Consider the following 57671-nt stretch of genomic DNA (forward strand, 5'->3'; position numbering starts at 1 on the left):
TTAAAATGGAGGCGTTCATTTTCCAGTGTTTTGGATTTTTCCAACATTTCAGGGGAAGAATCAATACCAGTAAACTCTGCGTGAGGGAATTTCTCTGTAAGGATAGCGGTTTGTTCTCCTGTTCCGCAACCTAAATCAACTGCTTTCATAGGAGTTTCCTCTTTGATCAGATCAGCAAGATCATAAAACGGTTTAAAACGGATATCTTTAAATTGATTGTAAACATCAGGATTCCAAGGCATAATATTCTGTTTTAATTGATGATATGAATGTAAGAATTCTACATTGAAAATAAAGAATAAATAAGATTAAAAGTTTCTTAAAATGTTGATTATTAATGTTTAAGTTTTTTAGTTATTAGCTATTGTAAGGAAATTTTATGGATGGATGAGATTTCTTCGCTATCAATACCAGATGGACTCTGCGTGATCTGTGAAATGCGTGGGAACTTTTATAGTCTTGCAGATTTTTTAAAGTTTTGTGGTTATGCTAAGTTTAGATTCTTCACTCCGCTTTCGCTCCGTTTCTGAATGACAAATATTGTGCTTTAGCTTTGTCGTTTCGAACACATTGAGAAATCTCTGAATGATCTTAATAACTATGTGAAGATCCTTCACTCCGCTGTTCCAGCTACGTTCAGAAATCGAAGATTAGACGTAGTCAATGACAAGTGCCATCATTATCTTTGCTGAGTGAAACGCCTTTGCGTCTTAAAAACGTTTTATTTTTAAAATTCTTTGCGTCTTTGCGATTAACCATACTCAAGGCGTTTAAACCTTATATAATCTGAGAACTTTCCTTAATACTGTTCATCACAAAAATACTTTTCGTTTGTCCGATTCCTTCAATTTCGGAGAGCTTGTTCACGAAGAATTCATGAAATTCATCCATATTGGGAGCAAGAATTTTAAGCATAAAATCAAAATCACCACTGATGTTGTAGAATTCTACTACTTCTTTCAGTTTGCTTACCTGTTCAATAAATTTTGCTGCCGTTTTTTTATTGTGAGCATTCAGGGCGATCATGCAGACCACCATCATCCCTTTGTTGACTTTCTTCCGATCGAGAACAGCTGTGTATTCTTTAATAATTCCTGATTTCTCCATACGCTTGATGCGCTCATGGGTTGGAGTAGGGCTTAAATTGATCCGGGTAGAAATATCACGGACACTCAGTTTGGCATCCTTTTGTAATAAACGCAGAATAGAAAGGTCTTTTTCGTCCAGGTTGTAATTTTCCGGTTGCATTTGTTCTGTTTTTTTATTTTAAAATTCAGTTAAAAGCACATTCGTTCTTTAATTTGATTTAAAATACAATTTATGTTCCAAATTTAATGGATAATTTTTACATATGTTCTAATAATTTTAATTTTGCAGGAAATTTGAATAGTATGGGAACAAGGAGAAACTTAATATTAATATTGGCATCTATCGGAACTTTCGTTGAAGCTCTGGATATTGCGATTATCAATCTGACCATTCCATCTATTCAGGAACAGTTTAATATCGGGGCTGAAACGGTACAGTGGCTACAAACCTTGTATGTATTATTTTTTGGAGGGTTTCTGATTATTGGAGGAAAACTTTCTGATCGGATCGGACGTAAGAAAATGTTTCTTCTGGGTGGGCTGATCTTTATGCTGACTTCTTTAGGAGCCGGTCTTTCGACCAATTTTGAAGTATTGGCTATATTCCGTGCATTGCAGGGATTAGGAGCAGCATTTATTATGCCTTCAGCATTATCTATTGTAACCAACACATTTACTGAAAATCAGGAAAGAAACCGCGCATTAGGAGTGTTCAGCTCTTTTGCAGCTATCGGATCGGGAAGTGGATTATCGATAGGAGGGATCATTAGTACCTATTTAAGCTGGCATTGGGTTTTCCTGATCAATGTTCCGGTTCTGTTGATTACGCTTATTCTTGCATATCAATATCTGCCTGCGGATGAAAAGAATGAAAGTACTCAGAAAACGGATACGGTTTCAGGAATTCTATTGGTTTTAGGATTATTAAGTTTAACCTATGGTGCCCATGAACTGATCCAGATTAAAGAACATCCTTTTTTGATTATAGGTTCTCTTGTTTTGTCAGTGATGCTTTTAGGTGCTGTACTGTATCGTTTGAAAACAGTAGCAGAGCCCTTGATAGATCTGAAACTTTTCAAACACAGATCATTAATGATTTCCAACATGACGTTCTTTACTTTGGGAGCATTTTTTATAGGGTTTTTATTTCTGATCTCATTAATGCTTCAAAAAGATATGGGACACAGTGCTGCTTCGGCAGGTTTAATGCTGGTACCATTCAGTATCCTGTCTGCTCTGGTTGCAAAATTTGTGTTGCCTCATATTTCCAAAAAGCTGAATCCTTCACAAATGGGGATTTTCGGATGGTCTTTTATGTTGGCAGGGGCTTTATCTTTATTAATTGCCATTTATTTTGGACATCCTTTAACAATTGTTTTATTGGGAGCAGCCTGTATTTCGGGAGTGGGAATGACGTTCTGCTTTACGAGTTTATCCATTCTGGGCATTCGAGACGTGGAAGCTTCACATTATGGGGTAGCATCGAGTTTAACGAGTACTAACTACTTTTTGGGTGCAGGAATCGGGTTATCATTCATGACCTTAATGAGCCAACTTTTTCCTTCTGAGTGGGAAGTGGGAAGCCTGAGTATTATTATTTTGGCTGCCTATGCTGTGTGTGCAATCGGAATGTTAGTATATTTGATTTTTAAAGAACTAAAAGTGAAAAGAAAAGAGGTTGTTGTTTTATAAGGAATAGCTATCTAACTTTTCATAGAATTATAAACTATTTAGAGCCTGTTTAAAAAAGTAATAATAAAAAATAGTAAGGGTTAAAAGTTGCATAAAAATTGTCATTTTAGAGTTGCAAAAGAAAAAAACATCAATGTATCCAACGGACTTAACCCAAACTCAGTGGCAATTTATAAAAAAAGCATTAGATTTTGATGACAGAAAACGAAAATATGATTTGGTTGTCATTTGGAATGCTATCAGTTATTTAGTAAAAACAGGCTGTCAATGGAGACTTTTACCTCATGATTTTCCCAAATGGCAATTGGTTTATTACTATTATTCAAAATGGTCAAATCTGGAGATTTTCGATTTATTATTATCAAAATTGAGAGAGGAAGTACGACGAAACAGGGGTCAGAAAGCGCAGGCAAGTTTAGGAATTATTGACAGTCAAAGTGTTCGTTGGGGAAATAACCGTTCACTCAATGGCTTTGACGGAGGTAAAAAAATAAAAGGAATCAAGAGACACGTTGTGGTAGACAAAAATGGTTTTTTGTTAGCCGTAATGGTAAGTGTAGCCAATGTTCATGACAGTAAGGCTGCATTGTTACTGATCAAAACACTGCGATATTTACTAATTCCGCTTCAGGTAATCCTGGCGGACGGAGGTTATAGAGGAGAGATTATTGAGGAAATAAGAATTAAGTTTAATTATATCATTCAGATCGTAATGCGGAGTGACAAAAAAGTAAAAGGGTTTGAGCCAATTCATAAACGATGGATTATAGAGCGTACATTTGCTTGGTTTGATAACGATAGAAGATTATGCAGAAATTATGAACTCTTAATGGAATCCTCTGAAAACATGGTCAAATTATCCGCCATAAAATTATTACTGAATAAAATTTAAACAGACTCTTAAAAAAATATAAAGATGATAAAAAGACTGACCGTATTTTGTGGATCAAGCTTTGGAACTGAACCTATTTATAAAGATCAGGCTTATGAGCTGGGGAAAAAGCTGGCTGAAGAGCAAATAGGTTTGGTATATGGAGGTGCTAATAGTGGCTTGATGGGAACCGTAGCAAATGGAGTAATTGAACATAATGGTGAGGCAATAGGTGTACTTCCTCATTTTCTGAAGGGAAGAGAAATTGCTCATGATAAGCTGAGTGATTTGATTCTGGTAGATACGATGCATGAACGTAAGACTAAAATGAACGATTTATCCGATGGGGTTATTACAATACCTGGAGGATACGGAACATTGGAAGAGCTTTTCGAAATGATGACGTGGGCACAATTGGGATTGCATCAAAAACCGATAGCTGTGCTTAATACGAACGGGTTTTATGATGATTTGTTGCAAATGATACAAACTATGGTAGATAAAGGGTTTGTCAAAGAAGTCAATCAAAAAATGCTGATCGTGGATGATCAGATCGATTCTCTTTTAAATAAAATTAAAAATTATCAGGCTCCTCAGATTGATCAATGGATTTCCAAAGACGAAGTCTGATCAGAGTGACTTGGCAAAATCACTGGGCCTGTACTGCATAACCGATTGAAAGCTATTGGTATAGGCTTGCAGGCTTTTATAGCCCACCTGATAAGCAATTTCGGAGATGGTCCATTCATTGGCACTCAACAGTTCCAGGCTCTTGATAATGCGAAGGATCTGTTGGTACTTCATTAAGGTGAGGCCTGTTTCCTTTTTAAAAATCCTTTCCAGAGATCGCAGTGATAATGAAGCTATATCACTTAATTCTTCCATTTTAAGGTCCTGGGTATAATGGGTATTCAGGTAATTGATGGCCTGGGTTAGACGTTTGTCTTTGGGAAGACTGATATGCAGCTGAATGGAATCTGCAACGAAATTAGGCAGCTCATTATATAAAGCTTTCAGAAAGATATTTTCATTCGTATTTTCTTCTGTATTCATAGACCATTTTTCAGCATATTTTATCATTTCCTTAAGCACGGGAGGAACAGAGAATATGTTGACCTGGTGATAAAATGAATTTTCTTTAGCCTCTTGATGGACATCAAAAAATAGGATCATCAGTCTGATTCTTTCAGAATGGGAATTCGTTTTATGCAAAGCATTGGATGGAATCCAGGCGGCATGGTTTTGTGGTAAAAGATACATCTTTCCCTCAACGGTCAAATACTGGAATCCACTTTCCACATAAACCAATTGCCCTTTCTGCTGATGAAGATGAAGCACATCATCATGCCTCCAGTTGTCTTCAAACCAGACAAAATAAGGCTTCGCAATGTCGTCAACATTTAATACTTTAGGAGAATTCATGTCGTTTTAGATTAATATTATGGCAAATGTATATAAAATAACCTAAGTAATTTTGTAATATCAATTTTATACATGATTATGAAAAACGAAACAAGAAAAGAAGTTTCCTACATCCTATTGTTTATCAATGTTTTGGTAGTTATTCTGGTATCGAGTAATCTTCGGTCTCCCATTACTTCGGTTGGGCCGGTACTCGGCCAGATCAGCCAATCTTTACACCTGGATAATTTTCAAAGCAGTATGCTGACTTCTATTCCGCTTTTGATGTTTGCGAGCTGTTCCGTATTGGTCAGCCGGTTTTCACACCGTTTGAGCATCAACCGTTTTTTATTGTATGCTTTGATTATCTTAAGTTTCGGTCTGTTTTTAAGGGTATTCGGATCAGTTTGGACGCTGTTTACCGGATCTATATTTATAGGGTTGGGAATTTGTGTGGGAAATGTGGTTACACCAGGCTACATCAAAAATAATTTTCCAAAACAAATAGGATTAATGACTGGTATTTTTGCCGTTTCCATGAATCTTACCGCTGCTTTAGCATCCGGATACAGTGTAAGTCTGGGAGAGTGGACCGGCTACGGCTGGCGCGGTTCTTTAGGGATATGGTTGGTCATTGCTCTTTTAGCATTATTGGTAGTCGTCCTGGAGCTTTTATTGAATAAAAAAACTTCCAAACAGAGTAATCAGGCCATGATGAAATCCGATTTTAATATGTTTAAATCGGGGCAAGCCTGGAATATCAGTATTTTTATGGGCCTACAGTCTTTAGTATATTATTCCCTGATCTCATGGCTGCCGGCGGTACTTGGAGATTATGGAATGAATGGAAACGCTCCTGGCTGGGTACTGTTTGTGATTCAGATTTCGATGATTCCCATCACTTTTGTAGGACCGATTATCGCCAATAAAATGAAAGACCAAAGAATAATGATTGTATTCCTATGTGTCCTGATGTTCGCCAGTATCGTAATGTTTGCCTTACTAAAATCACAATGGATTTATGCTACCGCAATTCTACTGGGGCTATCCAATGGACTGTCGTTTAGTTTATCAATCTTATTTTTCTCGTTGCGAACAAAGTCAAGTGCCAATGCCATTAAGATTTCCGGTATGGCACAATCGATAGGGTACCTGATTGCAGCTTTCGGACCGGCTGTTTTTGGTAAGCTGCATGATTGGGACGCTTCCTGGAGGTACTCCTTTACTTTTCTGGGAATTTCAGTAATTCTGATGTTTTTCTTTGGTATGAAGGCAGCGAGGAGAAAGTTTGTTGAAGATCAGGCTTAGGTGAGAGTTAAGAGTTAAGAGTTAAGAGTTAAGAGTTAAGAGTTAAGAGTTGAGAGTTGGTGAGAGCATTTGTAGAATTAAAATTATTTTTGTGATCCTAGATAATACTTTTAGTTTGTTATAATTTGAAAGGACTAAAAAAACAAAACCTCCCTTTCGGGAGGTCAAAAAACACAAATGATGAAAAAAAAAATATTTATTTTAAAGTGAATTTCACTTTCGTTTTAATGGCGTCGGAAGAGTTTCCGATTAATGCTTCAAAATCACCAGGCTCAGCAACCCAATCGTGTTTACCTGCATCAAAATAACTTAATGCTGTTTTATCGATACTAAACGTCACTTCTTTCTGTTCTCCGGGATTTAAAAATACTTTTTCAAAACCTTTCAATTCTTTGGCAGGGCGTGGAACAGATGATTTAAGATCACTGATGTATAATTGAGCAACCTCAGCTCCAGCTTTTTTTCCTGTATTTTTTACGGTTACGGTAAAGGTGATTTTATCATTCTGGGACATCGTTGTTTTATCCGCTTTGGCTTTTCCAAATTCAAAAGTAGTATAACTCAATCCATGTCCGAAGCTGAATAGCGGTTTAATATTTTTTGTATCATGCCAACGGTATCCTACAAAGATTCCTTCATTGTATGTAATATTAATAGGGTTCTTCTGATCTTTTCCTTTTCCTGCAGCAAACTCATCTTTTTGTCCCGGATATTCTCCTAACTGGTGTGCTGAATTATCTTCTAATTTTACAGGAAATGTAAAAGGAAGCTTTCCGGAAGGGTTGGCATCTCCTGCTAAGATTGAAGCGATCGAGTTTCCTGCTTCAGAGCCTAAATACCATGATTGAACAATAGATGGAACTTCTTTGATCCAGGGCATTGCCACTGCATTTCCTGAAATCAAGACAACAGCAAGATTTTTATTTGCTTTTGCCAAGGCAGAAATCACAAGATCCTGATTGTAAGGAAGTCCATAGCTTTTACGATCATTTCCTTCACTATCCTGAAAGTCGCTTTTATTTAAACCTCCTACAAAGATGACAACATCGGACTTTTTAGCCAGTTCTACCGCTTCATTGATTAACTCGGCTTCTGAACGAGTGTCTTTCAGATCCTGTCCTGATTTTACACCGTTGTACTCACCGCCGATGTCTCCTACATAGCCTCTTGCGTATTGTACATCAGCCTGTTTTCCGAATCTTTTCTTAATTCCGTCTAAAGGTAAGGTCTCGTATTTCACTTTTAATGAAGAAGATCCTCCTCCTACAGTCATTATTTTAATGGCATTTTCTCCAATTACAGCAATCTTTTTAGTTGTATTGATGTCGATCGGTAAAACATTGCCTTGGTTTTTCAATAAAACAATTCCTTCCTCACCGATTTCTTTGGCCACAGCCTGGTGTTCGGCAGAAGCAATATTTCCGAAAGGTTTGTTTCGGTTCATCGTTGTTTTATAGGCCAGGTTCAATAGTCTGCTTACTTTATCATCAAGCTCTTTGGTTCCTACTTTCCCGGATTTAATTAAATCCAGATAAGGCTTTGCTAAATAATAGTTGTAGTAGGCATTTTTTGTTCCTGCTGACAGACCATTGGTCCAGCTTCCGAACTCAAGATCCAGCCCGTTATGGATAGCCTGTTCCGTATTGTTTACTGCGCCCCAGTCGGAAACAACAACTCCTTTATATTTCCATTCTCCCTTTAAAATATCATTTAAAAGGTATTGGTTCTGGCTGGCATATTGATTTTTGTACATATCATAGGCTCCCATGATCGTCCATGAATCACCTTCAGTTACTGCAGCTTTAAAAGGAGGTAAATAAATCTCATAAAGGGTTCTGTCATCTACATTAACATTGCTCGTGTGTCGGAACATCTCCTGATTATTTAAGGCAAAGTGCTTGACACTAGTAGCCACTCCGTTAGATTGTACCCCTTTGATGTAAGGAACAACCATTTTTGAAGTCAGATAGGGATCTTCCCCCATATACTCAAAATTTCTTCCGTTCAGTGGCGTTCTGTAAATATTAACCCCGGGTCCCAGAAGGATATCTTTTTTTCTGTATCGTGCTTCTTCTCCTAAAGCCTTACCATAGTTCCATGACATCTTTTTGTTCCATGTCGCTGATAAAGCAGTTAATGCGGGATAAGCTATAATTGAATCATTTGTCCATCCAGCCTGGTTCCATTCATCCCACATAACTTCTGGGCGTACCCCATGAGGTCCGTCTGTAGTCCAGAACTCAGGAATTCCTAATCTTGGAACACCGGGAGAGCTGAATTTGGATTGAGCGTGAAGCATCGCTATTTTTTCTTCCAGAGTCATTCTGGAAAGCGCATCCTGTACACGCTGTTCAACAGGTTTTGTTTCGTCTAAATAGACAGGAAGGGTATTAGTTTGAGCCATTGAAGAAATTGAAATAAGAGTGAATAGACTTACTATGGCAGTTTTTTTTAACATAAAACCTTTTTTTGATTCGTAACAAAAATAGGAAATTTATTTATTATCTCAAATTGAGATAATGATTTTTTTAATAAATGGTTAATTATAACCAGTTCTTATTGAAGCGAACAAATGGGAAGGTCCCATTTTAAAAGGTTTTTATGTGATATGAAATTTTAAATAGATTTTTTACGCGATATCGATAAAAAAAGTGTAACACAATCAATTGGTATTAAACATTTGATTATTGTTACACTTATATATGATAACATGGTCAGCTTACCAAGGTTTCTCAATACAAAATCATTTTCTATCTTGTTTTAAAAGGTTTTGCTTAAAAACATACCTTCCTAATGATAACCTGAATTGCAGCGTAGAACATATTGTTACATTGCTGCATTTTTTCATTGTTACATTGTATTTATTACCATCCTTTCACTGCTCCGCCTTTGAATATTTCTTCCGCTTTCTTTACGACTTCGTCAGATTCATAAGACTTCACAAAGTTTTTCACTTTTTCAGCATCTTTATTGTCTTGTCTGGAAACAATTACATTCACATAAGGGGAATCTTTGCCTTCCTTAAGAATTCCGAATTGATTCTCATCCAGCCCTGCCTGTGCTGCAAAATTATTGTTAATGATGGCAATAACGACTTCTTTGTCATCTAGGACTCTTGGCAATTGTGGCGCTTCTATTTCCAGGATTTTCAGTTGTTTTGGGTTTCCTACAATATCAGTGACTTTAGGAAGCAATCCAATCCCGTCTCTTAATTGTAGCAGTCCGTTTTTCTGTAACAAAAGCAAAGAACGTCCGCCATTGGTAGGATCATTCGGAATAACAATGGTACTACCATTTTGTAGTTGACTGATACTTTTAATCTTCTTTGAATAGGCAACAATAGGATAAAGAAAAGTATTTCCTACAACTGCCAGTTTATAACCTCTCTGCTTGGATTGTTCATTCAGATAGGGAACGTGCTGAAAAGCATTGGCATCAATATCTCCATTGTTCAGTGCTTCATTGGGAACGACATAGTCATTGAAAGCGACCAATTCAACATCAAGGTTGTATTTTTCTTTGGCTACTTTTTTGGCTGTTTCAGCAATTTCCTGCTCTGGGCCTGAAGCAATCCCTACTTTAATATAATTGGGATCTTCTTTTTTTGATGAATTACATGCGTTGAATACCAGCAAACCTGCAGCAAGTATTCCTAAAATCTTTACTTTTTTCATTATATATATTATTTTTTTTAAAGCAAAATCGCTTATCGCGAAAATGCAGAATCGTAAAACTGTAAAATCGTTTCTCTTTTATTGTTTATTTACACTCCAACCTCCTAACTGTCACACGCTCCAACCCTCCAACTCTCATACTCTAAAACCCTCATACTTTCAAACTCCTTCATCGATGGTCAAATCTTTTAGCAAGTCGGTCTCCGGAGAATTGAATGATGAAAACCAAAGCGACCAATAGTCCTAAAACCAGGTTCATAATCACAGCATCATAGCCAATGTATCCATACTGATATCCGATTTGTCCTAATCCACCAGCACCTACAGCTCCTCCCATTGCGGAATAACCGACAAGGGTGATCAAAGTAATAGTTGCATTGTTGATTAGTGAAGGCAGCGCTTCGGGAAGCAAAACTTTTTTAATGATCTGAAATGGAGTAGCACCTAAAGCTCTTGCTGTTTCAATAAGTCCGTAAGGGATTTCCAATAAGCTGTTTTCCACCAGTCTGGCAATAAACGGAGCTGCACCGATACTCAGCGGAACCAAAGCAGCATTAACCCCAATAGAGGTTCCTACCAAAGCCCTTGTAAAAGGAATCATCCATACAATTAAGATAATAAAAGGAATAGAACGGAAGATGTTCACCACAATAGATAAGACTCTGTTATAGAGCATATTTTCCAGAAGCTGTCCTTTTCTTGTCAGAAACAACAGAATTCCTACAGGAAGACCCAAAACAAAACCAAAGAATCCTGACACAAAAGTCATATAAACGGTTTCCCAAATCCCTTTTGATAATAGAGAAATTACTGTATCACTAAGCATAACCTTTTACTGTATTTTGAATTTTGTTTTGATTGAAATAATAGATGGCCTTTTGATTTTCTTCATCTTCACCTTGTAAATGCAGAAGCAGTTTTCCAAAATTAGAGTTTCCTAAATATTCTACATCTGCCTTTAAAAGCTTGTAAGGAATTTTATATTCATCATATATTTTAGAAAGTAGTTTTTCAACGGTAATATGTTCATTAAGTTCTATTTCCACAAGCGGGAACAGACCTTCTTTCGGCTCTTTTTGCAGCTTTTTATTAAGCTCCTGAGGTATAGTCATGATGCCTGGGTTTATAAATTGTTTGATAACCGGATGTTCTTTATCCGAAATGATTTCCTGTAAGGTTCCTTTCGTAAGGAGTTTACCTTTATCGATAACAGCCACGTGGTTACAAATTGCTTTGATTACATCCATTTCATGCGTAATTAATAAAATGGTAATTCCCAAACGCTGATTGATGTCTCGTAATAATTGTAAAATCGATTGCGTGGTAGCGGGATCCAGAGCACTGGTAGCTTCATCACAAAGCAGCAGATACGGATCATTGGCTAAAGCCCTGGCAATGGCAACCCTTTGTTTTTGTCCTCCTGAAAGGCTTTTTGGGTAGTCGTTGGCCTTATCTTCCAAACCAACAATTTTCAATAATTCATTGACCTTTCTTTGGATTTCCGAAGTACTGATTCCATCAAGTTCCAGTGGCAATGCTACATTATCAAAGACCGTTCTTGAAGAAAGAAGATTAAAATGCTGGAAGATCATCCCTATTTTTTTTCGTTCGTGTGCCAACTGTTTAGGCTTTAGCTGAGTGAAGTCTTTTCCGTTGATGATAATCTGCCCTTTGTCAGGTCGTTCCAATAAGTTTACTGTTCGTATTAAAGTACTTTTTCCAGCCCCGGAAAAACCAATAATCCCAACAATATCACCCTGGTCAATACTCAGACTGACATCATCCAGTGCTTGAAAAGACTGTTTCTTTTGATGAAAGGTTTTTGAAATGTTTTTGATCTCTATCATTATAGCTTAATTACGTTAAATTTTATACGGGTTGGTAAGGTCTGTTATTTCTCTTCACATACCGCATTACTTTTCTGATCTTTACTTTTGATCGTTTTGAAAGTTTGAAGTATTTGGTAATATTGGTAAGGAGAACTCCCGTTAATATAATAGACAAACCGAACAGCTGATTTCCGTTGATGGTTTGATTAGCAATAATCCAGCCAGCAAATACAGTTACAATAGGATTGATATAGGTATGGGTACTTACTAATGCTGCCGGTTTTACGGATAGCAGCCATATATAAGAGAGGTAGGCGATAATAGAACCGAAGAAAATCAGGAATAATACACCCAACCATGCTGACAATGGAATCCCTGTAATAGAGAAATTATTCCATTCTTTTCTAAAGTAGGCAATCACAAAAGAAGCAATTCCTGCAATAATCAATTGTTGTGCAATATTCATGAAGGTGGAATGGCTGGATGGATTCTTCTTTGAATATAAAGACCCTAAAACCCATGCTACCGAACTTATGGCCAACACAATAAATGCGGTAATACGAAGTGAGCTTCCTGTTGCAGTATGATGAACGTTAGCATTAACACTTCCTTTCAGGAATAGTATCAGCCCGATAAAACCTATGATGAGCCCTATAGGGATAAACTTATCTGAAAAATAGTATTTCCAGTTCTTTTTATCAATAGCAATAAACCAAAAGGGTCCTGTTGCTATGGTTATCGCCGCTTCTGAAGCAGTTATATATTGCTCTCCCCAGGCAACAAGTCCTGTTCCTCCGGTTAGGATAAGAATTCCTGTAATCCCGTTTTTCCGCCAGTTAATGACGGAATTTGCTTTTTCTCCTTTGGCTAAAAGATACGCCAGCATCAATATTCCGGCTACTAAAAACCTGAAACCTGATAATATAAAAGGAGGAAATCCTTTTAATCCAAAGGAAATCGCTAAAAAGGTGATTCCCCATATGACATAAATATTGGTGAAAGCTACAGGAATCAACCAATTGTTTTTAGAGTAAGTCATCGTATGTTTTTTTAATGTTGTTCATTTAAATAAAAAAGGCTCTACCACGTGGTAAAGCTTTTAGAATATATCATATAAAAGTAAGGTCAACCACAGTAATATCGAAACATAGGCATACAGCATTGCATCATCATTGTTTTGATAGCACGTTTCTTCATTGAATTGGTATGTTTAAATTCCGGTTTCATTTCTTATTTCCTGAATACGGTTGCAAATATAAAACATATATTTTTATTAGTCCACTAGAAAAGTAGACTTTTTGAAAATTAATTTTGAGTTAATATTTATATCATTGATTATTAGTGTTTTAATTTATATGATAGATTTGTTTTTCTTTGAAAAAAATAGAAATTACCTAATAATTTTATGTAAACTCAGAAAATAACCGGATAAAATTTTTAATACGTCAGGTTTTGTTGCTTTGTCGGGATAGTTTTGCTTTAGAATTAAAGGCAAGCAATGATTGAGAAATTACCATAGATCATGAATCACTTCGTTAAAAGATCCTACCTTTATGATATTAAAATAGTAATTAAAAAAGAACTAAAATGGAAAGAACAGAAGTAATTGTCAGTGCCCGTAACAGAGGAGAGGTTCAGTTGTTTTCTAATGATCAGAAAGTTGGCAAAATGGATATTTCAGTGATTGGACAAAAACTAACCGTTTATCATACGGAAGTAGATCCTGAGCACGAAGGAAAAGGCTTTGCTAAAATTTTACTGGAAAGACTTGTTTCCTATGCGAGAGAAAATGATCTGAAGATTGTGCCTTTATGTCCTTATGTTTTTGCACAATTCAAACGACATCCGGAAGAATATAATGATGTTTGGTTGAAAGATCAGGACAAAGCCTAAGTTATATAGGTTGATCCAATTGTTATGATATTTTTAGCTCCTTAAAAAAGGAGCTAATCTTTTTAAAGGATGAAATTCACAGCTCCTATGGTCGTTTTTTCTATCATTTTTTGTGAGCAATAAACAGTACTTAGCATAGATCTCTCATAACTTTTTCCATAAAAGTCAAAAAAAATCCCGAATTTTGCAGCCCTTTCAATAATCCCGAACATTCATGAAGCTTTGTATTGCCGAGAAACCCAGTGTTGCCAGAGATATCGCCAAAGTATTAGGAGCTACCACGCCTAAACAAGGCTATATGGAAGGAAACGGCTATTGTGTAACATGGACTTTCGGACATCTTTGTACACTTAAGGAGCCTCACGACTATGGCCCACAGTTCAAATCCTGGAATCTATTTTTATTACCTATTATTCCTAATAATTTTGGGATAAAATTAATTCCGAATAAAGGAGTTGAAAATCAATTCAAGGTAATAGAAAAATTAGTGGAAGAATGTGACGAGGTGATTAATTGCGGGGATGCCGGGCAAGAAGGAGAATTGATCCAGCGTTGGGTATTGCAGAAAGCAAAATGTAGCAAGCCTGTTCAGCGTTTATGGATTTCATCACTTACTGAAGAAGCGATTAAAGAAGGTTTTGAAAAACTAAAACCTGCAGATGATTATAAAAATCTGTATTTAGCCGGAAATGCAAGAGCGATAGGAGATTGGTTATTGGGAATCAATGCAACGCGGCTTTTCACCAAGAAGTTTGGGAACAATAAATTTGTTCTTTCCATTGGAAGAGTGCAGACACCGACATTAGCTATGTTGGTTCAGCGTCAGAAGGAAATCGACAGTTTTACTACCGAAGAATATTGGGAACTGAAAACGAAATATCGTGATGTTATTTTCAATGCTGCAATTGATCGATTAAAGACTTTAGACCGTGCAGAAAAAGGATTGGAATATCTTAAAATAAATCCTTTTGAAATCGTATCCTTTGAAATTAAAGAAGGAAAAGAAAAAAATCCAAGACTTTTCGATTTGACCGGACTTCAGGTAGAGGCGAATAAAAAATATGGATACTCTGCGGACAGTACCTTAAAGTATATTCAAAGTCTTTATGAGAAAAAGCATGTGACTTATCCACGTGTAGATACGACCTATTTATCAGAAAGCCTTTATCCGAAAATAGAAGTAATTCTTCGGAAAATGTATTTTTATCAGGAGCTGATTTCTCCATTATTAGGGCAGCCTATTCCCAAATCAAAAGCTGTTTTTGATGATGCAAAAGTTACGGATCACCATGCGATCATTCCAACTGAAGTTCCACCTTCACAGAATCTGAGCAGGGAGGAAAAATTGATTTATGACCTCGTTGCCAAACGTTTTATAGCTGTTTTTTATCCTGAATGTAAAATTTCAAATACATTGGTAGAAGGAAAAGTAGGAACCATTCCTTTTAAAACCAGTGGAAAACAGATCTTGGAACCGGGATGGAGAGCTGTGTATGCAAAAGATGCAAAGGAAGAACCCTCAGAAAAAGATAAGGACAAGGAAGAAGAACAAACGATTCCTGAATTTACCGCAGGAGAAACGGGACCTCATGATCCCATGATCCATCAAGGGAAAACATCACCACCGAAACCTTATACGGAAGCAACATTGCTAAGAGCGATGGAAACTGCCGGAAAGCAGGTAGACGATGAAGAATTGAGGGAAATGTTGAAAAACAATGGAATCGGAAGACCATCTACCCGAGCCAATATCATAGAAACACTTTTCAAACGGAAGTACATTGAAAAGAAAAGAAAGAATCTGTATGCTACACAGACCGGAATTCAACTGATTGACACAATTGAAGACGAACTTCTTAAAAGCCCGGAGTTAACCGGAGAATGGGAATTGAAGCTTCGTAAAATTGAAAGCGGCGAATATGAAGCCAATCAGTTTAAAGAAGAGCTGATACAGATGGTTACCGAATTAACCAAAAAAGTGGTTGACGGAAAAGGAAAGGTGATTACATTACAGGAAGAAGAAAAAGTGGTCGAAAAGAAGAAAAAAGAACCTGCTCCTAAAAAAGAACTTCAATCCTGGGAAGAAACCAAATGCCCAAAATGTAAAGGACATCATTTGGTTAAAGGAAAGACAGCGGTGGGTTGTTCCGATTTCAAAATCTGTGGATTTAAAATACCATTCGAAATTTTTGGGAAAAAGCTCTCGGAAAAGCAGCTTATGGATCTTATTCTGAAAGGAAAAACTTCAAAATTAAAAGGCTTTAACACTCACCCGGATGCTCTGACAGAAGGAGTTCTTTCATTATCTGATGATTTTACAGTACAGCTAGGGTAGCTTATTAATAATAGTATTGTCTTATCATTGCGAACCGAAGGTAAAGCAATCTAAAAAATAATCTATAAATCTTTTTTAGTCCACAGATTATGCAGACTTCTACTTTTCTGCTAAGTTGAGATTCCTTCACTTCGCTTTCACTTTGTTTCTGAATGACAAATATTGTGCTTTAGCTTTGTCATTTCGAACACAGTGAGAAATCTCTTAATGATCTTAATAACTTATTATTCCTTAATGTTTAGATTCTTCACTCCGTTGTTCCAGCTATGTTGATTAGATCTAGTCAATGACAACCTATGGATAATACAACTCTTTTTTTCTTTGTTGAGTGAAACGCCCTTGCGCCTTAAAAAATACATTACTTCTAAAGTACTTTGCGCCTTTGCGATTAACCAAATTCTAGTTGTTTTTTTAAATCTCGCAGATTGAGCTGATTTCGCAGGTCTTATAAAAATATTCGATTTTAAAAATCTTATGTGTACTCTTTCTACAGCATAAATTGACTTTAATATCTTAAGTGTTCCTTGTTATTCAGTAGCGAAACGGAAGAATCCAGTCATTGTTTTTTGACTCTAGAAATGCTAATTTTCTGATTAAGTTTCTCGATACTTTTATGATTAAAACTACAAGTAAAAGTTCACTACATTTGTAAGAATCATATTTCAATCCATGACACCAGAAAAAAAGAAACTTATTACCGATAGCTTTGACAGATCAGAAACCCTGAAATTTTACAAAGCAGAACTCCTTCAGGTGGAAACTGATTTTATTTCCATTAAAATTCCGAAAATGGAACTGATGACCCGAAAAGCAGGAATGTTTAATGGAGCTATGATTGCTTCTTTAGTCGATGTTTCTTCAGGCTACGCTGCGGTTAGTCACTATGAAGAGGATTGTTATGTAGTAACTGTTGAGCTAAAGGTTAATTACTTAAGACCTGCAATGGGAGATGCTTTGGTTTCAAAATCGTATGTGATCAAAGGAGGTGGAAAAATCAGTGTAGTCAGAACAGAAATTTATACAGTTGACGAAAATGGAGATTCCGAAAGCCATGTAGCAACTTCTCTGGTCACCATGATGAAAATCAAATAAAGCAAAATCTAAAATGAATAAGCCTGGACAGAAAACTGTAGGTAAGCATTATTTCCGACAGGATTAAACATTCCCCAAATCCCTACCGGAAGCTGATACCCTGCAATTGTGAAGGTTTTTGTTATAATGAGACTTATTTCGTTAAAGCCGGCTTCCTTAGCAAAGAAATTGCCTTTTTCTCCACGGGTGTTATTAAGGGCGAATGCATATCCGACTCTTCCCCTTACTTCCAGATTTTCTTTTTTGTAAACCGGATATTCCGTGGAAACAAATGAAGAATATTTATTTTCTGTGTTGTCTTTATTTCGGTCTCTCCCGAAGACTACGGTATTCCAGCTTAGAATCAACGGAAACTTTTCGCTGATCGTATAATTGGATCTAAAATCCCAGAAACGACCGGTTTCACTTGCATTATAATTAAAATATTCTTTGTTATTATAGCTAGCTCTCGGTGAGAAATTGTAGATATCCCAAAGCTCTAGAGTGAGATGCTTGTTTTTATATCCGATATAATGGTCGAATTCTTTATAAGATCCATTCGCATTGCCTCCAGCCCAAAATCCTCCATAAAATTTTTTACCATCTAAATGCACGTCACCGGTATAGATCAGTCCTGAAGATACTTCGAGGCCTCTCCATAAATGGCTGTTCCTTAATTGTAATGCTGAATGTATTTGTTGACTATAAACCCATGGGGTTCCAAAGATGATTAGAGCAACCATCAATAATTTTTTCTTGATCATGACAGTGTTTTTTGGCTTATAGCATCCCCCTATCCGGTAAATGAATACCGGATTATAGGAATGCATGAAAGAAATGAATGGTTAATTAATAATAAGGTCTTTCTCTCTTATTCTGGACCCGAAGAGCGCATAGGAAAGCATAAGCAATTCACAGATGACAGTCAGCATCCAGGTCCATCTCCATGAACCTAATAAATCTGCCAGTCCTCCCTGAAGAAGGGTGAATACGGCTCCACCAAATACGGCAGAGATAAATACTCCTGACGCTTTTGAGGTATATTTGTTTAATCCTTTTATGGACAAAGTATAAATACAGCTCCACATTGAAGAATGTAATAATCCAATGGCTACCAGGTACCAGAGATTTTGGGTGATCATTGAGATAATGGCTAATATAGTGGCCAGAATGGTTGTCGTTGCCAATTGAGTTCTCGCAGAAATTTTACTGAAAAAACTGGAAATAGATCTTCCCACAAGGAACCCGCCCCAATATAAGGTAGATAATAATGCGTGTATTCCTAAATCCATCCCGCCGATGATAATGTCTGTTTTCCCGAAAAATGTAATAGGATGACCGGATTCCATAAGTTCGAAAGCATTCAGATTGATGTTGGCACCAATGGCTACTTCTGTTCCTACATAAAAGAAAATGGCCATTACGCCTAAAGCAAAGTGTCTGAATGACCAGATGCTTCTTTCCAGTTTTTCTCCTGCCGCTGCACGGGTATTTTCAATATCCGGAAGATGAAGTCTTTTCGTAATGATCATAACCGTTATAATACAAATGATTAATACAAAAAGAGGCAGAAGTAATTGTTTGATTTCAATGTTCTCAATAGAAATCCCGCTGAACATCACAATAGTAACAAAAAATGGCGCTGAGGTTGTACCGATTGAATTAATTGCTGTTAAAATATTCAGACGCTGTACCGGTTGAGTTCCTTTCAGAGGATAAGACGCTGCATATGGATTCACCACTACCTGAATAATTGCTGCTGAAGTTCCCATTAAATAGGAGCCGGCAACAAAAATAACGAAGCCAAAAGGGATGATGGCATCGCTTATTTTAAAATCCATGGTTGGGAATTGGTACCCAACCCATGAAGAAAGCAGATACATCAATAACCCGGAGATCATGAAAAACAGGCCTCTCAGAATGGTATTCTTATATCCGAATGCATTCACCCATTTGCTTCCCAAAGTTCCGTTTAGTAAATAGCCTAAAAAGAAAAAGAAAGAAATTAATGTAGTAAATGTATTTTTTAACCCTCCTGCATGAGCAAGAAAGGTGAATTTTAAAGGAGCTTGTAATTGTTCATTAACAGTGGTTAAAAAACCAACGATGAAGTAAATGAAAGTGATGATGGCAAAAGGAAGTATACTGCTGTTGCCAGACTTCATGTTCATAGGTTTTATATCGGAATTTGTTTGCATAATAATACTTTAGTTTAAAATGGATTCCAACACAGGTGTAACACCATTCTCTTTCAACTCTTCTACAAATTTTGTATACCACTTAACGAATACTTCAGCCTTCTTTAAATCAATACTTTTAAAAGGAGATAAACCTAAAAAGTCAATAGACTCATCACTTTGAATTAAAACCTGATCATCAGCTGTAAGCCATGGTTCTCCGATTTCAAAAGATGCTCCATGATCATCGGTCTTATATTTTAAATAATGTCTGTATGAGGCGATCAGAAAGGCCATCCGGATAAGACTCTGTTGATCATTGATCATTTTAGCCAGATTAGGCATGATATAAACCGGGAATTTTGAAACCCCATCAAAGCATAGCCTGCTGACCTGATCACTGACACTGGGGTTAGCGAAACGTTGTATTAATGTTTGTTTATAAAAGTCCAGATCTATGTTTTTAGGAGCTGGTACATACGGCGTAATATCCATATCCATAAAATCCTGAATAAGATGTACAATGTCCGGATCATTCATAGCATCATCTACTTTACGGTATCCTTTAAGAAAAGAGGGATAAGACAGTAGGGTATGAGAAGCATTCAGAAGACTGAGCTTCATATTCTCAAATGCAGTAACATCATCTGTGAATTCTACACCGGTTTCTTCCCATGCAGGCCTTCCTGCGATAAACTGATCTTCGATGACCCATTGTATAAAATCTTCACAATACACAGGTGCTTTATCATCCCAGCCACTATTTTTGTTAAGCTTTTCAATATCTTCAGCAGTAGTTGCCGGAGTAATACGGTCTACCATGCTGTTAGGGAAAGTAACGTTCGTTTTGACCCATGCTGCGAGATCTTGATCCTGAGCTTCTATAAAAGCAGTAAATGCTTTTTTGGCTGTATCACCATTATGCTGCAGATTATCACACGATAGGATGGTAAGACCTCCGACTCCTTTATTTTTACGCTGTCTGAGTCCTTCCGCAATAAAGCCGAAAACGGTTTTAGGAGCAGACGGATTTTTTAAATCATGCTGAATTTCCTCATCATTCAAATTGAACTCGTTCGTTTCCTTGTCTAAATTGTATCCACCTTCAGTGATGGTCAGACTGATGATTTTTACTGAATCTTCAGCAATCTTATCTATAACAGCTTTGGGATCTTCTATTCCCCAGATGAGTTCATTGAGAGATCCAATTATATGTACTTCATCCTGACCATGCCTGCCACAAACGGTAAGCGTATAATCCAGATTTTGAGATCTTAGATTTTGAACTATTTTTTCATCGGAGGGAAGTAAAGCGATTCCACAAATTCCCCATTGCTGTTGGTCCTTATTTTCCAGTAATAAATTGGTATAGTACTGCTGATGGGCTCTGTGGAAATTTCCAACACCGATATGCACGATGCCGGTTGTGATATTTTCCCGTTGATACTGGTACGCGATAGGAGTCATATTACTGTAGTGTTTAATTAAATATTAACGATTTGCTAAACTTATATTAATAAACCTATTACGTGACTATTTTTGTCATGAAATTAACAATGGGAACGTTCCCAAATTTTGGGAACGTTCCCATTTGACTATTTTTTTGCTATTTTTGACAAAAAACACCCCTTGATGAAACGTGTAACAATTAAAGATCTCTCGAAATTTTTGTCATTATCTACCTCTACCATCTCCAGAGCACTGCTTAATGATAAAAATATACATCCTGAAACCCAAAAAAGAGTTCTTCAGGCAGCGGAAAGATTGGGGTATAAACCCAACTCAACGGCCTTAAATCTGAAATATGGAAAATCTAAGAATATAGGGCTCGTCGTTCCGGAAATGATCACTCCCTTTTCTTCAAAGGTACTGAGAGGAATCCAAAACATTTTAGATCCATTAGGCTATAGAGTTATTATTACACAATCCGATGAAAACCCATTAATTGAAAGGAAAAACCTAAAACTTTTAGAAGAATTTAATGTTGATGGTATTATTATTAATCTTTGCCATGAAAGCTTCAATGAAGAAGTATACAGAGAGCTGATCAATCATGAATTACCTATGGTTTTCTTTGACAGAATCCCAGGAAAGTCATTAAACGTTTCAAAAGTGATTGTAGATGACCAGATCAAGGCTTCATTGGTCGTAGAGCACCTGATCAATACCGGAAGGAAAAGAATAGCTCACATTATGGGTCCCCTTACCATAAGAAATGTCACTGAGAGAGCCAACGGATACAAACGGATTCTTGAAAAATACGACATCTCTGATCCTGATTTGATCATACAGACTGACGGGATGACTTTTGAACATGGAAGAAGAGCTGTGCAGGAACTACTGAATAAAAAGATCCCATTTGATAGTATTTTTGCTTTTTCGGATACATTAGCGATAGGCGCAATGAATTATCTTCATGAGCAACATATAAAAATACCACAAGAAGTAGCGATAGCAAGCTTTTCAGGAACTGAGTTGGCTACTATTGTACATCCTCAGCTGACAACTGTGCAGCAGCCTCTGGAAAAAATGGGTGAAACCGCAGCTCAGTTAGTGGTGGAGAAAATAAATAATAAATTGTCTCCCGAGCAAACGATTGTTATGGATACTGAATTGATTTACAGGGCTTCAACACTTTCTGAATAAGAAAGATACGGAGAACCTGAAAATACTCGGTGACAGGAAAAATGCCTCTGGAAAATTAATATAGTATTAATCCAGGATGAATTTATTATAGATACTTTTGTGAAGCTGTTTTACCCGATGCACAATGGCGCAATTCAAAAAGATATATTCTGAATATAAACATAGAGTTTATTTCTTTGTCAGAAAATACATTCAGAGAGATGAGGATGTAGAAGACGTTGTACAGGATATTTTTGTACATGTCTGGAAGCATATGGATAAAGCGAATGATTCTACAGCAATAGAGGCTATCATCTTTAAAACCAGTAAACAGGAAGTCGCTAATTTTTATCGTAAGCATAAACTGGTGCTGGTTTCCTCAGATCAGAATACAATTCCGGAAACAGAGGATGAAACTCCGGATGAGGTGTACACAGAAGAGCAGCTCTCTAAAATAGAACCATTACTGGATGAGCTTCCCCAAAAAACCAAAGAATTATTCATTCGGCATACGGTCGACAATTTAAGTTATTCCCAGCTGGCCAAAGAAAATAATATCTCTAAAGTGGCCATCGGCAAACACATCAACAAGGCGATCAGCTTTTTGAAAATCAATCTCCATTAATTTTTTTTACCTCCGAATATGAACTATTTGTTAAATCTCAAAAGATGAGGTTTACGATTTTGTGTTTCTGCGTATTTACTAATAAATAACCTTTGTAAACTTAATCGAGAATAGATGCCTATGAGTTTAGAAGAAGAATTTGAGAAAAATTGGAAGTCTGTTTCTGAAGAACAGAATCGGATGGATGATATCACAGACCGAAAGACCTGGGCTGGAATTGAGAAAAAGATCCAAAAGAAAAAGTCTGTAAAAAAATTATATTGGGCAGCAGCAGTATTGATTCCTCTTTTTATGCTACTTGCAGTTTTTAGAATGGCAGACTCTGAAGAAGGAGCTAAGACTGTAGATCAATATGTCTATGAAACTTTAGAAAGAGGAAAATCATTCAGGCTTCCGGATGGAAGTATTGTTGAATTGAACCCTTATAGTAAACTTACTTTAGATAAAGGCTTTGGAGATAAAGATCGAAAAATGGTCTTTATGGGACAAGGAAAATTTAATGTTGCTAAGGATAAGGAGAAGCCTTTTAGAATCAATGCAGGAGCATTTAATGTTCAGGTCCTGGGGACCCAGTTTTTTTTAGATCAGAAATCGATTACAAAAAAAGTGGAGCTATTTGAAGGAAAGGTAAAAATAGAGCATGGCAAAATTGTAACCTATCTATTGCCCAAAGAAATCTGGATGAATGATCCCCAACGTCTGGATTATCACTATTATCATCCTGAAAAACAAAGGAGTTTTACTTTTGACCGTTCAGATTATTCCGAAGCAATAAAACAGCTGGAAAATACCTATAATATCAGTATTACCTATCCGGCTCAATTTAAACATAAAAAAGTAAGCGGAGCATTTACCGGAAACCTGAAAGAAGTCCTTTCGGTGATAAGCTTTCCGTTTAACCTTAAACCAGAGAACATCAATGAAAAAGAAATTATATTAAAATAGAAAAGCACCGATATTGGCGTATCGATGCTGATTATTCAATTTAAAAACCGGTAAAAGTTTAAAAATTAACATTTGCGAATTTATGAAAAAAACAGCAATTAGTATTGCTATGCTTGGGATTTTGTGCTCGGCCCAATTATCTTATGCATCAGGAATACGCTCTTCCTTACCCTCTTTGTATGCTGCAACGGAATTGCCCATGACAAAAGTTCTGGAGAAACTCAGCAAAACTACAAAGACTCAGGTATTTTATTCCGTATCCGACCTCGAAGATATTTTGGTGGAAGATCGGAAGATTGATTACAATTCCTTACAAAAGACCCTTAATTATTTGCAGAAAAACTATCCTGTAGAATTTAGTGTTCAGAACAATGTTGTTACGGTCAGGAGAACACCAGGCAGGACAATGGTTAGAAACAATGTCAGTACAGTCGATATTTTAAAAAATGATACCATTCCTGAAAAAGAAAAGAAAATTGATGAAGTGGTATTGATAGGATATGGAAAGCAAAATAAAAAAGATATTTCAGGATCTATTGCCTCTATTGGCCAAAAAGATCTGCAGGGGATAGCTTCAGGAAATTTTGGAGATATGATTGCAGGTAAGGCTACGGGAATTCAGATTACACAGGCAAACGCAAATCCGGGAGCTTCTCCTAATATTCGTATCCGCGGTATTGGAACTTTAACCGCCGGAGCTAATCCTTTGATTGTGGTAGATGGCTTTCCTTTGACAGAAGGCACCAATCTTAATTCTATTGACCCTAATTCCATTGCGACGATTGACATCCTTAAAGATGCTGCTTCTACAGCGATCTATGGATCACGGGGTGCTAATGGCGTTATTTTAATCCAGACAAAAGAAGGGAAAAAAGGTAAGTTGGAATACACACTCGATTCTTATTACGGAATTCAGACAAGAAGTGATAACGAAAAATTTGTGAATGCTTACGATATGGCCACTTTTATGAAGGAAGCAAGGGATAACAACTACCTTTCTAAAGGAGCTAACAGAAGTGCCTCTGATGATAATGCAACAAGAATTTCTAAAGGAGCTACATTAAGAGAGTTGATTCCTGCGTATCTGGCTCCTTATTTAAATAAAGAGAAAGGATTGGTGGATACCGATTGGTATTCGACAGTTCTAAGACCGGCACCTATGAGTAATACCTCACTGAATGTTTTGGGTGGAGATGATAAAACAAAATATTCTTTTACGGGAAGTTATCTGAATCAGCAGGGAATTTTGATTGGAACGGATTATGAGAAATACGCTGGGAATATCAATTTGGTGACCAATATGACGGATAAACTGAAATTCGGAATTTCCATGACGCCTTCTTTTGCACAGGGAAGTCTCTTTGATATGGTGAATGGCGGACGGACCTATAACCTTCTACAAATGGCAACAACCATGTATCCTTTTTTTGCACCTAGAGATAATAACGGTAACCTTTTTATTTCCCAGCAAATAAAAGCCAATACACCTACTGATGGTGCTTTGGTTGAAAACCCTGTTGCTATAGCTGAAATGACCAGGAGAAAATATACTTTGTTTAAAACCTTCGGGAATATATTCGGAGAATGGAATTTTCTGAAAAACTTTAAATATAAAATCTCTGCTGGTGGTGATTATACAAGTTATGAATACAACTTTTTTGATCCCTCAACAGTCGGAAGTTATAGAACGGCAGCACCTGATGTAACTACAGCAAGCAGAACAGAATATATCACAAAGAATTATCTGGTCGAAAACTTACTTACCTATGATAAAAAGATCAACGACCATTCGTTCAACGCTATTGCAGGACAGTCGTATCAACAGGAAGAGTCGAATAAGGTGACGACGCTGGCTGCCGGATTTCCTGATAACAGCATTACCAATATCGGTGGTGGTACCTCTTTTAAAGTAGATGTAGATCAATACAAATGGACGCTTATTTCTTATTTTACCAGATTCAACTATTCTTATCAGGGAAAATACAGCCTGATGGCTTCCTATAGAAAAGACGGATCCTCTCGTTTTGGAGTCAATACGAAATGGGGCGATTTTTACGCGTTGTCTTTAGCATGGACTTTAAGCAATGAAAGTTTCTTTCCTAAGAATACATTTTTAGATCCTCTTAAATTTAGGTTCAGTCTGGGAAGCAACGGAAATAATCAGATTCCTAACTTTGGAGCACTTTCTTTAATGGCGCAGGAAAATTATGTATTTGGAGGAATATTGGCTCCGGGTTACCGTTCTGCTACAGCTCCAAATCCTAATATTTCCTGGGAGAAATCGGAGTCTAAAAACTTCGGAATCGACTTCTCCCTTTTTAACAAATATTTAAATGTCTCTGCAGATTATTATATTTTAAACAGAAACGGATTGCTCTTAGATGTTCCTGTCCCGCAACAATCAGGATACAGTACCTCACTTCAAAACATCGGAAAGCTCAGAAATAATGGACTGGAGATACAATTGTCTTTAAAGCCGTTACATATCGGAGAAAGCTTTGAATATTCCAATAACTTCAATTTTTCGATGAATAGAAATAAAGTGTTGGCTTTAGCGAGCGGACAAACTCAGATCGTTGCCGGAGCCAATAATTTTGCCATCACAAAAGTAGGACAATCTATTGCAGAAATGTATGGATATAACATCATTGGAGTATATAAAACCCAAGCGGAAATTGACAATTCGCCTCATATTACAGGTACCATGGTGGGAGATTATATTATGGAAGATCTGAATAAAGATGGAAAGATCGATGCCAACGATAAGAAGAGCTTTGGCTCGGGAATCCCCAAATACGTTTTGGGTTTTACCAACTCATTCAGGTATAAAAATTTTGAGCTGAACTTTAGCCTGTACAGTGAATTAGGAAGAAAAATATACAATGGGGATATGGTGAGTATTACAGAATCCGGAGAAGGATTTGGCGTTCCGTCACAATATTATTTTGATAACAGATACAATCCGGTAACCAATCCTAATGGAATCTATGCTATGCCCAATATGAACTTTTCGAACAACAGAAAAGAAGCAAGAACGTCAAATATTTTCTTTAAAAACGGAGATTACGTTCGCTTAAGATCTTTAAAACTGGCGTACAATCTTCCGGAGGAATTGGTGTCAGCTTTAAAGGTCAAGTCTATACAACTGTATTTTGTTGGAAATAACCTGTTAACATTTACCTCGTACAGAGGACAAAATCTGGATGCCAATTCGGATAGTATACTCACCCAAGGTTACGATAGCGGATATTATCCGATTGCCAAAGTCTATTCTTTCGGAATGAATATGAAATTTTAATCACTACAGTAATGCATAAATCAAGAAAAATGAAACATATATATATTCCTTTATTCGGTTTACTTTTCCTTCAGTCGTGCTCCTCGGACCTGTTGAATACCTCACCCGAAAGTACCAAAGTGACCGCTAATTTTTATCAGGATGAAGCCCAGCTTGAGCAAGGCGTAAATGCAGTATATGCATCTTTGCAATATAACGGACAATACCAGCTGGCTATGCCTGCTATTGGAGAAATTCCATCCGATAATACTTTTGATGAGGTTCCAGCAAATGATAGCTTTACCTATGGGGAATTTGATTTTTTCACCATTCAGCCTAATAACTCTTTACTGGGAAGTGCATGGAAAGACCATTATGTAGGAATACAGCAGGCTAATATTGTTTTAAACAGAATTGGCGGAATATCTATGGATCAGTCCCTTAAAAATGCCAGAACAGGTGAAATGAAATTTTTACGGGCGCTGATGTATTTTAACCTGGTAAGGACTTTTGGAGATGTTCCGTTAGTAACAAAGGAAACAACAGATGTTAATGAATATTTTGGACAGGGAAGAACCGCTACGGAAAGGGTCTATACTTTTATCGAGACTGAGCTTAAAGCAGCTATTGACCTTCTTCCGGCTACTGCCTCTCAGAAGGGAAGGGTTACAAAAGGTGCTGCTCTGGGGATATTGGCAAAAATTTTAATCACAAGAAATAAATATGCCGAGGCACTTCCTTATTTGCAGCAGATAGAGCCATTAGGATATAGCTTACTTTCTGATGTGACGAAAATTTTTGATCCTGCCAATAAAAATAATGCGGAAATTATTTTTGATGTACAATTTACTTCAGGTTTAAACGGAAATACCGAAGGGAGCCAGACATACCAGATGTTCAGTCCTTCTGGTTTTGTATCAGGAGCAAAAGGGCATAATCTCCCGACTAGAGAGATATACAATATTTTTACTTCAGGAGACTCCAGGAAAAATGCTTTTGTAGGATTGACTCCTAATGGGGTACCTTACAGTAAAAAACTGGTGAAGACTTCCGATGCAATTGTAGATGGAGGAAGTAACATAGTGGTACTACGGCTGGCGGATGTTTACCTTTTGATGGCAGAATGTTATGCAAAAGTGAATGATTTTACCAATTCCAATCTTTATTTAAATAAGATCAAATCCAGAGCAGGAGTAAATTCTGTAAACTTGATCAGTCAACAACAATTGCTTGGCGAGATTGCATTGGAGAGAAGAAAAGAGTTCGTAGGAGAGGGACACCGGTGGTTTGATCTGGTGCGGACAGGACAGGCAGTGTCTGTGATGACTTCCTATTTTCAGAACACTCCCGGCTACAGTACGGCAGTTATCAAAGATTATAATCTGTTGATGCCGGTACCACAGGGACAGATCAATACAGATCCAGCGATCAAACAAAACCCAGGATATTAATTAAAACACTATTAAAATGGATCATAAAATCTTACAATATATACAGAAAGTAAGTTGCTTTTTAGGAATTTTAATTGCTCAGTTAGGATTTTCACAGACGAATTATTTCAAGCAGGGAATACCGGAAGATAAAATTTTAGTTGTTGCTCATAGAGGAGATTGGAGGAACTATCTTGAAAATTCAATCAAAGCAATAGAAGGAGCTATCAGGATGGGAGTTGATATCGTAGAAATCGATTTACAGAAAACCAAGGAGGGACAATTGATTGTGATGCACGATAAACAATTAGACCGTACCACTACTGGTAAAGGAGAAATTTCTGAAACATCACTTGCTGAAATACGACCACTATTTCTTAAAAATGGAGCAGGGATGCCTACCAGAGAAAAAGTACCGACCCTTGAAGAGGTATTGAATTTCATCAAAGGGAAAAGGATTATGCTAAACCTGGATAAAGGCTGGGATTTCATTGAAGAAGTGAGAAGGCTAACCGAAAAAACGGGAACAACAGAGCAGATCATTCTGAAAGGAAACAAAAGAGCTTCAGAATTGAAAAAAGAAGTTGGAAAAAAGCTGGATCATATAATCTACATGCCGATGGTTTGGCCGGAGGATTATAGTATTTATAAAAGAGAAGAAGTGATCAATCCAACTGAATATATTAGAGAGTTTTCTAAAATATTCAATCCTGTTGCCTATGAAGTGATTATTAAAGATGATACCCCAAAAGCAGATGCCTTACTGAAAATGATCCGTGAAGCTCATGCTATGATCTGGATCAATGCCCTGTGGCCGGAGTTATGTGCAGGACACGATGATGATAAGGCTATAGATAATCCCGAAGAAAATTGGGGCTGGATGATTAAAAAGGGCGCTAATATCATTCAAACCGATAGACCTTTAGAACTAATACAATACTTAAAATCAAAAAACTTAAAATATGAAAATTAACAGGTTGATTTATGTATTGATTTTTATTTCAGGCTGGGCTTTAGGACAGAAAAGCATTTCCCTTTCCGGATTTCCCCAGGATAAAATAATGGTTGTCGCCCATCGTGCAGATTGGCGGGAAGCCCCTGAAAATTCTGTTATGGCCGTTAAAAAAGCTATTGAGAAAGGAGTGAATATGGTAGAAATAGATTTGGCGCTGACTAAAGATAATGTGCTCATTTTAATGCATGATACTACCATCGATAGAACGACTACAGGAAAAGGAAAGCCTTCTGATTATACTTTAGAAGAAATAAAAAAATTATATCTGAAGGACGGATTAGGAGTACCTACTCAAATGCAGGTTCCTACCCTTGAAGAAATACTGGATGTGACACAAGGAAAAGTCTTTATCAACTTAGATAAGGCATTTGATTACTTTGATAGAGTATATCCTATTCTGAAGAAAAGAAATCTTTTCGATCAGGTCCTTTTTAAAGGAACGGCAATGTATGAAGAATTTGATAAGAAATACGGGACGATTAAAAATGAAATCCACTATATGCCTATTATAAGGCTCGCTGCAGGTGAAGGTTGGCCTAAAATCAATGATTACCTGAACCATTACCAGGTATATGGGTTTGAGTTCACCTTGGGGTCGGATGAAAGCCACCTGATCAATTTTAAAGAAATTGAAAAAAGAGGAGCCCGTGTCTGGGTGAATTCTTTATGGCCACAACAAAGTGCAGGGCATAATGATGATCTGGTACTTGAAAACCCTGATGTGTATAACTGGTTTGTGGAAAACAATATCAACATTATTCAGACCGACCGTCCAAAAGAATTGATTGATTTTCTAAAACGGAAAAAACTGTATTCATCCGTAAAATAAATGACGATATTCTCAATATTCAGTAAGGGAGCTACTGAAATACAATTGCCTAAGTAATTCTTGGGCAATTGCTTTTTGTAATTGAAATTAAAATTTAGGTAAAAGGTTTGTTACGGTTGATGGATAAAGACTTTTATTAATTATTAAAATCATTATTCTATGGAATGGGTTTTGATAGTTGTATACAAACTATTAAAAATATTAACATATGAACTTAATTATCCGAATTCTGATTACTGCGGCAGTAGCGTTTCTTTTAACAAAAATTCTGCCGGGTGTACATTTTGAAGGGTTTTCAACAGCCATTATTTTTGCGATTGTTTTAGGGGTTTTAAACCTGATCGTAAAACCGGTTTTAAGCATTTTAGGACTTCCTTTAACCATTATCACACTGGGATTATTTGCTTTGGTAATCAATGCACTGATGATCCTTCTTGCTGATTACTTTATAGACAGTATGGTGGTAGATGGGTTCTGGTGGGCATTTATCTTCAGTATCGCCCTTTCCTTTATCACTTCTCTGGCAAACTCTATGTTTTCAGATGCTGATTAAATCAATGTAATATCATTACATCCAATACACAATCCGTCAGTAAAAACTGACGGATTTTTTATTGCAAACTTTCATGATTATTATATAGTAAAAGGATTTTGAGAGATCTGCAAAATCTGCAAGAGCTAAATAAGCATAAAAATATCTGTGTAAATCTGCGAAATCTGTGGGCTAAAAAAATTAACCACAAAAGTCACAAAAGTTTTTAAACACTTTAGTTATTTAAGTTCAATTCATAATGTATAACAAGTACACATAAGCTCCTTAAAAATCAAAGATTTTTATAAGATCTGCGAAATCAGCTCAATCTGCGAGCAAAAAAATAGCATAAACATCTGTGTTAATCTGAGGAATCTGGGGTGAAAAAATTAAACCACAAAAGTCACAAAAGTTTTTAAACACTTTAGTTATTTAAGTTCAATTCATAATGTATAACAAGTACACATAAGCTTCTTAAAAATCAAAGATTTTTATAAGATCTGCGAAATCAGCTAAATCTGCGAGCAAAAAATATCATAAACATCTGTGAAAATCTGTGTAATCCGTAGGAAAATTAAACCATTACTAAAATACTAAGAGATTTCTCCTATGTCGAAATGACAAAAAGTTTCTCGAATTCAATACAGTTAACAATTTCGCAAATCAGCGATTTTACCTTTACCCTTAGAAAAACATATAAGATAATTGTTAATTCCTTCGCCTATTTTTATTTTAAGTACTAAATTTGACAATCTTTGATTTAAACAGGAATTTATGAAACTTAAGCACAGCCTGCTTGCTTTGGCAGCTCCAATTTTAATGAATGCACAACAGCTAATGACACCTGAAATTCTTTGGACTTTGAAAAAAGTTGGAGTACAGGCCGTTTCACCCGATCAATCGTCTCTGATTTATAAAGTAGGACAGGTAGATCTAAAAACAGAAAAAACAAAAAACGAAAATTATTTTCTCAATGTCCTTAATCACCAATCTTCAAAAATAGATTTAGGAAAAAAAGCATTGATTCAATGGGATAAAAATGGAATCTATGCGCAGGAAGGAGAAGTGATTTACCTTTCAAAAGACAATGGTAAAACATGGACGGAATTTTATACGATTGGAGAAGCAGATAATATTGTGATATCTCCTGACGGAAAGAAAATTGCTTTCAGCAAACAGGTTCTCGTTGAAAAATTGATGGGGAAAGATAAATACAGTGATACTCCTAAAACGACAGCTCAGGTATATACAGATCTTAACCACAGACACTGGGATTATTACAATGAAGGAAAGTATAATCATGTTTTTGTAGTGAATGCTTCAGATAAAGTAGATGCTGCAAAAGACTTACTGGACGGTAAAACATGGGATTCACCTCAGAGACCTTTCGGAGGAGCTGAAGATTTTATCTGGAGTCCTGATTCTTCACAGCTTTTGTATGTGACGAAGCCTAAGAGTGGAAAAGAATATGCTACAAGTACCAACACCGATATTTTTGCTTATGACCTGGCGTCAGGTTCTACAAAGAATTTAACAGAAAGCAATAAAGGATATGATGTTAATCCAAAGTTCAGTCCTGACGGAAAATCATTGATTTGGCAGAGTATGGAAAGAGATGGATATGAAGCAGATAAAAATGATATAAAAATCATGGACTGGAAGTCCGGAAAAACTGAAAACCTTACCAAAAATTGGGATGAAAGTGTTTCAGGAAGCGTTTTCTGGGGTGGAGATTCTAAGACCATCTATTTTACAGCAGCATTCAGAGGGACAAAACAATTGTTTTCATTAGATCCGAAAAATGCAAAAGTTCAGCAAATTACGAAAGGAGATTTTGATGTAAATGATATTTTTGCAGATCAGAAAAATACGTTACTTGTAGGAAGAACGGATATAAACCATGCAACAGATTTATTCTCGGTAAATATTAAAAACGGAGAGATGAAGCAGGTTACCGATGTCAATAAAGATATTTATGCAAAACTGGCTCAGGGTAAATCTGAACTGAAAATGGTTAAAACTTCTGATGGAAAAGAAATGGGCGTTTGGTTCCATTATCCACCAAATTTTGATCCCAATAAAAAGTACCCAACTTTAGTATACTGTCAGGGAGGACCTCAATCTGCATTAACTCAATTTTTCAGCATAAGATGGAATTTTGCCCTAATGGCAGCTAACGGATATATTGTAGTAGCGCCTAATCGTAGAGGAATGCCGGGCTGGGGAACAAAATGGAATGAAGCGATTTCTAAAGACTGGGGCGGACAGCCAATGAGAGATTATCTGGCAGCTACCGATTATGCAAAAACTTTACCTTATGTAGACGGAGATAGAGTAGCGGCGGTAGGAGCAAGTTATGGTGGGTACAGTGTATTCATGCTGGCAGGTATCCATGATAACAGATTCAAAACATTTATTGCTCACGATGGATTATTTGATATGAAATCCTGGTATTTGACTACCGAAGAGCTTTGGTTTGCCAATTGGGATATAGGATCACCTTGGGAAAAACCTCTTCCAAAAGCATATACAGATTTCAACCCAAGCAATTTTGTTGAAAAATGGAACAAGCCGATTATGGTCGTTCAGGGAGGAATTGATTTCCGTGTTCCTTATGAGCAAGGACAGGAAGCTTTCCAGGCGGCGAAACTGAGAGGGCTTAAAACAAAATTAGTATACTTCCCGAATGAAAATCACTGGGTGCTTCATCCGCAAAACGGATTGGTATGGCAGAGAGAGTTCTTTGACTGGTTGAAGGAGACATTATAAAAATACATTAAGTATTAAGAGATATAAAACGGGCTAAAGCCCGTTTTTTTATTTTAAAACATTCAATGGCTTTAGCCAAATTTTTTATATTTGATCATGCAAAACCGTATTTCTTCATTTCCTCCTATTATTGATGCCCAATCTGAAATCTTAATTTTAGGTTCTATTCCCGGAGTAAAATCTCTGGAAAAACAACAATATTATGCACATCCTCAGAACAAATTCTGGAGGATCATTTTTAGTTTGTTCAATGATAATTTTACAGAGGATTATTTGGAAAGAGTGAATGTTTTAAATAAACATCATATCGCACTTTGGGATGTTATCGACACCTGTGAAAGAAAAGGAAGCTTGGATTCAGAGATCAAAAATGAAGAAGCAAACCAGATTGCAGAGTTGCTGGAGCAATTTCCGAATATAAAAGCAATTTTTTGCAATGGAGGAAAATCTTACAAGAACCTCCAGAAAGTTTTAGGAAAGAACTATAAGCTTCCTATTGTTTCACTTCCCTCAACAAGCCCCCTTCATACTATTCCTTTTGAAAAGAAACTGGAAGCGTGGGTGAAGATTCTGGAATTTCTGAAATAGCTTGTTGTATTTCTTTTGCCTATTTAACAGATAAAATAATCATAAATATCTGTGCGAATTTGTGTAATCTGTGGTTAAAAAAATAACTATAAAAGTCACAAAAGTTATTTAAAACACTTAAGCTATTTAAGCTCAATTCATAGTGTATAACAAGTACACATAAGTTTCTTAAAAATCAAAGATTTTTATAAGATCTGCGAAATTAGCTCAATCTGCGAGAGCTAAATAATCATAAAAATATTTGTGCAAATCAGAGCAATCTGTGGTTGAAAAATTAAACCATAAAAGTTTTAAATACTCAGATTTTACATAGTTTAGATTCCTACGGAATGACAACTTTGCGCATACGAGCTAAAACGCCATATTTGTTATTCCGTAAGAATCTAAGTTATTACTATCCACTCAATGAGTTTTAAAGTTTTTGATTTTCGTCTTAAGTATTCTTTTATACGACACCATCTTAAACTTACTTACGTGTGCTAAAGTGTTTAGTTCAAAACTATTATTTTAATGCACTCCTAAATATCTTCTCAAACCCTTCAATAATTCTAACTGATTCTTTGTTCGGTCAAGATTATGCTCCGGATAGGCGGTAGAATAATATATACTTCCATCTAAATAATCCGTAAGAAAACGAACTGCCTGAATGTAAATCACTACCTGTGCCGCATAATCAAGATTTTCAAGCTCTTCGGCTGTTAACTGATCTTTCAAATGATACAAAAAACCTTCTTTGACCGCTTTAAAAATTTCAGAATTGAAATTATTGACTGCTTTTCCGTCATCTTCATTCGTGATATTGGTATAAGATTGAATCATATTTCCAAAATCATATAAAATGGTGGAAATCATTAAAGTATCTAAATCAATAATGGCGATAGGATGATGATCCTGATCAAAAAGAATATTGCTGATTTTTGTGTCTGCATGAATGATTCTTTTTGGTAATTGATTATTACGAACCATGCTAATCCATCGGTCTGGTAAGTCTAAAAGCTGGTTCATCTGCAAGATTTCAGAATGTGCTTTGTCTTTTAAATCCGGAGCAGCGTGTTCTAAGGTATTTTTATAATCGGTAATTCTTTTTTCAAAATTGATGAATCCCGGTAACGGGTCTTCAATAGCAGGAAGTGTTTCGGTATTAATGATGCTCAGGAAAGAACTGACGGCCTGAGCTGCTTTAAAAGCAGTTTCAGCCGAAGGAACGGTAAGGAAAGTGATACTATTATCGATATATCCTGTCATTCGCCATTGCTGTCCTTCTATATCCTTTACCAAAAATTCTTTAAAAGAAGAAGATACGGGTTCCGTGATATGAAGCGGATAATTATTTTCCTGAAGCATTTTATTTATAGTCAGATGATTATGAATAATCCGTTCGGGGTTTTTAAAAACCTGAGTATTGATTTTCTGTAGAATAAACTTTTCCTGATTTTCATTATTCTCTATCAGGTAAGTAGTATTGATCAGCCCGTTATTAATCGGGCTAATCATACAATTTTCAGTACCAATGAATCTTAAGATAATATTGTTGACTTCCATAAATCTTCTGGGTATCGCTGGTTCTGGGTTTCTTTTTCAAGATGATTTTTTAAAATAATTTTATCATCGGGATAGGTCATTCCCAGCCATTGAGATGGTGAGGTTTTGACTAATATTTTTACTTTCTTTTCTTCATTCATCCTCTGTAAAGCAGAAGGAATGTAAAATTCCTCTTTAAGTTGTGGCCCGGCTTTAATAAAATCATTAAAATAGTTTTCCAACGATTCGAACATACTGGGGTGAAAAATGAAATAATTCATGGAAACCAAAGTATCCGGATCTACTTCAATATCTTTTCCGTTTTCGGTATAGACAATGGTATTATTTTCCTTTCGGATAGAGGTTTGCTCTTCTACTTTTATCAGAAAGTTCTCATCATCCACTGTACATATTCCTCTGGCTACTGTGCCGTTGTCACTTAATGTTGTATTAAGAGGGTAGGCAATGAGTTCGAACTGAGAATCTGAAACATTTTGGCTATCGATCTCTTTCGATGCCAGCTGATAAATTTCCTTACCATAAAAATCGTCTGCGTTAATCATTACAAAAGGTTCATTGATGTACTGTTTTGCACACAGTACGGCATGCCCGGTTCCCCAAGGCTTTTCACGGGAGGAATAATCATACCCTTCAGGGATATATTGATCCATATCCTGATATACCCAATGCAGCTCAAAATTCTGAGTCTTGGAAATATTCTCCAGCCTTTCTATGTAGCTTTCAGGTATAAAACGATTGATAATAATCACAATTTTATTGAATCCGACCTTTAGCGCATCATAAATAGAATATTCAAGAATGGGAGAGCCGTTGCTCAATATTCCATCTACCTGTTTAAGGCCTTTGTAACGGGTACCTAAGCCACCGGCTACTATGAGAATTGTTTTTTTAGAATTCATCTGTCATTCCGAATATAGGTTTACGACTTTTCCACTGTCCTTTTGTAAAGTCAGGGATCTCAACAACTTGTCCGCCTTTAGCAATTGATTGCTCACTAAGCGGAGTAATAGCATACCATGTAGCTAAATCATAGACATCCATAGGGAATTCAATATTTCGTTTGATACATTCGATGAAAGTATTCATCACAAAGAAATCCATTCCTCCGTGCCCTGCGCCTGAAGCTTTACTTTCAAACTTTTTCCACATAGGGTGATCATATTCTTTGATCCATTTTTCGCTGTTATCCCATTTATGGGTGTGATTCATGGTTTTTTCAAAATAAATATGACCTTGATCGGCACCACCGGAACCGAAATCCTGCCATAATCCATCAGTTCCCTGTACTCTGAAACCAAGATCATAAGGTCTTTGTAAGCTGGTATCATGGGTTAAAAGAATAGTTTCACCATTGGCACAGGCTATTTGTGTGGTAACAATATCTCCTTGATTAAATTTCACTTTGGCATTCGGATGGTTTTCCCCTCCTTTAGGATGCTCTACAATGTACTGGTGCAGACCAACAGATTTTGAAGAAAATGATGAAAGTCTGGTTAACCTGTTTCCACGGTTGATATCCATCATCATTGCAATAGGACCAACTCCGTGAGTAGGATAGAGCTCTCCGTTTCTTTTTACGTAATGCTCGGTTCTCCATTTCGCTTCGCTAAATCCTTTTTCACCAAATTCAACCCCTGAATTGTACGGTGTAACCCCATCATTGAATAAAACGGCTCTTAGGTCATGCTGATAACCGCCTCTTCCATGAACCAGCTCCCCAAACATTCCTTTACGCACCATATTCAATACGGCCATAATATCTCTTCGGTAGCATACATTTTCCATCATGAAAATAGGAACTTTAGTTTCTTCATACGCTTTCACAAACTCCCAGCAGTCTTCAAGCTTTATAGCACCTGAGACTTCCATGCCTACGATTTTCTTCGCTTTCATTGCCTCAACACCTTGGGTAAGATGCCATTCCCATGGCGTAGCAATGACTACAGCATCAATATTAAGTTTCAGAAGATTTCTGTAATCATAATCACCGTTGGAAAACTCCTTTGCTGCCGGCTTATTATTGCTTTGCAGTATTTTCTGACTTGCTGCCAGCATTATTTTACTAGGATCGGCAAAAGCAACAATTTCAACATCGTCACGTTTAGCAAGTAATTTTACATGTTCCTGTCCTCGAAGTCCGACCCCTATAAAGCCTACACGAACTTTTTTATCGAATTTAAAATTTTCAGAATAAGCAAATAATGAATGGGGTAAAACAAGAGCTCCAAAAGTAGCAAGTGCTGTTGTCTTAATAAAACTTCTGCGAGAATTTTCCATAATTGGTATTTTTTGTTTTTAAAAATATTAAAATCTCAATAGATAACCAATTCTTTTGCAAAAAAAATTATTAAACAACGTTATTGTCCAAAATAGGCCGAAATTATTCTTTCCCTCATTTTATTAAGGTACTTAATATCTTTGGTATTGGATAAGATGATCAGGGTGACCTCTTTATCGGGTAAATGTACCCAATTGGCACTATGGCCATATCCTTCTCCCTGACGTTCTACAAACAAAGTAGTGATGGTCCCGAATTTTTTAGGATACACCCAAAAGCTGAAAGCAGTATCTTCCAGTTCTTTGTAAGGAGTAAGCATAATATCTAGAGTAGTCTTTTTTAATAAGGTATGATTGAAGAGAGCCTGATCAAAGATTAAAAGGTCTTTGGGGGTTGAATACATGCCTCCTGCGGTGTATAAATTATCAATATAGGTATTCGTGGGTGTATGGAGAGCAAATGGGTCTGAACCTGTCTCCGAATATCCGTCATCAATATTCTGAATGATATCAGTGTGATGAAGAAGTCCTGTATTGTTCATTTTTAACGGAACCAATATTTGCTCTTTTAAAACTTCTTCAAACGGTTTACCATACATATTCTCAATGATTTTCCCAAGCAGGATATAATCCCCATTATTGTAACTGAACTTTGTACCCGGTTTATTGATAAGCTTCTCAGATAAGAAGGTCGTAATAAAGTCATCCAGATTCCAGATGGTATTATCGTAAGCCTGATGAATGAATTCCGGAGAACTTATATCTTTATTGAATCTGCCGCTGCTGTATGTTAATAAGTTCCTTATTGTTGCCTTTTTGGCTGCCTCGCCTTTGTAATTGGGTAAATACATGGCAATAGGAACATCTAAATTAATTTTACCTCTCTCATATAGTTGCATAATCAGTACCGCAGTAAATGATTTCGTCAGTGAAAAAATATGAAATTTGGTGCTGTCTGAAAAACTGATGTTATAATGTCTGTTGGATAATCCTTTATAAGAAAGCAATTCGGTTTTGCCGTTGTGGGCGATCAGGACTGCTCCATTAAAATTATCATTTTTCACACTGGAATCAATAACTTTTTCCACATTTGAAATTTGAGAATGAACAGCATTTATTACTAATAAAAGAATGCCCGTAAGAATATTTTTCATAGCAAATAGTTTTTATTAAGGGGAATCTTGAGAAGAGGTATAATTATTTTTTAGAGGATAACTCGAAAGTTTACTGGTCAATCCATGCTTTTCTCAAAGCTATTTGTTGGGCATCCGGATTAGCCAGAGTGCTTACTTTTCCTGTAGTTTCGTCGTAGGTAAGACCCACTTTTGTAAGATATTCTTTCAAAGGAAGAGGCTTTGTACCTTCTATATAATCCTTGAAATAGGTGCGGATTTCGGGGAAAGTCATTTTTGTAATTTCATCGAATAAATCATCATCATTGAAATATTTATTCTCCCCATATTTTTGCATAAGCCGTTGCATCAGATTCTGAGTACCCATTTTACCACCCGAAAGCTCGCGTAGTCTGATATCTAAACATAATCCCAGCAATGGTCCTTTTTGGTATACGTTCATATACTGGTCCTGTCTCTGCATTGCATTTTTACTGAATTCTGTAAAAGATAATGTATTATCAAACTCTTTCATACCTTCTATTTTTTCCTCCAGCTTTTTTTCAAAATCCGACAGGCTGATCATTTTTTGTTTTATAGGCATATGTATGGTGGCATATTCTGTCATCCCTTCATAAAGCCACAGATGTTTAGACATCACAGGATTCAGAAAATCATAATGCTGGATTTCTCCCGAATGAATGTGAAGTGGTGTAATGATATGGAAAAATTCATGAGAAGCCACTCTGTTTAGAGCATCCGGTAGAAAGTTGATATTCTCGGACAGATAAAGACAAACGGTAGACCTCGAATGCTCCAGCCCATCTCCCATAAACCCTTTTTCTGTTGAGGGCTCATAATAGATGAGAAAAGCATATTTTTCTACAGGTAGCTTCCCTCCCAGATATGCCTGCTGGTTTTTTAAAATAGTTTCAATCTCATCAGCTATTTTTTTTGAATAGTGTCGCTCCTTTTTGTTGTAAAATGATACCAGCACTTCTGTAGTGCCTATTTTCAACCAGGTTGTATCAGGAACACAATAAAGGACAGGAGAATCTACTAACTCCCTGTAATCTTTTGCCCACACCATATCTGTGCTGTCATTTTTTCTTTTATAGTCCAATGCAGAAGATGCATAAAAATCTTTCTTTTTCCTGATGTTGATTTCGTAGGGAGCCTCTTTTATTTCCTTAAAATAACCTACTAATGAATTATAGTTGATAACAAAAACACTGTCTTTTTTAAAAGTACTGCCTGCGGATTTTGCCCCTTCAGTATTTTCCTTTAAAGAATCCCATCCGTCAGCAACCCAATATGATATTTTTTTCACATGTTTAAGATCATGGATCGTCCAGCTATTTTTATCCAAGCGTTCTGTGCGTATTTTTTTTCCGTTTTTGCCAGTTGTCACAACATCTGAAACATATTGTCCAAAATTCATAGCCTGATAAAATCCCGGAACAAGTTTGGGTATAACAAAAGTGCCTTTTTCCAGGTTGTTTTTGGGCGGAGTAAAAGATACTTTAACCTGATCATTATTCATATGAACCAGATCTATATTGTATTCATAGTTTTTCTTTAGTGATTGTGAAAACATGTAGTTGGAGAAAAGAACCAACCCGAAAAATAGTTTGATAAAAGCATTCATCTTGTTTAAATAAAAATATGAAGTTATTTATGGGTATTACTCGTATTAAACCATGTTGTTTTATTAAATTAATGAATAATTCCAATGAATACTGGTTTATAATGAGTAATTTTCAGATATCGAAATTACAGTTTTTTTGGATTGAAATGTATAGTGATTATTAACCATTTGACATCTTTGCAAATAAAACTTGACAAAGGGGTATTCAATGTCGTATATTTGCACTCCGAAAATTACACTTGTAATTTCAATAATTTTTAAACCGTAATTTAAAAAAATGAAAACATCAGATTTTAATTTTGATCTTCCTGCGGAATTATTGGCAGAACACCCTTCAGAGCACAGAGATGATGCTAGATTAATGGTTCTTGATAGAAAAACAGAAACCATCGAGCATAAACTGTTTAAGGATGTAGTGGATTATTTCGATGAGAAAGATCTATTTATTTTCAACAATACTAAAGTTTTCCCTGCACGTCTTTATGGTAATAAAGAAAAAACGGGAGCTAAAATTGAAGTATTCCTTTTAAGAGAGTTGGACAAAGAAACCCGTGTTTGGGATGTATTGGTAGATCCGGCAAGAAAAATCAGAATTGGTAATAAATTATTCTTCACTGAAGATGAATCTTTAGTAGCTGAGGTTATCGATAATACAACTTCAAGAGGAAGAACATTAAGATTCTTATTTGACGGTTCTTACGAAGAGTTCAGAGCTAAATTAAAAGAATTAGGTGAAACTCCGCTTCCAAAGTATATCAAAAGAGCAGTAGAGCCAGAAGATGCTGAAAGATACCAGACAATCTATGCTAAAATAGAAGGAGCGGTAGCAGCACCTACTGCAGGGTTACACTTCTCTAAGCATTTGATGAAGAGATTGGAAATCAAAGGAATTGATTTTGCAGAAGTTACCCTTCACGTTGGTTTAGGAACATTCAATCCGATTGAGGTTGAGGATCTTTCTAAGCATAAAATGGAGTCTGAAGAGATCATTATTGATGAAAAAAATGCTGAAATCATTAACAAAGCGGTAGACGCACACAGAAGAGTTTGTGCTGTAGGAACTACTACGATGAGAGCATTGGAAACTTCAGTTTCTTCTAATAAGAAAATCTCTGCATTCAACGGTTGGACGAATAAATTTATTTATCCTCCTCACGATTTTGGAGTAGCAAATTCAATGATTACGAATTTCCATACACCGAAGTCTACACTAATTATGATGATTGCTGCATTTGCAGGAAGAGATTTCATCATGCATGCTTATGAAGAAGCCGTAAAAGAAAAGTATAAATTCTATTCTTACGGTGACGCAATGTTAATTTTATAAAAAAGATAATAGGTAATAGGTTGCAGGTATTAGTTTAGCTGCAACCTGTCATCTACCACCTATCACCTGACATGAAAGATATCCGAACTTTATCACTAGACCAGCTTAAAGACTATTTTATGTCTTTAGGAGAAAAGCCGTTTCGTGCGAAACAGGTTTATGATTGGTTGTGGAGTAAAAACCTTCACTCTATTGAAGAGATGACGAATCTTTCAAAACAGCTTCGTGATAGAATCTCTGAAGAATATACCATCAATCCTGTTTCTGTCGATCAGCTTCAAAAAAGTACCGACGGAACCATTAAAAATGGAGTAAAACTTCACGACGGTTTAATGGTGGAATCTGTTTTAATTCCTACAGAAACCAGAACCACTGCTTGTGTTTCTTCACAGGTTGGATGTTCATTAAACTGCGAATTCTGTGCTACAGCGAGACTGAAAAGAATGAGAAATCTTGAAGTTGCTGAAATTGTAGATCAGGTAGCGCTTATTGACAGCCAAAGTAAAATGTATTTTGACAGGCCTCTTTCCAATATCGTTTTTATGGGAATGGGAGAGCCAATGATGAATTACAAAAATGTTGTGGAAGCCATCCGTAAAATTACCCAGCCGGAAGGTTTAGGAATGTCTCCCAGGAGAATTACGGTTTCTACTTCAGGAATTCCCAAAATGATCAAAATGCTTGCGGATGATGATCTGCGTGTTAAATTAGCTTTATCTCTTCACTCGGCCATTGAGTCCAAGCGTAATGAGATCATGCCGTTTTCTGATAAATTTCCTTTGACGGATATTATGGAATCCCTTCAGTATTGGTATAAAAAGACCGGTAATGTGATTACTTTTGAGTATTGCGTCTGGAAAGGAATCAATGATGGAGATGAAGACATTAAAGCATTGATTAAATACTGTAAGCAAGTACCTTCTAAAGTGAATCTGATCCAGTACAATCCAATTGGTGACGGTAAATACGATCAATGCAATAAACAGGCAGAAGAAAACTATGTAAGACAGCTTGAAAATGCCGGAATTACTGTGATGATCAGAAAAAGCCGTGGAGGTGATATTGATGCTGCCTGTGGACAGCTGGCCAACAAGGTTTCCGATTAAAATTTTCTTAAAAAACAAATCAAAATATTTCTTCGATTTTTATAAAGTCCTACCTTTGCATAAAATTTAGTAACAATGAATTACTTTATGGGTGAAGATGGGTTGGAGAGTGTTTATGCCTGGGCGATCCCGTTTCATGCCACCGTTATTTTAGCCGAGATGATTTATAGCCACGTTTCCGAGGCTAAACTGTATAGTGGAAAAGATGTAGCAACAAGCATTTATCTGGCATTGATGAACTTCGGTTTAGATTTAGTGATGAAGGCTTTTGCAATGGGAGTTATGTTTTTCTTTTATAACCTCCGCCTTTTTACCTGGGATTTTACCATTTGGTACTGGCTGATCTGCTTTGTTGTCACAGATTTTGCGTATTACGTCCTTCATTATGTTGACCACCATTCAAGAGCTTTCTGGGCAGTTCATATTACCCACCATAACTCTGAATACTTTAACCTGACCACAGGATTCAGAAGTCCTGCTCTACAGCCTCTTTACAGATATCTGTACTTTTCACCATTAGCTTTTTTAGGATTTAATCCATGGCATATTATGGTAGTGTACGCTATCGGGCAGGTATATGGAACCTGGGTTCATACCCAGACGGTTAAAAAAATGGGCATATTAGAATATATCCTTGTAACACCATCCCATCACAGGGTGCATCATGCATGCAATATCAAATATTTGGATAAAAATATGGGAATGTGTCTGATTATCTGGGATAAGATGTTCGGTACTTTTGAAAAAGAAGACCCTAATGTTCCTGTAAAATATGGAATCTATCCTAAAATGCCGGATAATAAGCCTGATACTGTATTGCTTTACGAATGGAGAAAGATATGGAAAGATATCAAACAGCCGGGACTGAAATTCTCTGACAGAATGAATTATCTTTTTAATTCTCCCGGATGGAGGCATGATGGTACAGGAAAAACAGTGCGACAGTACCAGAAAGAATATTTTGAAAAGAAAGCCCGTAAACAACAAAAATCAGCTTAGATTTTTTTGATTGGGATTATAAATAAATCAATGAATAGGAATGGGCTCCAGCTTGTTCCTATTCATTTTTAAAATACAAAATGTAATTTTTATTCAATGAAAAAGTTTGTTCTTATTTTTGCCATTTTTATTTTTCAGTCTGGATTCTCCCAACAGACAGATTTTCTGAAAATCAGAAAATACAGAATTGCATTTCTGGATGATCAGATCAGGGAGACTTCAGGGTTGAACTTTTTTAATGGGAAGCTTTACACGTTTAATGATAGTGGAAATACACCAGAGCTTTTTGAAATTGATAAAACTTCGGGAAAAATTCTGAATGTTCTGAAAATTAATGCTAAAAATAACGATTGGGAAGCCTTAACAAATGATGGGAAAAACTTCTATATAGGAGATTTTGGAAATAATACAGGAACAAGAAAAGACCTTACCATTTATAAAGTTCCTTTCCCGAATGATAGTCTGAAAAATCATCAGGTGGCTGCTATTTCTTTTTATTATCCTGAGCAAACGGAATTTGTTTCTAAGAATACCCGTAATAATTTCGATGCCGAAGCGATGATTTATCTGAATGGGAAACTGCATATTTTTACTAAAGAATGGGCAGCGAAGGCAACCTCGCATTACATTATTGATCCAGAGGTTTCAGAAAATCAAAAAGCAGAAAAGATAGAAGCTTATAATACCAATTTTGTAGTGACCGATGCTTCTTATTTTGATCAAAAACTTTATTTAATTGGCTATACAAAAAAGACTGAAGTTTTTTTGGATATTTTTAAAGAAACAGAACCTGGAATCTTTTTTCAAGAGACCCCAAAACATTATTATTTAGGAAGTGCGATGTCAATTGGCCAGATTGAAGGAATTGCGGTAGATGAAAAAGGGCTCTACATTTCAGGGGAAAAATTCAAACACCCACTGGGAGTTGTGAAGCAGAGTCTGTATTTTATTCCAAAAGAACAACTCAAAGATTGAATTTTCTCTTAAAATTGATTGAAAAAAATTATCTTTGTGAGAATTAATAATTATTTATCCATCATTCACAGATTGTGGCGAATATTGTAGAAGAAATTAAACAACCGATCAATGAGGAAATGAAACTTTTCGAGCAAAAGTTTTATGAATCAATGCAGAGCAAAGTCCCTTTATTAGATAAAGTAACTCGGTTTATCGTTACTACTAAAGGAAAGCAGATGCGTCCGATGTTTGTATTTCTTTGTGCTAAGCTACTGGGTGAAGTGAATGAGAAAACCTATCGTGGGGCCTCCATGATAGAATTAATACACACGGCAACCCTGGTGCACGACGATGTGGTAGATGAAAGTTTTAAGAGAAGAAACTTTTTTTCTATTAATGCGCTATGGAAAAATAAAATTGCTGTCCTTGTAGGAGATTACCTTTTATCAAAATCAGTTTTACTATCTACCGATCATAAAGATTATGATCTACTTGCTGTGATTTCAAGAACGATCAGAGAAATGTCTGAAGGAGAGCTTTTGCAGCTTGAAAAAGCCAGAAAGCTGGATATTACCGAAGATGTTTATTATGAGATTATTCGTCAGAAGACCGCGACACTGATTGCAGCATGTTGTGAGATAGGGGTTTTATCAAACAATGCAGAAGAAAGCCTTGCTAAAAAGATGCAGGATTTTGGAACCTATACAGGAATGGCATTTCAGATTAAAGACGATCTTTTTGACTACCTGAGTTCAAACTTTATCGGAAAACCTGTGGGAATTGATATAAAAGAACAGAAAATGACACTGCCTTTAATTCATAGCCTGAAAGTAGCCAATGAGAAGGATAAAAAATATTATTTCAATACCATTAAGCGTTATAATAATGACCAGAAGAGAGTGAAAGAGCTTATTGCCTTTGTTAAAAGCTCAGGAGGTCTGGATTATGCTATGGGCGTCATGAAAGACTTTCAGCAGAAAGCAAAAGATATTCTGAATGAATTTCCGGATTCAGAAGCAAAGAAATCTTTGCATAGTATGCTGGATTATGTTATCGAAAGAAAATTCTAAATAATTTAAAAGAAGCCGTTTCAAAACTGAGATCGCTTCTTTTTTTGCTTACCTACAAATGCCCGAGTTTATTTATTGGCTTATTCTTAGATAAATAGTGAAGTATTGAAGATTCTTTTCTTAGAATTCAGTTTTTGACTTTTGAGACAATCACTACTTTTTTTGTAAATTATTAAAAGCTTATCTTAATTTAGCTTATTTAATTCTTTTTCACTAAGGATTCCAAATAGCTGGATAAAATGCTTTTATCTTCTATTGTGCTTTATTAAAGTGAATTTCATTTTAAAAATCCACTGATATTTTTTTTGATGGCTGGGTTGATGTTTATATCATTTTGATGAGTTATTGCTTAGATTATTCTCATTGTTACAATGATAACTGCTAATACTATACAAAATAAAGCAGTTAAAAATAAATAATCCGCAATGCTTTCAAACTTGATTTCCCGCTTTTCATTTCCTGTTCTGATGGCCAGAAAAGAAAAGAAGCAGCTGCATGCAAAAAGAATACAAGCTATTCCCGCAAATTCGTCCAGATGCGTATTGCCACTGATCTTAGTAATCTTTAAAGAGGTGATTATAAGTAAAGAAAAACCTAAAAGATTGCTAGATGCATTCAGTATATGAGGTGATTTTTTATCCATCATGTACAAATTTATTCAAAATAAAACACAATTATGCATATTATCAAATTTTTAAAAAAGATTATTAAAAATTAAAATTAATTTAAAAAGTGTATATTAGCAAAATACTTCTAGAACTAAAAATTTTTATATTTGGCTATGCAAACAACCTATATTGAAACACAGAAGATTTCCTTTCAAGATTTTAAAAATCAAATACTTGAAGACTATAAATTAGGAAGAATTTCTCGTGAAATGTCTTATTTGGGCAGAAGAGAAGTTCTTACAGGAAAAGCTAAGTTTGGGATTTTCGGTGATGGTAAAGAATTACCACAGCTGGCAATGGCGAAAGTTTTCAGAAATGGAGACTTCCGTTCAGGGTATTACAGAGACCAGACTTTTGCATTGGCAGTAAATGCTTTAACGGTTGAAAGTTTCTTTGCACAGTTATATGCTGATACCAGTGTTGAAAGAGAACCTGCTTCAGCGGGAAGACAGATGAACGGACACTTCGCTACAAGAAGTTTAAATGAAGATGGAAGCTGGAAAGATCTTACGGCTCAAAAAAATATTTCTTCAGATATTTCACCTACAGCAGGGCAAATGCCTAGATTATTAGGATTGGCTCAGGCTTCAAAAATATATAAATCAGTACAATTTGACGGTTCCGAAAAATTCTCCAAAGATGGTAACGAAGTTGCATTTGGAACTATCGGAGATGCTTCTACAGCAGAAGGTCATTTCTGGGAAACACTGAATGCAGCATGTGCACTTCAGGTGCCTATGATTGTATCCATCTGGGATGACGGATACGGAATTTCAGTTCCTACGAAAAATCAAAGAGCGAAAGCTGATATTTCTGAAATGTTAAGTGGATTTCAGAGAAAAGAAGGGGAGAATCAGGGATGTGAAATCATTCAGGTAAAAGCATGGGATTATCCTGCACTATTAGATGCTTATGCAAGAGCAGAACATTTTGCGAGAACGGAAAGCGTTCCTGTGGTAGTTCACGTTATTGAAGTGACTCAGCCGCAAGGACATTCAACTTCAGGTTCTCATGAAAGATATAAAAACGAAGAGCGTCTTGCCTGGGAAGCTGACTTTGATGGATTGATAAAATTCAGAGAATGGATTTTAAACTATTCTATTGAAATTGAAGGGAAGGAAGAAATCATTGCAGCATCAGAAGAATTGGATGCTATCGATGAAGAAGCTAAAAAAATGGTAAAGGCGGGTCAGAAATTGGCTTGGGAGAACTATCAAAAAACGATTACTGATCTTACGAAAACCATTTTACCTTTAGTAGAAAACCTTAAAGGGCAAAATGCTGAAATCGAAAATTATATTGCTCAGTTTAATAAATTAATTTCTAAAGCAAAGAAAGATATCTTCCATTTGGTTAGAAAATCTTTACTGGCAACCAGAGGTACGAATACTGCAGAGAGAACGCAATTGATGCAGAAGTATTATGAGGTCCTTGATGTAGAAAAAGACAACTATTCTTCTCACCTGTATTCTCAGTCTCAGTGGAAAGCTGAAAATATAAAAGAAATCAAGCCGGTTTATTCTGACAGTTCAGAAGATGTTGACGGAAGGGTAGTGGTAAGAAACAATTTTGATAAAATATTTGAAAAATATCCTGAAACCTTAGTCTTTGGAGAAGATGCCGGAAATATCGGTGACGTTAACCAGGGCTTAGAAGGCATGCAGGAAAAATATGGCGAAGTTCGTGTTGCTGATACAGGAATTCGTGAAGCTACGATTCTTGGGCAAGGAATTGGAATGGCTATGAGAGGATTAAGACCTATCGCTGAAATTCAATATCTAGATTATATCCTGTATTGTCTACAGGGAATGAGTGATGACCTTTCAACAGTTCAATACAGAACAAAAGGAGGACAGAAAGCTCCTGTAATCATCAGAACAAGAGGGCACAGGCTAGAAGGTGTTTGGCATTCTGGTTCACCAATGGCCGGAATTCTTAACCTTTCAAAAGGAATCCTGGTACTTGTTCCAAGAAACCTCACAAAAGCGGCAGGATTCTATAATACAATGCTTCAGAGTGATGATCCGGCTGTCATTGTAGAATGTCTGAACGGATATAGATTGAAAGAGAAACAACCAGATAACTTAGGTGAATTCACTGTTCCTGTAGGAAAGATTGAGGTAACCAAAGAAGGAAAAGATGTTACTTTAGTGACTTACGGATCTACATGGAGAGTTGTGATGGAAGCTGCTGAGCAATTGGAGAAATTAGGAATATCGGCAGAAGTAATTGATGTTCAGTCTTTAATTCCTTTTGATTTATCTCATGAGATTGCTGAAAGCGTGAAGAAAACCAATAGACTTGTTGTGATCGATGAAGATGTAGAAGGAGGAACTTCAGCATTTATTCTTCAGCAGATTTTAGAGAAACAAAAAGCGTTCAGATATCTAGATTCTGATCCGTTGACTATTGCAGCAAATGATCACCGTCCTGCTTATGCAAGTGATGGAGATTATTTCAGCAAGCCGTCTGCAGATGATATGGTAGAAAAAATCTATGCCATGTTTAATGAAACGAATCCTCAAAAATATCCTTCGATATTCTAATTAGATTAACATAAAAAGAACCCGCTTTCTGAATTTCAGAAAGCGGGTTTTATTTTAGTTGTAGGTTAATCTTCAGGGCAAGTGGTCATTCCCACATTGCATGTCCAGTACCCTGGAAAGCCATTTTTACGTGGGTGATAGCAAGTAATACCCTCCTGACAATCAGGTGGATTTCCACCATTTATCCTTTCCAATTCAGATTTAGATAATTTTTTTGAATTTTTCATATCGTTTAATTTTATGATTGATTACAAATATAAGAGTTTTGATATTGCTCTTTTAATTATTATGCTCAAACAGAGAAGATTTTCAGATAGTTGTGTTTATTCATAACCATTCTCTAAAATAATTGTTTGCCCTTTTTTGAGTTGAATGGAAACGATTCCGTTTTCGTCCGTATGAAAGGATGATCTGGGAGTACTTCGTGAAAGCCAGGTTCTGAATGGAAGTTTTATACGGAGTTCACCATCTTGTTCAGCATAGACTGTTATGCTAAGGGGGATACCATTCTCTTTTTTTGCAGATACTAAAAAAGCACCTTCAGATCTTAATCGATTAAAAGAAACATCCTTCCAGGCTTGAGGGACTGAAGGGAATACTTCGATATAACCTTCCCGGCTTTGTAATAACAGCTCATGAACGCCTTGGGCAAATGCAAAGTTTCCTTCCAGAGTAAAGGGTCTGTAAGTAAAGCCAGAATACTCTCCTCCTTTTTGATCACCATTTAAATGGAAGCTGTTTGGGGAGCAGAAGTTAGATGCGAAAATTTGCAGCTGCTTTACGGCTTTATCTGCTTCATATGCCCTCGCGTAGAGGCTGGCCATCCAGCTAAAAGAATAACCGGTCCAGGCTCTTGTCCCTTTTTCTTCGATCCTTTTTAATGAGTTTTGAATGATTGTTTTGTCAGCTGCCCGGTTGATATCTAACAAGGCCAATGGATAAATAGCCATATACTGTGACATATGGCGATGGGATGAGTTAAGGTTTTGCCCGGGTGCAATTGTAAAGCCTGTTTCGTTTGTTTCATATTCCGGAAGCTGGCTCAGAATGGTTTTCCAATGCTCAGCTTCTTTGCTTTTGTGATTAGCGGCAGCAACTTCACTGGCTGCGGTAAATAAAAATTTCACAAGGGATAAATCAAAATTGCTCCATTCTTTAAACCAGGCACTGATATCATTATCATTATATTCAGGGCTGGAGCTTAAAGGTAGCATTCTTTTCCCGTTTTGCAGTCTTGTAATGTTTTCCATATAAGTAGCTACATCATGGATATAGGGATAGGCTCTTGTTTTTAAAAATACTTTATCCATGGAGTATTTCCATTGCCAGTAAAAATGCTGGGCACACCATGCGCCTACTGTCGGTCCCAGAGAATATTGTATCCACCCACCCATAGGATCTCCGTTCAGGGTTACGGTTCCGGGAACATTTAATCCTTTGACGCCAAAATATTGCTTGGTATAGGTTTCATTCTTTTCTTTATTTTTCCAAAGCCAGTTAATATAACTTTCGCCCTCCTTTAAACGGTTACCGGTATAAACAGGCCAGTAGCTTAGCTGTGTATTCAGATCATTGTGGAAATCACCTTTCCAGGGAGGTAAGCTGCCGTTATCTGCTGTCCAGACAGCTTGTAAAGTAATAGCAGGTGCCTGTGGCCGTGATACGGCACCTAATTTATACATATCCAGATAATATTGTTTTTCGATCAGTAAATCAGGCAGATTGACCGATGATTGAGCCCAGAAATTATTCCACCAGTTAGTATGGGTAGTCCAGTCGGAGGGCTCATTTGATTGTAGGTTAGATATTTCTGTTTTCTGATCATTGCTAATGGTCCATTGGCCAACGAAGCGATTATCAGAAAGTTTTCGCCAGGTGATGACAACTTCGAAATAGTGCCCATCATAAGTGGGTTGATGATAAATAATTGTATTATCCGATTCGGAAACACTGCCTTTCACATATCCCAGTTTCTGGAGACCTTCTCCTGAGTGGCTCTTGTCATTTTCAATATTTATTTTCTGATTGTTGTAATTGTGTACAATCAGTTTTGGGAGTAGTCGTTGGATAACCTCATTGTCTTTGAGGTTTTCAAAAGCAAAATATCCCACATCTTTGGTAGCATGTATGTAACTTTTAAAAATAACTCCGTTTTCAAATTTCACCGTATTTAAGGCAGTTTTGATATCGAGGATGTTTGAGCGTACCGGGCCGAGATGGCTAATGTCAAATTCCATGGCAGCAGCAGGAAGTTTAGTAGGGTAGGGCATCTGATTATAAGGAGCATCACCCAGTTGATGTGCTAAGTGGTAGGTTTTATTTTGTACCCATTTTTCTACATCTGAAAAATTGAATTTTGAAAGATCAAGTGCTTTTCTTTCATCCCAAAGGTCTGCCCGGTCTAAGGACAGTCGCAATTGATCCTGTTTTTGCCAGACAAGTGCTCCAAGCATTCCATTGCCTAATGGTATGGCTTCATCCCAACGCTGGGCGAGCTGATTAAATTGGAGATTGTGTTGCTTACCTGGTTGTGCTGAAACGAAAGCGGTACAGGCTACCAACAAAAGAAAAAACCGGTATTTTGTCGCAATATGCATATTTTTATTTGTTGATTATTAACAAATATAATATTTTTGGAACAACTATAATTTCAGACTTTTAAGTCTGTTGATTGTATTATTAATTAAAAATTATGACTCAGATAACAGAATATTGGACCCAATTTGTCAATACGGTAAAAGATGATTCTCTATCGAACCTGGAGCTGTCGGGCTCGTTCCATTTTGGTGGAATAGAGGATGCTACTTCTATTGCAGCTTTGGTTGTTGATGGAGTGAAAACGGCGACCGGATCACTGCTGTGGGTATTTGAAGCAGAAAATAATTCTGTGCCTTCCGTAGGAGAATATAATATTATCACAGATTCAGAAAATAAGCCGGTTTGCGTGATTCAAACCATATCGCTATCTGTTGTTCCCTTTGATGAAGTGGATGCTCAGTTTGCATTTGATTGTGGAGAAGGAGATCGTACGTTAGAGAGCTGGCGGGAAATGTATTGGGAGTATATCGAGTCAGAATGTCAACGTATTGAAAAAACACCCGATATGAAGACACCATTGGTTTGTGAATATTTTAAGGTAGTGTATAAAAAGCCTTTAGATAAAAAGTAAATAAACAGAACAGCTCTTGGAAATTTCCAAGAGCTGTTTTTAGCAGATGTAAATTGCTACTGCCAATAATGTTATTCTTTATTGTATCATCACTTTGTGGGTAGTATTTCCTATTTTCAAAAGGTAGATTCCTTTTGGATAATTAGCGATATTAAATTGTGCCTTTGCTGATTTTGTTTGAACAGATTGCCCTGTTATGTATGTACCCTGAACATTATAGATTTCAATATTTTGTTTTATTCCTTCAGGATTAGGGATTTCAACATTCAGGAGAGTGGAGGCAGGATTAGGATAGATCTTAACGTCTAATCCATCAGAAGCTGCTACATTAGAGCTTTTTCCTGTAGAGGATGATAATCGTGTAAATTGTATCCTTTGATTGGCATTGCCGTGATAGTCATATAAACCCACATTGGCTCCATTTCCTGTTCCATAAGCATCCATGGCTCTGGAACTTCGGGAGTCGATAACTTTATATGTATTTCCGCTGAGGTTGGTGATTTTCCATCGCTGATTAGTCCCTCCGTGATAAACGTATAGACCTATATTGCTTCCATTATTTTGACCAAAGGCGTCGGCAGATTTTCCACTGGATACATTGATGATTTTATATTCGCCATTGCCCAGACTGCTGACCTGCCATTGTTGATTAGAGTTGCCATTATAATCAGATAGATTAATATTATCTCCATTGTTACTCCCTGCCGCATTAAGTGTCCGGCTGCTGTTTTCAAATGTAATCTTGTAAATACCATCAGAAAGTATATTGGAGTTTTGGCTGATGGTTGTGGATTGTGAGCTTGTTCTGCCTAATATGTCTTCCAAAACTACTTCTACGGTATCGCCTACGGCTCCGGATATGGTGGCTGAACGAGTTTCCGGTTCTATCGCGGAAGATACTGGCTGACCATTTAATTTTATGGTGTATCTGAATTGAGGAGTGGCAGAGTCCGGAACATTCCAGGATACTGACGAGGTAGATGATGAGGTTAAATTAAAGGTGATGACAGAGGTAGTAGGGGCAGGATTTGCAGTAGTACTGAATGTAATAGGAGGATTTCCTGAAAAGCTTGGGGTGGTACTTCCACCGCTTTGCATAAAGTAGACTCCGTTGTTGGCTCCTGCATCCACAGCATTGGTATAATTGGAAGATCTGCTTTCGTTATTACGATTGTATCTGCCTTGGGTCATAGGAAGCCAGCTGCCGTCTGTTTTCCGTTTAAAAGCATCTTTCATTTCGAATCTTCTGGTATTGGATCCTGTACTCAGCCAGTCCTCCAAAAAGGCATTTGTAGATCCGTTGAAAGTGACATTAGCTACCGGATAGTCCATGGTGACCATATGGTACCATTTATTTTGGGAGTCTCTTCTTACCCAGAATCCAAAATACGTGTGGTTGGCTACATCCCAGCGACGGGTAACTACGGTATTCCATTCATTAAGGTTCCAGCCGATAAGATTATTCATCGACTTTAAGCCGGTCCCTTCTCCTCCGAAGTTTTCTACTGTGGTACCCGGACCTATATAAGAAGCTTTGATGGCTTGCTTATTACTTGGATCCCATATTGAATAGATGAAAACCTTTCCTTTATCAGGAGAATCTTGGAATCCACAATAAGCGCCACCTTCCGCACCGGCATTCCATTGCATAGTACAGTAATAAGTGGCTTTTGTCGTAATGGTAGATCTTACGGTTTTCATAAGAATGTCACCACTTCCTGAGTCGTTAGCTCCCATATGTGATGAGGGGGCAGAGTTTTGAGAGAACATCAAGCTCATACTCAACAGCCCCATGAAAGATAAAATTTTTTCCATGATTAGTGATATTTTATTATTCAATTTTAAAATTACATTTTTTATTTTAAAACTTCATATATAGTATGAAATAAATATGCAAATCTTGTTTTTGTATTTAAAAATGATAATTAATAAGAATGGAATGTGTGTTTATGGTAAAATTGATTTGTTTTGGTGTTTATTTAGTAAAATATTATAATAAAATGTGTTATTGTATGATATAATTATTTGAAAATAAGAAATATTAAATACTTTGTTCGTGTCTCTAAGAACATAGGATATCAAAATAAAAGCAGCTCTCAAAAATCCTGAGAGCTGCTTTTTTAACAGATTAAATATCTAAAATTGTCATCAAAAATGACAAAAGTGATTTCTTCTTATAAGCCAATATTTTTAGATGGCTTCAATTGCTTTAAAATATTTTTTGGAATTGCATTCTTGTGAACCAGTATTGCTGTTGATTTATACTCAACATAAGGTCTTGTCACATAAATATATCCTTCAAAATCATTGGTTACTCCCCATGAGTTTTTAACCATATAATATTCTTTTCCACTTTGATCTTTTGCTAATCCTACGATATGCATTCCATGATCATCAGTTGTTGAAAGATTATTAAGCGCTTTCTGACGCATATCTTCTGTGATCGTTTTATCTTTTTTAGGCTCTGTAAACAGTTCTTTTTTAACTTCTGGAGTAATCTGATCCAAATCTACATCCGGAACATATGCCACTCCATTTTTGTAAGAGAAGTAAGGCTCAGATACATCCGTTGCCCAACCGATTGAATATCCTTTAGAAACTGCGTTGTCTACGATTGCCGTAATGTCTTTCATAGGAACATTCCAGTCAGAATCGTGGCTCCAGTTATCAGGAATAGGAACTACGAATTTTTGATAATACGGATAATCTTTATACGAGGATAATTCAACATAATCTTCCGGGTTGATTCCTACGACTTCATTGGCAAATGTTTTCGGAGTGTAAGATTTTCCATTATAGGTAAAGTTAGCAGGAACTTTTCCAAGGTATTCATCTAAAATAACATCAACAGAGGACATCCAGTTATCGGAAAGTTTCCCTTTGGAAGACGCTTGCACCAAACTGTCTAAAACAGGTTTGATTTTACCCTGCATCTCTTTAAAGTCATTCTTAGTTTGTCCGGCTTTTAGTCCTGTATACACTTCCTGTGGAACAGCACCGTATTTTTTATACATATTGATAACGTCATGTAATTCTCCGCCATCACCCCAGCTGATCGCTCCGTTATTTAAAACATATAACTTTGCTTTATCGTGGTAAGAATTTCTTGCCGTGAAAATTTCTGCCAGATCTACAGGCTTTTTACCCATACGCTGCATTTCTGACTCAAGGAAAGAGTTTCCTGAATAGCTCCAGCAGGTTCCTGAAGACCCCTGATTCTTTACTGAAGTTGCGCCAACATCCTTTAAAGTGGTAAATTTAAAATTAGCATTTTGTGATTGATTGTTTTTTAACTTGTTGATCAAGTCATCCTGTGCGAACATCATACTTCCTGCAGACAAAACAAAAAGTAATGAGGCAAATTTGTTATTTTTCATTACTGTAAATAAAGATTATTTTTTAATAGTCGGTAGTATAAGAGATTTGTTACAGAAGGAAAAGTTAAATTTAAAATGAAAATTTTATTGGATTAATTGCTGAAAGGTTGAAAAGAAGATTGGCTAAAAGGTAAAATGGCTGAAAAGCGGAAGGAAAATTAGCAAATCGTCGATTTTGCGATTCCGCCATTTAACAGTTTCACGATTTAACGATTTAGCGGTTTCACCATTCGTACCTTTATATAAGTCACCGATATAGCTGCTAAAATAAATAAAGCTCCTGCAGTCAGAATAGCATTTGAAGGGTTGTTTCCCAGGAAATTTTTAAAGATAAAGCCAAAGGAAACGGTTTGCATCAACATAGGAATAACAATCATCATATTGATTACTCCCATATATACTCCTCTTTTATCTGAAGGAATAGATGGGGAAACCATTGAATAGGGCAGTCCCATCATTGATGCCCAGCCAATTCCAAATAAAACCATTGGCAACAATATTAAAGTTTCACTTTTTATAAAAGGCAATGATAATAAGGATATTCCGGTAAAGAAAAGACAAACGGCATATACGTTTTTCGAAGAAAACTTCATGGCAAAAGGAATTAGGATGAGTGCTGATATCATGGTGATAAAATTGTAGAAACCATTCATAAGACCCGTTTGTCCCACTGCTGTTTCTACCAAATGAGCGATGTTCTTTGCCCATAATAAATCACTTTTCGATAGAATTGAACCACTTTTCGAGAGTTCAAGAATCCGGCTGGCTTTTTCTTCATCCTTCTCAGAAACCCCATAAAGGGTTTGTTTGATCATCGGTGTAACAAACTGCCAATAACAAAACAGCGCGTACCATTGAAAAAGATATACTAAGGCCAACTGCCAAAGTATTTTAGGCATATTCATTATAGCCGTAAAAATTTCAATAAATGGAGTGAATAGAGTACTGTGTTCTTTGTCTGCTTTCAATTTGGCAAGCTCTTCATCTGTAGGAGGGATTTCCGGGGTTTTGTATACTGACCAAACGACTGAAGCAATAGAGCAAAAAGAACCTAAAAAGAAGGAATAATACACCCAGACCGGAATTCCACCCGATTCGGAATCTCCGCCCAGATATTTTTGGAAAACGAAGAGAGATAGATTGGCTAAAGTGATTCCTGCCCCTACAAAAAGGCTTTGCATTTGAAATCCGAATGTTTGCTGTTCTTCGGGTAATTTATCCCCAATAAAAGCCCTGTAAGGTTCCATGGCCGTATTATTGGCTGCGTCCAGAATCCATAAAAGTCCGGCAGCCATCCATATCGTAGAGCTAAAAGGAAAAGCAAATAAAGCTAAACTGCAAAATAAGGCACCCAGCAGAAAAAAAGGTTTTCTGCGTCCCCATTTCGCACTCCAGGTTTTATCACTTATTGCACCGATTAGCGGTTGAATCAATAATCCGGTAACAGGTCCCGCCAGATTAAGAATAGGTAATTGCTCAGCATGGGCTCCAAGAAAAGAGTACAGGGGATTGACAGCAGTTTGCTGTAATCCAAAGCTGTACTGAATTCCGAAGAATCCGACATTCATATTCCATATCTGCCAAAAACTAAGTTTGGGAATCAATTTTTTCATCATTGTTTATGGCATTATGATTTGATAGTTTTTATCAAGTATTAAATTGGCTTTGTCCTTAAAATTACGGATAATCTGATGTTCAATACTAAGAACCTTTTCTATAAAATCACTTTGTTCGTCCCGGTTTCTTTTCATCCGGTTTTCGTAAGTATCTTTATAATTACGATCAATAAAGATACTAAAGTCAAAACCTTCAATATCCAGAATATAAGTTCCTTCGATAATCAGTACCTGAATGTCTTCCGTTTTTACAGTTTCTTTAGAAACAGAATTAGCCTGATAG

The 57671-nt window shown here is 36.5% G+C and carries 46 protein-coding genes (2 of these 46 only partly in view); 24 read left to right on the forward strand and 22 right to left on the reverse strand.

Annotated elements, in window-relative coordinates:
* Together CJF12_RS01125 and CJF12_RS01130 are read right to left on the reverse strand one after the other, a co-directional pair.
* Window positions 1–242, reverse strand: the beginning of a protein-coding gene (locus CJF12_RS01125) for a methyltransferase domain-containing protein (RefSeq protein ID WP_034684428.1). 526 nt of this gene lie to the left of the window's left edge; 242 of the gene's 768 nt are visible here — the first part of the coding sequence; the start codon lies at window positions 240–242; its stop codon lies beyond the left edge, outside the window.
* Window positions 243–777: 535 nt separating this feature from the next.
* Window positions 778–1248: an Lrp/AsnC family transcriptional regulator gene (locus CJF12_RS01130; protein ID WP_034684431.1), complete on the reverse strand. Its 471-nt coding sequence runs from the start codon at window positions 1246–1248 to the stop codon at window positions 778–780.
* Between the two features lie 143 nt (window positions 1249–1391).
* Between CJF12_RS01130 and CJF12_RS01135 the strand changes: the two genes are divergently transcribed.
* The 3 genes from CJF12_RS01135 to CJF12_RS01145 all read left to right on the forward strand — a co-directional run bounded on the left by CJF12_RS01135 (window position 1392) and on the right by CJF12_RS01145 (window position 4281).
* Window positions 1392–2780, forward strand: a complete 1389-nt coding sequence (locus CJF12_RS01135; RefSeq protein WP_034684466.1) for an MFS transporter — start codon at window positions 1392–1394, stop codon at window positions 2778–2780.
* Between the two features lie 133 nt (window positions 2781–2913).
* On the forward strand, window positions 2914–3672 hold the full coding sequence (locus CJF12_RS01140) for an IS5 family transposase (protein WP_095591055.1): 759 nt from the start codon (window positions 2914–2916) through the stop codon (window positions 3670–3672).
* 24 nt (window positions 3673–3696) lie between these two features.
* Complete coding sequence (locus tag CJF12_RS01145; protein ID WP_034686206.1) at window positions 3697–4281, forward strand: LOG family protein; 585 nt, start codon at window positions 3697–3699, stop codon at window positions 4279–4281.
* On the opposite strand, the gene CJF12_RS01150 is transcribed toward CJF12_RS01145, so the two are convergent.
* The gene (locus tag CJF12_RS01150; protein ID WP_034686208.1) at window positions 4282–5073 is read right to left on the reverse strand and encodes an AraC family transcriptional regulator; all 792 of its coding nucleotides are present in this window, start codon (window positions 5071–5073) and stop codon (window positions 4282–4284) included.
* A gap of 78 nt (window positions 5074–5151) precedes the next feature.
* Here CJF12_RS01150 and CJF12_RS01155 point away from each other — a divergent pair, with 78 nt between their 5' ends.
* Window positions 5152–6360, forward strand: a complete 1209-nt coding sequence (locus tag CJF12_RS01155) for a CynX/NimT family MFS transporter (protein WP_034686276.1) — start codon at window positions 5152–5154, stop codon at window positions 6358–6360.
* Window positions 6361–6556: 196 nt separating this feature from the next.
* Here CJF12_RS01155 and CJF12_RS01160 read toward each other — a convergent pair whose 3' ends face one another.
* From CJF12_RS01160 to CJF12_RS01180, 5 genes are all read right to left on the reverse strand, one after another.
* Window positions 6557–8818 carry a glycoside hydrolase family 3 C-terminal domain-containing protein gene (locus CJF12_RS01160; protein WP_034686210.1) on the reverse strand — a complete coding sequence of 754 codons (2262 nt, stop codon included), beginning with the start codon at window positions 8816–8818 and terminating at the stop codon, window positions 6557–6559.
* 406 nt (window positions 8819–9224) lie between these two features.
* Window positions 9225–10034 (reverse strand): methionine ABC transporter substrate-binding lipoprotein MetQ, encoded by an 810-nt coding sequence (gene metQ, locus CJF12_RS01165; protein ID WP_034686212.1) that lies wholly within the window; start codon window positions 10032–10034, stop codon window positions 9225–9227.
* 169 nt (window positions 10035–10203) lie between these two features.
* Complete coding sequence (gene metI, locus CJF12_RS01170) at window positions 10204–10860, reverse strand: methionine ABC transporter permease MetI (protein WP_034686214.1); 657 nt, start codon at window positions 10858–10860, stop codon at window positions 10204–10206.
* Window positions 10853–11881, reverse strand: a complete 1029-nt coding sequence (locus tag CJF12_RS01175) for a methionine ABC transporter ATP-binding protein (RefSeq protein WP_034686216.1) — start codon at window positions 11879–11881, stop codon at window positions 10853–10855. Before CJF12_RS01175 ends, metI begins: the two co-directional genes overlap by 8 nt.
* Window positions 11882–11903: 22 nt before the next feature.
* Window positions 11904–12902, reverse strand: a complete 999-nt coding sequence (locus CJF12_RS01180) for an EamA family transporter (RefSeq protein WP_051887346.1) — start codon at window positions 12900–12902, stop codon at window positions 11904–11906.
* A 548-nt stretch (window positions 12903–13450) separates the two neighbouring features.
* Between CJF12_RS01180 and CJF12_RS01185 the strand changes: the two genes are divergently transcribed.
* From CJF12_RS01185 to CJF12_RS01195, 3 genes are all read left to right on the forward strand, one after another.
* Window positions 13451–13756, forward strand: coding sequence for a GNAT family N-acetyltransferase (locus CJF12_RS01185; RefSeq protein WP_034686217.1), 306 nt, complete (start codon window positions 13451–13453; stop codon window positions 13754–13756).
* Between the two features lie 214 nt (window positions 13757–13970).
* Window positions 13971–16091, forward strand: a complete 2121-nt coding sequence (locus CJF12_RS01190; protein ID WP_034686218.1) for a type IA DNA topoisomerase — start codon at window positions 13971–13973, stop codon at window positions 16089–16091.
* 669 nt (window positions 16092–16760) lie between these two features.
* A complete protein-coding gene (locus CJF12_RS01195; protein WP_034686219.1) occupies window positions 16761–17183 on the forward strand; it encodes a PaaI family thioesterase in 423 nt (140 codons plus the stop codon).
* An 8-nt stretch (window positions 17184–17191) separates the two neighbouring features.
* On the opposite strand, the gene CJF12_RS01200 is transcribed toward CJF12_RS01195, so the two are convergent.
* The 3 genes from CJF12_RS01200 to CJF12_RS01210 form a co-directional block, all read right to left on the reverse strand.
* Window positions 17192–17926, reverse strand: a complete 735-nt coding sequence (locus tag CJF12_RS01200; protein WP_034686278.1) for a hypothetical protein — start codon at window positions 17924–17926, stop codon at window positions 17192–17194.
* Window positions 17927–18007: 81 nt separating this feature from the next.
* Window positions 18008–19360 carry an MFS transporter gene (locus CJF12_RS01205; protein WP_228379106.1) on the reverse strand — a complete coding sequence of 451 codons (1353 nt, stop codon included), beginning with the start codon at window positions 19358–19360 and terminating at the stop codon, window positions 18008–18010.
* A 9-nt stretch (window positions 19361–19369) separates the two neighbouring features.
* The gene (locus tag CJF12_RS01210) at window positions 19370–20806 is read right to left on the reverse strand and encodes a mannitol dehydrogenase family protein (protein WP_034686220.1); all 1437 of its coding nucleotides are present in this window, start codon (window positions 20804–20806) and stop codon (window positions 19370–19372) included.
* A gap of 165 nt (window positions 20807–20971) precedes the next feature.
* Here CJF12_RS01210 and CJF12_RS01215 point away from each other — a divergent pair, with 165 nt between their 5' ends.
* From CJF12_RS01215 to CJF12_RS01260, 10 genes are all read left to right on the forward strand, one after another.
* Window positions 20972–21985, forward strand: coding sequence for a LacI family DNA-binding transcriptional regulator (locus tag CJF12_RS01215; protein WP_034686223.1), 1014 nt, complete (start codon window positions 20972–20974; stop codon window positions 21983–21985).
* A gap of 124 nt (window positions 21986–22109) precedes the next feature.
* Entirely contained in the window at window positions 22110–22589 is a 480-nt protein-coding gene (locus CJF12_RS01220) for an RNA polymerase sigma factor (RefSeq protein ID WP_051887347.1), read from the forward strand.
* 120 nt (window positions 22590–22709) lie between these two features.
* Window positions 22710–23534, forward strand: coding sequence for a FecR family protein (locus CJF12_RS01225; RefSeq protein ID WP_165569123.1), 825 nt, complete (start codon window positions 22710–22712; stop codon window positions 23532–23534).
* An 82-nt stretch (window positions 23535–23616) separates the two neighbouring features.
* Window positions 23617–26832, forward strand: a complete 3216-nt coding sequence (locus tag CJF12_RS01230) for a SusC/RagA family TonB-linked outer membrane protein (protein WP_034686226.1) — start codon at window positions 23617–23619, stop codon at window positions 26830–26832.
* A gap of 29 nt (window positions 26833–26861) precedes the next feature.
* Window positions 26862–28262, forward strand: a complete 1401-nt coding sequence (locus tag CJF12_RS01235) for a RagB/SusD family nutrient uptake outer membrane protein (RefSeq protein WP_051887352.1) — start codon at window positions 26862–26864, stop codon at window positions 28260–28262.
* A 16-nt stretch (window positions 28263–28278) separates the two neighbouring features.
* On the forward strand, window positions 28279–29214 hold the full coding sequence (locus CJF12_RS01240; RefSeq protein ID WP_034686228.1) for a glycerophosphodiester phosphodiesterase family protein: 936 nt from the start codon (window positions 28279–28281) through the stop codon (window positions 29212–29214).
* Entirely contained in the window at window positions 29204–30085 is an 882-nt protein-coding gene (locus CJF12_RS01245) for a glycerophosphodiester phosphodiesterase family protein (RefSeq protein ID WP_034686231.1), read from the forward strand. Before CJF12_RS01240 ends, CJF12_RS01245 begins: the two co-directional genes overlap by 11 nt.
* Window positions 30086–30293: 208 nt before the next feature.
* Window positions 30294–30638 (forward strand): phage holin family protein, encoded by a 345-nt coding sequence (locus CJF12_RS01250; protein ID WP_034686234.1) that lies wholly within the window; start codon window positions 30294–30296, stop codon window positions 30636–30638.
* Between the two features lie 753 nt (window positions 30639–31391).
* Window positions 31392–33386 (forward strand): S9 family peptidase, encoded by a 1995-nt coding sequence (locus tag CJF12_RS01255; protein WP_034686236.1) that lies wholly within the window; start codon window positions 31392–31394, stop codon window positions 33384–33386.
* A gap of 96 nt (window positions 33387–33482) precedes the next feature.
* Window positions 33483–33974 carry a DNA-deoxyinosine glycosylase gene (locus CJF12_RS01260; protein WP_034686239.1) on the forward strand — a complete coding sequence of 164 codons (492 nt, stop codon included), beginning with the start codon at window positions 33483–33485 and terminating at the stop codon, window positions 33972–33974.
* A gap of 507 nt (window positions 33975–34481) precedes the next feature.
* Here CJF12_RS01260 and CJF12_RS01265 read toward each other — a convergent pair.
* The 5 genes from CJF12_RS01265 to CJF12_RS01285 form a co-directional block, all read right to left on the reverse strand.
* A complete protein-coding gene (locus tag CJF12_RS01265) occupies window positions 34482–35516 on the reverse strand; it encodes a phosphotransferase enzyme family protein (protein WP_034686242.1) in 1035 nt (344 codons plus the stop codon).
* A complete protein-coding gene (locus CJF12_RS01270) occupies window positions 35492–36415 on the reverse strand; it encodes a nucleotidyltransferase family protein (RefSeq protein ID WP_034686243.1) in 924 nt (307 codons plus the stop codon). Before CJF12_RS01270 ends, CJF12_RS01265 begins: the two co-directional genes overlap by 25 nt.
* On the reverse strand, window positions 36405–37793 hold the full coding sequence (locus CJF12_RS01275) for a Gfo/Idh/MocA family protein (RefSeq protein WP_034686244.1): 1389 nt from the start codon (window positions 37791–37793) through the stop codon (window positions 36405–36407). The genes CJF12_RS01270 and CJF12_RS01275 overlap by 11 nt, the downstream gene beginning before the upstream one ends.
* 80 nt (window positions 37794–37873) lie before the next feature.
* Window positions 37874–38947, reverse strand: coding sequence for a serine hydrolase domain-containing protein (locus CJF12_RS01280; protein ID WP_185097167.1), 1074 nt, complete (start codon window positions 38945–38947; stop codon window positions 37874–37876).
* A 70-nt stretch (window positions 38948–39017) separates the two neighbouring features.
* Window positions 39018–40553, reverse strand: a complete 1536-nt coding sequence (locus tag CJF12_RS01285) for a M61 family metallopeptidase (protein ID WP_051887348.1) — start codon at window positions 40551–40553, stop codon at window positions 39018–39020.
* A gap of 277 nt (window positions 40554–40830) precedes the next feature.
* On the opposite strand from CJF12_RS01285, the gene queA reads away from it, so the two are divergent.
* From queA to CJF12_RS01310, 5 genes are all read left to right on the forward strand, one after another.
* Complete coding sequence (gene queA / locus CJF12_RS01290) at window positions 40831–41880, forward strand: tRNA preQ1(34) S-adenosylmethionine ribosyltransferase-isomerase QueA (RefSeq protein ID WP_034686246.1); 1050 nt, start codon at window positions 40831–40833, stop codon at window positions 41878–41880.
* 71 nt (window positions 41881–41951) lie between these two features.
* Complete coding sequence (gene rlmN, locus CJF12_RS01295) at window positions 41952–42986, forward strand: 23S rRNA (adenine(2503)-C(2))-methyltransferase RlmN (protein ID WP_034686247.1); 1035 nt, start codon at window positions 41952–41954, stop codon at window positions 42984–42986.
* A 75-nt stretch (window positions 42987–43061) separates the two neighbouring features.
* Complete coding sequence (locus CJF12_RS01300; protein WP_034686249.1) at window positions 43062–43985, forward strand: sterol desaturase family protein; 924 nt, start codon at window positions 43062–43064, stop codon at window positions 43983–43985.
* Between the two features lie 96 nt (window positions 43986–44081).
* On the forward strand, window positions 44082–44960 hold the full coding sequence (locus CJF12_RS01305; protein ID WP_034686251.1) for a hypothetical protein: 879 nt from the start codon (window positions 44082–44084) through the stop codon (window positions 44958–44960).
* Window positions 44961–45034: 74 nt separating this feature from the next.
* The gene (locus CJF12_RS01310; RefSeq protein ID WP_034686253.1) at window positions 45035–46012 is read left to right on the forward strand and encodes a polyprenyl synthetase family protein; all 978 of its coding nucleotides are present in this window, start codon (window positions 45035–45037) and stop codon (window positions 46010–46012) included.
* A 349-nt stretch (window positions 46013–46361) separates the two neighbouring features.
* Here CJF12_RS01310 and CJF12_RS01315 read toward each other — a convergent pair whose 3' ends face one another.
* Entirely contained in the window at window positions 46362–46658 is a 297-nt protein-coding gene (locus tag CJF12_RS01315; RefSeq protein WP_228423523.1) for a hypothetical protein, read from the reverse strand.
* Window positions 46659–46793: 135 nt separating this feature from the next.
* Here CJF12_RS01315 and CJF12_RS01320 point away from each other — a divergent pair, with 135 nt between their 5' ends.
* Complete coding sequence (locus CJF12_RS01320; RefSeq protein WP_034686255.1) at window positions 46794–49226, forward strand: alpha-ketoacid dehydrogenase subunit alpha/beta; 2433 nt, start codon at window positions 46794–46796, stop codon at window positions 49224–49226.
* A 323-nt stretch (window positions 49227–49549) separates the two neighbouring features.
* On the opposite strand, the gene CJF12_RS01325 is transcribed toward CJF12_RS01320, so the two are convergent.
* The gene (locus tag CJF12_RS01325) at window positions 49550–51823 is read right to left on the reverse strand and encodes a glycosyl hydrolase family 95 catalytic domain-containing protein (protein ID WP_034686256.1); all 2274 of its coding nucleotides are present in this window, start codon (window positions 51821–51823) and stop codon (window positions 49550–49552) included.
* Between the two features lie 95 nt (window positions 51824–51918).
* Here CJF12_RS01325 and CJF12_RS01330 point away from each other — a divergent pair, with 95 nt between their 5' ends.
* Window positions 51919–52395, forward strand: coding sequence for an ASCH domain-containing protein (locus CJF12_RS01330; protein ID WP_034686257.1), 477 nt, complete (start codon window positions 51919–51921; stop codon window positions 52393–52395).
* A 78-nt stretch (window positions 52396–52473) separates the two neighbouring features.
* Here CJF12_RS01330 and CJF12_RS01335 read toward each other — a convergent pair whose 3' ends face one another.
* The 4 genes from CJF12_RS01335 to CJF12_RS01350 all read right to left on the reverse strand — a co-directional run.
* Window positions 52474–54210, reverse strand: a complete 1737-nt coding sequence (locus tag CJF12_RS01335) for a DUF3472 domain-containing protein (RefSeq protein WP_034686258.1) — start codon at window positions 54208–54210, stop codon at window positions 52474–52476.
* Between the two features lie 359 nt (window positions 54211–54569).
* A complete protein-coding gene (locus tag CJF12_RS01340) occupies window positions 54570–55772 on the reverse strand; it encodes a C1 family peptidase (RefSeq protein ID WP_034686260.1) in 1203 nt (400 codons plus the stop codon).
* Window positions 55773–55978: 206 nt separating this feature from the next.
* Window positions 55979–57385 (reverse strand): MFS transporter, encoded by a 1407-nt coding sequence (locus tag CJF12_RS01345; RefSeq protein WP_034686287.1) that lies wholly within the window; start codon window positions 57383–57385, stop codon window positions 55979–55981.
* Window positions 57386–57391: 6 nt separating this feature from the next.
* Window positions 57392–57671: the final stretch of a uridine kinase family protein gene (locus CJF12_RS01350; RefSeq protein WP_034686262.1), read on the reverse strand. It continues 365 nt past the right edge of the window; the window shows 280 of its 645 coding nt (coding positions 366–645); its start codon lies beyond the right edge, outside the window; the stop codon is at window positions 57392–57394.

It is taken from the genome of Chryseobacterium piperi (genome assembly GCF_002285635.2).
GTDB classification, from domain to species: domain Bacteria; phylum Bacteroidota; class Bacteroidia; order Flavobacteriales; family Weeksellaceae; genus Chryseobacterium; species Chryseobacterium piperi.

Excerpts from the sequence above, each read along its gene's own strand:
- CJF12_RS01235 (WP_051887352.1), top strand. The coding sequence starts at position 26,862 with ATGAAACATATATATATTCCTTTATTCGGTTTACTTTTCCTTCAGTCG.
- CJF12_RS01250 (WP_034686234.1), top strand. The coding sequence starts at position 30,294 with ATGAACTTAATTATCCGAATTCTGATTACTGCGGCAGTAGCGTTTCTT.
- CJF12_RS01280 (WP_185097167.1), bottom strand. The coding sequence starts at position 38,947 with ATGAAAAATATTCTTACGGGCATTCTTTTATTAGTAATAAATGCTGTT.
- queA (WP_034686246.1), top strand. The coding sequence starts at position 40,831 with ATGAAAACATCAGATTTTAATTTTGATCTTCCTGCGGAATTATTGGCA.
- CJF12_RS01145 (WP_034686206.1), top strand. The coding sequence starts at position 3,697 with ATGATAAAAAGACTGACCGTATTTTGTGGATCAAGCTTTGGAACTGAA.
- CJF12_RS01320 (WP_034686255.1), top strand. The coding sequence starts at position 46,794 with ATGCAAACAACCTATATTGAAACACAGAAGATTTCCTTTCAAGATTTT.
- CJF12_RS01260 (WP_034686239.1), top strand. The coding sequence starts at position 33,483 with ATGCAAAACCGTATTTCTTCATTTCCTCCTATTATTGATGCCCAATCT.
- metQ (WP_034686212.1), bottom strand. The coding sequence starts at position 10,034 with ATGAAAAAAGTAAAGATTTTAGGAATACTTGCTGCAGGTTTGCTGGTA.
- CJF12_RS01200 (WP_034686278.1), bottom strand. The coding sequence starts at position 17,926 with ATGATCAAGAAAAAATTATTGATGGTTGCTCTAATCATCTTTGGAACC.
- CJF12_RS01270 (WP_034686243.1), bottom strand. The coding sequence starts at position 36,415 with ATGAATTCTAAAAAAACAATTCTCATAGTAGCCGGTGGCTTAGGTACC.
- CJF12_RS01325 (WP_034686256.1), bottom strand. The coding sequence starts at position 51,823 with ATGCATATTGCGACAAAATACCGGTTTTTTCTTTTGTTGGTAGCCTGT.
- CJF12_RS01190 (WP_034686218.1), top strand. The coding sequence starts at position 13,971 with ATGAAGCTTTGTATTGCCGAGAAACCCAGTGTTGCCAGAGATATCGCC.
- CJF12_RS01185 (WP_034686217.1), top strand. The coding sequence starts at position 13,451 with ATGGAAAGAACAGAAGTAATTGTCAGTGCCCGTAACAGAGGAGAGGTT.
- CJF12_RS01305 (WP_034686251.1), top strand. The coding sequence starts at position 44,082 with ATGAAAAAGTTTGTTCTTATTTTTGCCATTTTTATTTTTCAGTCTGGA.
- CJF12_RS01215 (WP_034686223.1), top strand. The coding sequence starts at position 20,972 with ATGAAACGTGTAACAATTAAAGATCTCTCGAAATTTTTGTCATTATCT.
- CJF12_RS01285 (WP_051887348.1), bottom strand. The coding sequence starts at position 40,553 with ATGAATGCTTTTATCAAACTATTTTTCGGGTTGGTTCTTTTCTCCAAC.
- CJF12_RS01265 (WP_034686242.1), bottom strand. The coding sequence starts at position 35,516 with ATGGAAGTCAACAATATTATCTTAAGATTCATTGGTACTGAAAATTGT.
- CJF12_RS01155 (WP_034686276.1), top strand. The coding sequence starts at position 5,152 with ATGAAAAACGAAACAAGAAAAGAAGTTTCCTACATCCTATTGTTTATC.
- CJF12_RS01205 (WP_228379106.1), bottom strand. The coding sequence starts at position 19,360 with ATGCAAACAAATTCCGATATAAAACCTATGAACATGAAGTCTGGCAAC.
- CJF12_RS01245 (WP_034686231.1), top strand. The coding sequence starts at position 29,204 with ATGAAAATTAACAGGTTGATTTATGTATTGATTTTTATTTCAGGCTGG.
- CJF12_RS01220 (WP_051887347.1), top strand. The coding sequence starts at position 22,110 with ATGGCGCAATTCAAAAAGATATATTCTGAATATAAACATAGAGTTTAT.
- CJF12_RS01240 (WP_034686228.1), top strand. The coding sequence starts at position 28,279 with ATGGATCATAAAATCTTACAATATATACAGAAAGTAAGTTGCTTTTTA.
- CJF12_RS01150 (WP_034686208.1), bottom strand. The coding sequence starts at position 5,073 with ATGAATTCTCCTAAAGTATTAAATGTTGACGACATTGCGAAGCCTTAT.
- CJF12_RS01135 (WP_034684466.1), top strand. The coding sequence starts at position 1,392 with ATGGGAACAAGGAGAAACTTAATATTAATATTGGCATCTATCGGAACT.
- CJF12_RS01315 (WP_228423523.1), bottom strand. The coding sequence starts at position 46,658 with ATGATGGATAAAAAATCACCTCATATACTGAATGCATCTAGCAATCTT.
- rlmN (WP_034686247.1), top strand. The coding sequence starts at position 41,952 with ATGAAAGATATCCGAACTTTATCACTAGACCAGCTTAAAGACTATTTT.
- CJF12_RS01330 (WP_034686257.1), top strand. The coding sequence starts at position 51,919 with ATGACTCAGATAACAGAATATTGGACCCAATTTGTCAATACGGTAAAA.
- CJF12_RS01140 (WP_095591055.1), top strand. The coding sequence starts at position 2,914 with ATGTATCCAACGGACTTAACCCAAACTCAGTGGCAATTTATAAAAAAA.
- CJF12_RS01230 (WP_034686226.1), top strand. The coding sequence starts at position 23,617 with ATGAAAAAAACAGCAATTAGTATTGCTATGCTTGGGATTTTGTGCTCG.
- CJF12_RS01340 (WP_034686260.1), bottom strand. The coding sequence starts at position 55,772 with ATGAAAAATAACAAATTTGCCTCATTACTTTTTGTTTTGTCTGCAGGA.
- CJF12_RS01345 (WP_034686287.1), bottom strand. The coding sequence starts at position 57,385 with ATGAAAAAATTGATTCCCAAACTTAGTTTTTGGCAGATATGGAATATG.
- CJF12_RS01175 (WP_034686216.1), bottom strand. The coding sequence starts at position 11,881 with ATGATAGAGATCAAAAACATTTCAAAAACCTTTCATCAAAAGAAACAG.
- CJF12_RS01210 (WP_034686220.1), bottom strand. The coding sequence starts at position 20,806 with ATGACTCCTATCGCGTACCAGTATCAACGGGAAAATATCACAACCGGC.
- CJF12_RS01255 (WP_034686236.1), top strand. The coding sequence starts at position 31,392 with ATGAAACTTAAGCACAGCCTGCTTGCTTTGGCAGCTCCAATTTTAATG.
- CJF12_RS01300 (WP_034686249.1), top strand. The coding sequence starts at position 43,062 with ATGAATTACTTTATGGGTGAAGATGGGTTGGAGAGTGTTTATGCCTGG.
- metI (WP_034686214.1), bottom strand. The coding sequence starts at position 10,860 with ATGCTTAGTGATACAGTAATTTCTCTATTATCAAAAGGGATTTGGGAA.
- CJF12_RS01160 (WP_034686210.1), bottom strand. The coding sequence starts at position 8,818 with ATGTTAAAAAAAACTGCCATAGTAAGTCTATTCACTCTTATTTCAATT.
- CJF12_RS01180 (WP_051887346.1), bottom strand. The coding sequence starts at position 12,902 with ATGACTTACTCTAAAAACAATTGGTTGATTCCTGTAGCTTTCACCAAT.
- CJF12_RS01275 (WP_034686244.1), bottom strand. The coding sequence starts at position 37,793 with ATGGAAAATTCTCGCAGAAGTTTTATTAAGACAACAGCACTTGCTACT.
- CJF12_RS01195 (WP_034686219.1), top strand. The coding sequence starts at position 16,761 with ATGACACCAGAAAAAAAGAAACTTATTACCGATAGCTTTGACAGATCA.
- CJF12_RS01130 (WP_034684431.1), bottom strand. The coding sequence starts at position 1,248 with ATGCAACCGGAAAATTACAACCTGGACGAAAAAGACCTTTCTATTCTG.
- CJF12_RS01225 (WP_165569123.1), top strand. The coding sequence starts at position 22,710 with ATGAGTTTAGAAGAAGAATTTGAGAAAAATTGGAAGTCTGTTTCTGAA.
- CJF12_RS01335 (WP_034686258.1), bottom strand. The coding sequence starts at position 54,210 with ATGGAAAAAATTTTATCTTTCATGGGGCTGTTGAGTATGAGCTTGATG.